This window comes from Streptomyces sp. NRRL F-6676 (assembly GCF_000725625.1).
Classification (GTDB): Bacteria; Actinomycetota; Actinomycetes; order Streptomycetales; family Streptomycetaceae; genus Streptomyces.
Map to the genome: position 1 here is coordinate 1 of NZ_JOHS01000026.1, position 56,995 is coordinate 56,995.

The window sequence follows — 56,995 nt, forward strand, 5'->3', positions numbered from 1 at the left end:
TCGAACACCTCCACCAACGGCACGGGAGCCTTGTGCGTTGCGGCCCTCACCTCGGCCTGACTGACGTCACCCGATCAGTGGTCCCGTTGAAAACGCTCACTGAAACGACCGCACCAGCCGAGCGGACCGAACTTCTTCGTCAACGGTCGCACCAGCGGGAGCCGCGCCGTCTGCCGGTTGGTCAGAATCCGCGGCAGCAACCACGGCGGCCAGGAGGTCACGCACCTCACGAACCGTCGACTCATCAAGGTTGAGGGCACCCAAGAGCCGGTCGAACACATCGAAACTCGGAACCATGCGCCCGGTCTCGACCTTGGACACGGTCGGCTGCCCCACACCAGCACGCTGCGCCAACACCGCACCGGTCAGGCCGGCCTCTGCCCGAAGCACACGAAGACGCCCACCAAGCGCCCGCAATAACTCCCGCCGCTCACTCCGCATGCCCAGGGTTCTACACCACCAGCCAGCCGGACCATGATTCAAACTTTCTCTACTGGTTCAAGGCGGCTCGCTCCGCTCACCGCGCGCGGCCCGGCCCCCGGCCGGGCCTGCGCTCCTGTCTCCGCCCCGCTCCAGCCCGGCCGGCGCCCGTGCCGCGCGCACAGCAATCAGCCGCCTGATGCCAGAGAAGGGGTACGTCGTGGCTGGGGCGGTCGGCTCCGCGGCTTTACGCAGCCACTTTGGCGCGAGCCTCGAAGATCATGGCCCCAACGTCGTGCTTTACCGGGCAGGTCCACAGACTGCCCGACGCGCCGGAAGCTTACGGGGCCATGATCGCTCGCGCCAAAGCAGCTCCAGCCCAAAGCCGCTCCACCGCCCTGAGTAGGTGCGCCTTCCCTTCCGCTCCTCAGAACTGTCGGCACGGACGGACCTTGACCTAAGCTGTACTGCCACTACGCCAGTTGACGGGGCAGGGGGGCCGAGGCCGTGATGCGGATCAGTATGGTTGGCCAGGGCGCTGAAGAAGAGCTGCGCTCACTCCGCGCATGGCTGCTCGAGGATCCAAACGTTCGCCGGCACGCGAAGGTGTCTTGGGAGACGTCGCAACCCCAACCCGGAACAATGGGAGCCGACGCACTTGCCGTGCTTCAATTGGTCACAGATAACTTCTGGCAAATCACTACCTTCTCAGTTACGTACGCTGCCTGGAGGAAAACTCGGGCCCGTGCACCTCGTGTGACAATCGAACACGACGGTAAATCCGTAACGATTGAGGGAAGTGACGCAGAAACACTTGAGCGCATCATCCACTCACTGGGCGAGGAGTAGTCATTCCGTGGCCCTACCTCGCCCTGAAGACTCTCGTGCAGTACTAATTGGCGTGAGCAGCTACACGCAATTGCCGCAACTCGCTGCAGTGCAAAACAACATCGAGACACTGAGGGATATTCTCACCTCTTCCGCTTCATGGAACCTTTCGCCGGAGCACTGCACTGTCGTGCATGACCCTCGCACACCAGAGGAATTGGTGGATCCCATTTTGCATGGGGTCGAGGAAGCATCAGATACTCTTCTGGTTTACTATGCCGGTCATGGGCTAAAGGGGCCGAACAGGGGAGAACTACGCCTTACTCGGTCGACCTCTCGCGCAGGGGCTCCACACACCTCCACCGATTACAACGACATTCGAGAAACATTGTTGGGATCGACAGCAAGCCGTCGCATTGTGATCCTCGACTGCTGCTATGCCGCCAGTGCTCTCGGTACCATGGCGGACCCTGCTAACAGCATCGCCGATGACGCCCTTATCGAGGGAACATATCTCATCGCCGCCGCAGGAGAAACAGAAGCTGCCATGACAGAAGACGGCAGCGGGTTTACGGTATTCACCGGTGAACTAATCCGGCTCCTCAGTGAAGGAATTCCAGATTCTACACACGATCTATTGGATCTGGATACCGTATTCAGCTACTTATACAGCACGCTGCGCGCCAAATCCCGCCCTCTGCCGCATAAGCGAGTGCGTAACTCCCTCGGTAAACTCGCGTTGGCTAGGAACTCATTCAGGCACGCGGGAAAATTGACCATCACGGAGGAAAATCACGTAACATTCCCCGGTATCTCCGGATCTCAAAGTGAAGGCACTCTCCTCCCTGGAGGCGGTCAACGTAGTGAGCACTTAGATCTTTCCGAACCGTCTGGCACACCACTCACTCAGACTGTTGCACAGTTGCAGACTAGTGCAGCACCGCCTCTCGTGGCGTCGGCCGGAATGGCGTCAGCGCCTAGTGAGCCCACAGTCAGCCTGGTCGGAAAATCCGCAGCAACCGATCCAGCGTCTACCCCCCTTGCACCTGCCGGATCCGTCACTTGGCCAACCGCGCGACACCCTCGGTCGACAGTAGAGAAGTCGCCAAATTCTCAGCATTCGAGATACGTTGAAATCTTATGGCAAGGCATTCTGGAAAAAGTAAAGGAGCGGCGCCGCTTCGCCTGGATAATTCTTACCCAAAATGCCAAAATCTCATCCTTTGATGGCGAGACCTTGGAGCTCTCTTTCCCTAACGAGGCAGCTAGGGATTCCTACCGCTCGACCGGCATTGACGAACTCCTCAACCATGTAGTTAACGACGACCTGAAGCTGAAATGGAAGGTTAAAGTATCCGTCGCCCTCGACCCCAAGCTCGGCCAGCAAATTTTGGGGTCGCCTTCTAAGACGAGACGTCCTGGAGAGTGGCCGGCCCTGCCCGTGAACAGTGAGGCTGTGCAGCCCGCAATGGGCCAGGACAAGGAACCTCAACCGGCCCCAATTGCCTGGCCACCCGTACGCAAGCCGCCACCTCCGGAGGACTTTCAACGAATTCAAGAACTCTGGCCCAAGGTGTTGGATGAGATAGGAAAGCGTCGACGTACTTTCTGGTACCTACTGTCTCATGACTGTAGGCCTGTAGGTGCAGTAGGGAAAAAGATCTTGCTCGGCTTCAACAATGAGCAGTCGAGGCTTGCATATCTATCAAGTGGCGCTGACAAGCTACTCGAAGATGTAGCGACGGAAATTCTTCGCTTCGCTTGCAAGATAGAGCCCGTGACGCTTTCTGAGTAGCTTTTCAAGGCGCAAGCAACGTCACATTGGATGGAGCGGGGGCCTTGACACCCTGCCAGCATCAAGGCCCCGTCCGGTCGTCAGCTCAGACAGGAAGCAGCAGACCAGCTACGGACCCTTCTGCGACCGCCGCGGCCACCATTAGGACGACCTCAAGTGACTTTCGCATTCTGCTCATGATGCTCTCCCTTCGAGTAGCGCGGGCAGTTGCGTTAACTGACTTAGTGCTTCCTAGGGCCAGTGCAACGAACCTCAGTGCCAACGCGGCCGAAACGAGTACGAGGAAGGACGCAAGGGGAATCGAACCCCAAACTCCTGCCCCTAGTCTCAACTGACGACACGGCGAGCATACATGGGCCACTTCCCCGCGAGTGCTCAACCTAGCCACACTCCTGCCCTGTCCAAACGGCCGTGCCAGATGCGTGCCAGGTCGTGCGGGGAGACACGGGGAACAGCGGGTACCGGAAGCGGTGGTTAGCCAGGACGCCACGCCGTTCCGCTGCAGGTCAACAAGGCAACCCCTGCCGAGGCACCCGAGCTTCCCAAGCTCATGTCACGGTGCTGTGAGTAGCGGCATCGACAAGAGTAACTACGTCGCTGAGGATACTGGGGTGACCGATGACGAGCTTATCCTGGCGGTCCGTACGCAGGTAGCCGGCAGGGGACTGCCCGGCCCGGCATCTGCTGAGGACGTCACCGCTTTCGAACAGGTCGTGGGGCATCCGATGCCCAAGCTGTTGAAGCGGATCTATCTCGAAGTCGCCAACGGCGGCTTCGGACCGTGGGAAGTCGTGTCCGTGACCGAGACGGACGACTGGTTCAGCGACTGCTCAGACATCACCACGGCCTACCGCGGATTCACCGCCCCCGACGGCATCCTTCCGTCGGGCATCGTCCCGCTGATGGACCGAGGCTGCGCGATGTGGACGCTGATCGACTTCCGGACGGCCGAAGGCCAGATGTGGGACTGGGACCCCAACCTGTGCTGCATCCGGCATGCCCCTGAACCGATCGGACAATCACTCGCGCAGTGGCTCACCAACTGGTTGCGCGGCAAGGCGCACGAGGGCCCCTACCCAGATCGCGTGTCAGTCGCCTTCGACTGCCGCAACTCGTGAGGCCGGAGGCCCCGTCTCAATTTCCGTCTCATTCAGTGGGGTTCACGGCCGTTCAGATGAGACCACAGGCCCGGTGGGGAAAAGAGCTGCGCCGTCCATGAACGCAGGTGAACGCCCCCGTACGAGCGTCACCACCCCACCACCACAGTTGGAAAGCGTGTTGGTGCCTCGCGCCCGCGACATCGGGCCCGTGCCGACTGTCGACAGCTTCCGCCGTCCCTACCATGATTGACGAATGCCTGAGTTCAGTTGGCCGGACAGCTCACAGGTTCCGACTGCGGATGCCCTAGAACGAAACTGGTCAGCAACCGTCTCCGCACTGCCCCTTGGATCTCACGTCAGCGGTCGCGTCATCGGCCGACAGCCGTTTGGCGTCTTCCTCTTGATCGAAGGCGTGCCGAGTGCAGTCGGCCTTGCCGAGATCACCGCCATGCCTCACCACATGGAGCTGCCCGCCATGGGCGCTACTGTCGCTGGTGAGGTGATCTGGCACGCGGATCACAACCGTCAAGTGAAGATTCGCCTCGATGAATTGAACGGGTCTAGCTGAAGCTGATCATCTCCTGGACGCCGCAGCTCTGCACCACTACCGCACCAGATCCAGCGGGGAGCAACGGGGAATCACGGTGAAGACAGTCGAGCTTAGAAGGGGCGCGTACCATACGTTCGACCAGGTCAGCGCCCAAACCGGCCGTGAATGATCGCAGCTTCCCAAGCTGAGAGCGCGAGTTCGATTCTCGTCACCCGCTCTTCTTGAAGCCCCAGGTCAGCGGCCTGGGGCTTGTTTTTTGGGGGAGCCGTTGCCGCGTTTTACGGTTACTCCTGCACCCGAGATTGGGCACGCAAAGGGCACGCGCGCCTTGAGAGGGCGCCTCAATCACGTCATAGCGTGGCGCTGACCTGCACTTTCGCGTAGTTGAGCCGGCGGTGAGCCCTCAGCCCGCTGTTCCCGGGCAAGGGCGACAACCGTCCTGCACATGCTGTGTCGTGGGCGGGGCACAAGCCCCTTGTGGGGGTGGGCACTTGACGGCCGAGGGTCCTGCGTCAGAGCGGGAGGTCGTCGGGGAGTACCCGGAACGCCTTGTGGCGGCCCAGCGGGCGCACCGCCCGGAAGTCTCGTCGGTCCAGGGTGAGGATCGCGTCCGTGTCGTAGTCGGCGGCTAGCGCCACGTTCACCGCGTCGGCGAGGTCGAGGTCCAGTGCGCGGTAACGGACACGGACGGACTGGGCTGTGCCCAGGTGGTCTTCCGTGATCTCCGGCAGGACGACACGCCCGCGGCTCATCCAGCGCCGCAGGTCGTCGACCGCGCTGAGGGCAGCCTCCCTGCCCAGCTCACGCGTCGCCACGTGATCCAGTTCGGCCAGCAGGAGCGGAGACATGACCAGCAGGCCCGCCGCCATGATCGCCTCGTTCGCCGCCGCGCACTCCGGATGAGCCGAGTCCAGGGCTGCCAGAAGGCCGGACGTATCGGCGATGACAATGATCACGCGGTTGATCCGGAACCCGAGCCGCTCTCACGCCGGACGGCATCGGCGACCGTGTCGCGGACCTCCGACTTGGGCAGCGTCCGCCCCGGCCCCTCGAAGGTGCGTGAGAACAGCGGCTCGTCCCAGACCCGGTTCGCCATGGCCGCGAGGTGGATGCCCTGGCGGATGATCTCGGCCTCGCTTGTACCCCGGCGCTTGGCGGCCTCCTTGATGATCGCCAGGTCCTCGGGGTCCGCGTAGACGTTGGTGCGCTTCATTGACATGTACCAAGAGTAGTCCATGTACCGCTTTGATGTATCCGGCACACCTCTCCATGTCGTGTTGCTGAGGACCAGCCGAACTGGCCTCACACGCCCCTTTCGGGTGCCAGACTGTTCCTGGGGAGAGGGGTATGTCATGGGGTTCGGCTTCCGTGTCGGTGTGCCCGGGATGAGTGTGCGGGTGTCCACTCGTGGAGTGCGCACCTCGATCGGGCCACGTGCGGCGAGGCTCAGCGTGGGCAGCGGCGGCGCCAGGATGTCGACCGGACTCGGCCCCTTCTACGCGTCGAGTTCCCTCGGCGGCAATCGACGGGGCACCAGTACGCGGCGTACGACACGATCTCGTACGGTCGCCCCGTCAGCCGCGCAACTGGATCGGGCGCGCCGTCAGGCGGAGCGGGCTCAGCAGGAGGCAGAGCGCGATGCCGCCATCGCTCAGTTGCGGGATCTGAGGCGCCAGATGACCAGCGTTCATCTGGAGTCCTTCCCCGCGGCGCATCCGCCCGTCATCCCGGACGCCCCCCAACTGAGCCTGTCCTGGGCGCTCGCCGAAGCCCGGACGTTCCATCTTCAGGGCGTGGGGCGGCTGGCACTCGCGGAGAGGGCTGCGGCCAGGCAACGGGCGGAACAGGACGCGCCCGCCTACCTGGCCGCCGAGGCAGCGCGACTGCTGGAGATCCGCCATCAGTTGACGAACGAGGCCGAACACTGGTGGCAAGCCCTGCTCGCCAATGACGAGGCCACCGTCTGCGAAGCGGTGAACACCGCCTTCTCGGACAACCCGGCCGCCGGCTGTGCCGTAGGCGTGGACGGCTCGGTGCTGTCCGTCGTTGTGCGGCAACAGGACCTCGACTCCATCCCCGGTCAGACGCCTGGGCTCACGCCCGGCGGACGCCCGACGCTGAAGAACCTCACCAAGCGGGACCGCGTCCTGTGGTGGCTGACGTCCATGGGTTCCAACATCGTCGCCACGCTGAAGGAGGGCTTCGCCACCGCACCCGGCATCACAGCCATCGACCTCGCCGTGCTGACCCGCCTGCCCGACACCCAGCGCCTCGGCTTCGTGGCCTACGGCCGCTGGACGCGCCAGGCGATCGAGTCCATGCCCTGGCGGGAACCTGCGGACGCCCTGCGCTTCCAGGACATCGGGCAGGACGTAGCCTGCTCCGTCACCACCACCGCATCGGGCAATCTGTCCAGCTCGATCAAGCCGCTCGAGACCAGCCGCGTGCCCGGCCTCCAGGACCTGCTCGACCATGCTGAGGACGAACCCGGCGCCGGCGAACCGTCACTCGCCGACCTCGACGTCACCCTCGGCGCGGGCACCCCGCCCGACGACGGGGCCCCACTCACCGATCCCTATCGGATCAAGCCGTTCGTCGAATGGAAGCAACACAGGGCGGCAGGACCGCCTCCTGCCCCCGCCACACCGCCCGTGCTGCCCACCTCGCTCATCCCCGGCCAGACCCTCGTCCTGCCCGAGGACGCCTGGCAGGGGCTGCGCGTCGCCTTCAGCTTCGCCGGCGCGGACGCGGACCTCACCCTCTTCCTGACCGGGGAGGACGGCCGAGTGGCGGCTGACGAGGACTTCGTCTTCTACAACCAGCCCTTCTCTGCTGACGGTGCCGCACGGCTTCTGGGCAAGCAGCAGGAGGGTCGGTACTCCGTCGAACGCGCCACCATTCACCTGGCTGCCCTGCCCGACCGAGTGCGCCGCGTCGCCATCGCCATCAACATGGACGTCGACACGGGCCTGAACTGCGGCGCTCTCACCCACGCCGCCTTGCACATGGACTGCGTGACCGGGGCCGCATGGGCATTCCAGCCCTCCGCAAACCCGGAGATCCGAGCCATGGTCGTCGCCGAGTTGTACCGACACACCCTCGACGGCGTACCCGCATGGAAGCTACGGGCCCTCGGTCAGGGATGGGCGGACGGCCTCGACGGCCTCGCCCGCGCCTACGGAGTCGCCGTCGAGTGACAGCCGGAAGCCGACCCCCTACGCATCCGCAACCACACATGTCCTGGGCACGAGACGCCTGGACGCGGAATCCTCCCAAGTTCCGTCGCCCCGTCCCCAGACCTTGCTCCGAAGCCGTGCCCATAATGTGCCCGCGGGAAGGAAAATCACGGTCACCAGCGGTGTGAACCGACACCTACGATCTCGCCGCGGAAACGGCATCTGCACAGGGCAGAGCCCTATAGCACGAACCCCCAGGTCAGAGACCCGGGGGTTGTTTGTTGTCTAGATCGGTGGGCGGCTCGCAAACCACATCGGCACCATGAAGACCGGGCCCTACTAGGCGGACGCGGGCACGAAGACCGCCTCCGAGGTGGCCGACTGGAAGTTGTCGTCAGCGTCAAAGACAGCCCGGTAGTAGCCGGCACCGCTCTGGTCGAGGTCCGCGGCGAAATCGTTGCCGCTACCGCCCCAGAACGCCTCGACGGTAGTAAGCGTCGACCAGTTCGCCCCGTCGGGCGAGTACTGGACATGGACGTTGATCGAGGCGGGCGTCCACCCGTCGGGGAAGTCGATGAGCCCCTCGGCGTGGACCTGTCCCGTATCGGAGCGGACGGCCGTGAAGGCCGTGAACTTCGACGCCCTGTGCACGTGGACGACGTCGCTCGTACCGGTTCCGGCCTGGAGGAACGGGTCGTCCGAGGTGTCCAGGGCGAGCTGGAAGTAGCCGCCCTGCCAGGGCGTGTAGTCCATCGTGAAGGTGCCGTCGTCAGCGGTGGTGAAGCGGCCCACGAGGTCGGTCTGCGCGTCGTCGGGGCCGAACAGAACGCCTCCGGAGCGCCCGGCCAGCGGCACCCAGCCATCCGCGGTCTTCTGCTCGACCTTGACGCTCAGCGTGACCGGCTGACCGAAGTCGACGTCGGTCGAACTCACCGTGGACGTGAAACGGGTGGGAATCTGGTCGACACCGATCTGAACCGGCTCCGACTCCCCGTACAGCACTGCCGGCGTGCCACCGTCCATGCTGAACACGGCCTGGATGGGCGCGGCGGCGTCCAGCCTCACCGAGGTGGTGAAGTGACCCTGGGCATCGGTGGTCACGGTGGTCTGCGTCGAGTAGTCGACATTGATCTCGACCCGACGTGCCGCGAGAGGCTTCACCTGACGAGTCGGCCACCGCCCGTACAGCGTCCCCTCGACCTGCACGTCACGGTGTTCCCGGTCGATGGCGGTACGGTCGACGGTGAGCGCGCCGAACTGCGCCACGACGTAGTAGGCGAAGTCCCCCGCGGACTGACGCATCACATGGCCGCCGTCGGCGTCCGTCGCCTCCACGTCGATGCGGTACGAGCCGAAGTCCGGAAGCTTCAAAGGCTTCTTGGTACGCCAGGTGCCGTCCTGACGGGTGCCGGAGAAGAGCCGCAAGTCCTTGGTCCCGATCTCGGCGACTTCGGTCTGCGAGGCGTACGAGACAAGGTGTGCCGTGATGCTCGTGATGTCGGCCCCGGACCGGGCGCTGATCTGCAGTATCCCGAGATCGTCCGACACGCTCCCCGCATAGGTCACCTCCGGCTGACCCGCGGCGTGCACGGCTGTCGCACCTCCCATGCCGAGCGCGGCGGCCACGACGGCCACCGTGACCCATCTGCGTATTCTCCACAACAACACTGCGATCCCCACCTCTGACGCGTTCGACGGCGAGGCTCTCTTCGGAACACCCGCCCGACCGTCAGTCTTTATATCCACCGTTCAACACGGACGCACGGTATTTGGAAGCGGGCGCGGGACTTCGGCGTAGCCAAGTGAACCTGAACAGTCAGGACTTGGCGCCTCCCTGTCGTCGGGGCGGGCCGCACGAACGTCCCGAGTCTCAGCCAACGACGGAGAGCCCTGCGCGATGACTCAGCCGGGCGACCCATGTGCCACTGCAACGTCCCATCAACCTCCGCTCTCCCTGCAAGGCAGACCGTGCGCGGTTGCACAGTTAGCAGAGTCGGCCCCGGTGCTGGTCATGGCCATTCAGTCCGCCCAAGCGCCGTCGCTTCCCAAGCTGAGAGCGCGAGTTCGATTCTCGTCACCCGCTCCACAGTTAAGGCCCAGGTCAGAGACCCGGGCCTCTCCGTACCGTGGCGAGGGTGTGTCCGGTGTACCGGAGACCGTAGAAACGGAAGCCCTCCAGCATGCCGACGACATACCGGCGGCGGAGGCCGGCCAGGCCCTCCGGCCGCATCGGGCCGTAGGCCCGGAGAAGCGGGGGACACCTCCCTCACGAGGGCCAGGCATCGGCCACCACGAAGGAGACCACCGTTCCGCCGAACCGGCTGGGCCCGCGGTGCCACGAGTTGGCGATCGAGTCGACCAGCAGCAGCCCGCGCCCGTGGGCGTCGTCGGCATCCGGCTTGCGCAGCCGCACGGCCGCCGGCGCACCGGGGTTGTGTACCTCCACCCGCAGCGAGCCCCCGTCTCGGGAGCCATTCCACCCGCACCTTCCATGTCTCGTCCGCCTGCCCGTACCGGATGGCGTTGGTGACCAACTCCGAGATCAACAGCGCACAGTCGTCGATCGAACAGGCAGGGTTGTACGGGACGATGAACGCCCGGAACCAGCGCCGAGCCCGGGGCACGGACTCAGGGGTCGGGTGCAGGATCATCGCCCCCAGGCGCGGCGAGTACTCGCAGGGGTAGCGGTCGATCATGAAAGTCATCCGCGCTCACTCCTTGCCGCTGCCGTCGCAGTCGAGGCAGCGCCGCTTCGATGTGGCACGGGTGCGGTCATTGGCCGTCGAGAGCGCCAGAGCGGTACGAGAGCCCACGCGCTTCCAGCCGCGTCCTCGACACCCGGACAGCTACTGCCCCCCGTTCGGCCTCCGACTTGCCACGCCGCACCCCCTAGCTGACATGTGGCCTTGGCCACTTAGTGGATGGTGGCATTTGCCACTTGATGAGCGCAAGCAGTTCTGCGGACTACGACACTTTCAGGTCAGCGGGTAGCCCTGCCCGAAGGCCCAACGGTGCGGCGGGTAGGTCGCTTCGGCGAACTCCAGAGGCCGGTCCTGGAGGTCGTAGACGACGTGGTGGACGATCAACACCGCTGCCCCCGGCGTCAGTTGCAAACCATCTGCCTCCTCGTCCGTGGCCTCCCGCGCACACATCCGGTCCTCCGCGTAACTCCCCTGCCGACCAGTCATGTTCTCGACGTACATGAGAGTCCCCTCCTGGATGCGCTCGGCGTCCAGGAGCTTGGGCGCCCGCTGCCCGACATCCGGCGCGAACCACGACGTCGACAGGTTGATCGGGCCACCCTCGTCGTGCGTCACCCGACGCCGGTGAACAGCCCGCCGGTCCTTGACCAGACCCAGCGCCTCAGCCACGTGATCCGGAGCATCCAGCCAGCCGGCCGACGTGATGACCGCGTACTCACCGGCGGTGTAGATCTTCCCGGTCTGCCGCGCCCTGCCGTACAACTCCCGCGCACGCCGGTTGACCTCAAGGCTGCGCACGTACGTGCCGGACCCCTGACGCTTCTCGACCAGACCCTGATGGCTCAGCGCTTCCAGGGACCGGGCAGCCGTGGGCCTGGAGACGGACCAGTCGGCCGCCAACTGCCGCTCGGAGGGCACCTCGTCCCCCGGCCGCAGATCCCCCCGCAGGATCTGATCCCGGATGTAGTGAGCGATCTGAAGGTACTTCGGCTGAGTCTCCTCAATCCGCGGCATGTCCCCTCCTACGTCAACAAGTGGCTATGGCCTCTGGCCACTATAGGGTGAGTGGTCAACACCGGAGCCGTAGGCTGAGCCCTATGACGCGGTTGATCGTCGCAGCGGGAGGCGGAGGCGACGCGGTCGCTGCCGCAATGCTTGACGCCGGCCTGTACGGCGGCCAGGAGCGGGCGGTGATCCTCACGTACGCGTGGGACCGCCTGCTGATCGACCCGGTACCGGGCCCTCGAGGGGCCGCCAACTTCACCGGCCTTCTGCCGATCACCCCTGCCGTACGGGAAGTAACGGCCGAGACCCGCCCCATCGCCCCGACAGGGTCGACGCTCCCCCGACTCGCGGCAGAGCTGCCGAACACCTTCGCCCTGCTCGACCCCCACCAGGGCGCGGAAGGCATCACCCGCCAACTGGAGGAACTGATCAGCCACCTGTCCCCCACGTCCATCGACCTCCTGGACGTAGGCGGCGACATCCTGGCCCGAGGCGACGAACCCACCCTGACAAGCCCCCTGGCCGACGCACTCACCCTCGCAGCGTGCTGCCGGGTCAACGCCCCGGTCCGACTCCTCGTCGCAGGCCCCGGCCTGGACGGTGAACTCCCCCCGGACGACTTCCGCGACCTGCTCGGCACCCTCGCCCACACCTTCACCGCGGCAGACGTAGACCGGCTCAGCACAGTCCTGGACTGGCACCCCTCCGAGGCGACCGGCATGCTCGCCGCCACTGCCCGAGGCGCCCGCGGAATCTGCGAGATCCGAGACGTCGGCCTCCCCGTCCACCTCACCGACGAGAGCCCGACCGTCCACGAAGTCGACCTGGATGACGCCCTCAGCCGCAACCAACTGGCCCACGCCATCATGACGACCGAAACGCTCGACGAAGTCGAGGCACACAGCCGAGAGATCTGCGGCTACTCCGAAATCGACTACGAACGCAACAAGGCCGCATGGCTCAAGCACCAACAGCCGACGGACCTGAACCCGGACACGGTCATGACCCAACTCAAGGCGTTCGAGGCCGACGCCAGGCACCGCGGAATCACCCACACGACGTTCCGCCACCTCACCGAGGCCCTGAACCACAACGGCACCCAGCGCGCCACCCTGCGTGACCTGCTGATCAGCAGCCGACCAGAGCAGCACGAAGCCCCACTGTGGCGCATCACGACCAAGCCTGAGTAACAACCTTCTTCACGGGCTCAAGCCCCGGCTGCGCTCCGCTCCGCCGGGCGCGCTTTCCGGCTCCGCTGGGGCTGCCGCTCCTGCCTTCGGCCCAGGGCGTCCAGGTCGTCCGTACAGTGGCGCGCTCCACCAGGACGCCCTGAACCAGGCCCGCTCCACGGTGTGTGGGTCGACGGCGGACGGGATGGGGCCAGGGAAAGTGGTGGGCTGAGGCGAGAGAAGTAGGTGGCCGCTACTGAACTTGAATGGGTGATGTCGGGTTCGGTTGACGTGCCACCTCCCGCCCGTCCTGATCTTTCAGGGGCGGGTCGGTTGCAGGCGCTCGATGCGGTCGAGGTCGCCGGTGAGCAGGTCGAGGTGACTGATGGTGAAGTCTCCGTTGGGCAGAGTCTGCCCGCGGCCGTAGTGCCGGCCGACGACGGCGGTGGGGAGGAAGGCGCGCAGGCGGTGGCGCATGTCCCCGGGGTACACGACGGGTGCGCCCCAGTCGGAGGGGGCTTGGTCGGTGGAGAACAGGACCCAGTGGTCCACAGGCACGGTGGCGTCGAGGTCCGGCGCCTTTCCGGTGTGGCTGTCCAGGGCCGGCACGGTCAGCCGATCGGGGTCGAGGGGCTGGTACCACAGCAGCAAGGGCTTGGCGCGTTGCGCGTCGGCGTTGTCGAAGCAGCACACGACGATGGTGTGGTCGGGGAAGTGGTCGGCGTAGAAGTGCAGGAGATCCGGGTCGAGATCGGGGCGCCGGTGCGGCGGTACCTGCCACAGCGCGGCGGGGATCGCGGTGGGGTCGTCTGCCAAGAGCACCGTGTATACGTCGTGGTCGAAGACCTGGACGGGCTGCGGTTCCGCGCTCATCCACGCGATGCCGTCGGCTGTGGCGGCGACGTGGTCCACGGCGGCGACCATGCGGTGCAGGATGTCGCCGGCGCGCCCGGCGGAGAGGAAGTGCCGGGGGGTGAGCTGCCTGGTGGGCAGGTGCAGCAGCATGGCGTTCGGGCCGTCCGCCATGTTGACAGCCGTGTTTTGGTAGCCCAGGACATGGACGAGGCCGTGCACGCTGTGGTGCTGGCGCCCGCAGTACACGATCGTGCCAGAGAACGCGGCATCACCTGTCGAGATACACATGGCGGCAAGGTACCGCCCCTGTCCGGCGGACGCCGTGGGGGTCTGGCCTGCTGAGAATCACTATCGCCGATGGACGGCCCCGACATCACCCATTCAAGTTCAGTAGTCTCAGGCTTGCGGGCAACTGGGGGTGGGCGCTGTGCAGCAATGGCCAGAAGGACCGCACGCCGATCCGGAGGCGGCGAGAGACCGCTACAACACGGATATACGGGAATCACGTGCTGCGGTGCGGAATCTGTTTCGTGTGGGTTTGCCGGTTGCTCACTTCGGTTTGGGGACCGTGATCACTGTCAGCGTGTTCGTGGGAGTGATCTGGTCACCCATCACGGGCGCGCTCATCGGAGGAGCCTTTACCGCGCTGTTCGTTGTGGCTCTGTGCGTGGCAGTTCTGGCAGGAAGTCGAGGGCGGGACGCGGTGCGCGCCGCCTACAAGTTCACGTTCGGTTGGGCCGAATGGATCACGCTTTAAGCAACTCCACGGGGCCGGTCAAAAACGCCTCGGGAGCCTGACACCAACACCCGCGCACACCTCCGGTCGATGCCGGACCTCGATGGACGGCCGACGTAGGCCCAAGGGCGATCAGCCACCACCGACGAACGGTCGTGATCAACCGGATAAAGATTGGGCCAGACCGCAAAGCCTGCGTCAGTGATCTGTGCCGCTCCGACATCAAGAGGCCGCACCGGTTCTCACTGACACTCCGGCCTGACTGCAAGTCCATCCACTGTGCCTCGCCTCGCTCTAGAAGCGGCTAGCGGAGGCCAGGGTTCCAAGAAGGGTTTGTGCCGCTCCACTTGCGCGCAGATGTCAGACCACCGCACTGACAGTGCGGGCTGACCAGGCAGAGCATGACTACTGTCGCGAAGTGCGCGAAGGGCTGAACGAGCCAGCTAGGGGTTGCATGTGACGTATCGAAAGGCTCCTTATGGTTGGTGACCACATGTGCAGCTGCGTCGGGTCGACTGCCGCTGTACCGCGACGAAGTCCAGCAACCCAAGCCACCGCCAGCGACCGGCACCGGCCCGCGCGACCGTCTCCGCGGCCTGTATGGCCCACCAGGGGGGCAGGGAAGTCGTAGGAACGATGCGCACGAGTCCCGTCCATCTGCACTGAGTGTCTGGGACAGGGACAGGTGCGTGCGGGAGCCCGGAACTATCCGTAGGGACCGGAGGAGCCACCCTGCCTGGCGGACGCTTCCGCGACCCACGTTCGCCAGACGTGGCGCGTGTTCGGTACCTCGGGGCGATCGAGAAGCCAGAGGACGTAGCCAGCGTGAAGGCGTGCCCATGGGTTGTCCGACGCAGCGGCCGTACCGAGCCTGTGGCGGAGATCGTCACCGTCGACTGCTCTTGCGACGCGCACATACTCGCGGTCCTTGCAGCGGTAGGCCCGCCGGACGACGATCTCGACGAGGTCGATGAGCTTCGCCCTGGTCGGCTGATCATGGTCGGCGACAGCCATGCGGCGGATGAGTGACTGTTTCGTGCCCCACGCCTTTGCATACTCTGTCCACTCGCGGGGGAACCGCGCTTCCCACTCCAGGAAGAGAAGCGCATAGGGCAGACGCGGCCCGTCGGCGCCCTCGCCCACCCACAGCCCTTGAGGCAGGGTACGGCTGCACATGTCCGCGTACACCTCGCGCGCCCGCTTGAAGGCCGGCTCCTGATACTGCTCCTCCGGCCCCAGCGGCCTCGTGAGGAACCACAGCTCGTTCCACCGGTCGAGAGCCGCCCAGGCGTTCCTCCGGGCCCCGTCCAGATGCGCGAGTGCCGCCTCTCGCTCAGTGGGATCGTCGGCTATGAGGCCGAACGCCCAGCCCAATCGTCCGCGCCAGGCGTCGGCCTCGTCGCCACCCGACCCCGCCCCCTCCACCCCGTTCGTCATGCCGGAGATCATCCCTCAGCCGCGACGACGGACGTCATGCATGCCTACAACACACACATCGATGGTGACGAGGCACGGTGGCAGGTGAGGAGCACACCGGCCCAGGTCGAGCGCCCTCGCCTAAGTTGCTTCGGGACGGAAGAGGTCGCCGCATAACGTGCCACTCAAGGCGCCTGCCGTTGGGACGGGTCGGTTACCCCTGTCGCCGTTCAGTGCGGCCGTGGTGAGGGGGAAGGTGTGCCGGTGGTGGGTCTTGGTGCGGGTGGTGCGTTCTGTGGGGTGAGTTCGTCGACCAGGCCGCGGATGCGTTTCTCGATCTCGTCGCGGATCGGGCGTACCGCTTCCACGCCCTGTCCGGCCGGGTCGGGCAGTTGCCAGTCGAGGTAGCGCTTGCCGGGGAAGACGGGGCACGTGTCGCCGCAGCCCATCGTGATGACGACGTCGGACGCCTGGACCGCCTCCACCGTGAGCATCTTGGGCACCTCCGCGGTGAGGTCGATGCCCGCCTCCGTCATGGCTTCGACGACGGCCGGGTTGACGGCGTCGGCGGGGGCGGAGCCCGCGGAGCGTACCTGGACGCGGTCGCCCGCGAGGTGGGTGAGGAAGGCGGCGGCCATCTGTGAGCGTCCGGCGTTGTGGACGCAGACGAAGAGCACCGACGGCGTGGCGGTGTCAGACATGGGCGGGGTCCTCCTGGGGCGCGGGGGCGGCCGCGGTGGTGAAGTAGCGGCGCGCGTACAGGCCGACGTACACCAGGCCGATCAGGGCGGGTACTTCGATGAGGGGGCCGACGACGCCGGCGAGGGCCTGGCCCGAGGCGGCCCCGAAGGTGGCGATGGCGACGGCGATGGCCAGCTCGAAGTTGTTGCCCGCGGCGGTGAAGGCCAGTGTCGTGGTCCGCGGGTGGTCGAGGCCGACCGCGCGGCCCAGTGCCATGGCCCCGGCCCACATGACGGCGAAGTAGACCAGCAGCGGCAGGGCGATGCGGGCGACGTCCAGCGGCCGCGAGGTGATCGCGTCGCCTTGCAGGGCGAAGAGGACGACGATCGTGAACAGCAGCCCGTACAGGGCGAAGGGGCCGACGCGCGGGACGAGTTCGGCTTCGTACCAGGTGCGTCCCCTGGCCTTCTCGCCGATGCGGCGGGTGAGGTAGCCGGCCGCGAGCGGGATGCCGAGGAAGAGGAGCACGCTGCGGGCGATCTGCCACACGGACACGTCCAGGCCGGTCTGCTCCAGGCTGAGCCAACCGGGCAGGACGGAGAGGTAGAACCAGCCCAGCGCCGCGAACGCGATCACCTGGAAGACCGAGTTCAGGGCGACCAGGACGGCCGCGGCCTCCCGGTGGCCGCGGGCGAGGTCGTTCCAGATGATGACCATGGCGATGCAGCGGGCCAGGCCCACGATGATGAGGCCGGTGCGGTAGGCGGGCAGGTCCGGCAGGAACAGCCACGCCAGGGCGAACATGAGCGCCGGGCCGGCCACCCAGTTCAGCAGCAGGGACGGCAGCAGCAGGCGGCGGTCGCGGGTGACGGTGTCGAGGCGGTCGTAACGCACCTTGGCCAGCACCGGGTACATCATCACCAGCAGGCCCAGGGCGATCGGCAGGGACACCCCCGTCACGGTCACCGCGGCCAGCGCGTCACCCAGGCCGGGGACCAGGCGGCCCAGGCCGAGCCCCACGGCCATGGCCGCGAGGATCCAGACCGCCAGGTAGCGGTCGACGAACGACAGGCGTCCGGCCACGTTCCCCTCGGGTGCGGGGGTGCTCACGAGGCGGCTCCGGCCGGTGCGGTGCGCTCGGGCAGCGGCTCACCGGCCGGACGCGTGAGGAGGCCGGCGAGACGGTCGGTCGTCTCCGGGACGAGCCAGTAGTAGACCCAGGTGCCGCGCCGCTCGCAGTCGATCAGGCCCGCCTGCCGCAGCAGCTTCAGGTGGTGGGAGATCGTCGGCTGGGAGAGGTCGAAGGCCGGGGTGAGGTCGCAGACGCAGACCTCGCCGCCCGGGCGGGAGGCGATCAGCGACAGCAGGCGCAGCCGCACCGGGTCGCCCAGCGCCTTGAACACCTTCGCCAGGTCTACGGCCTGGCCCTCGTCCAGGGGAGCGGCCAGCAGCCCGGGGCAGCATGCTCCGGATTCGTCACCCTGGCCGAGCAGCACCAGCTCTTGATTCGACACACTTCTATATTGACACTCTTCGATTCGGCGCGCAATCTTGCATCGACAAACATCAATGCAAGCGGATGGGAGTCCGTCATGTCCCGCGCTCAGCTCGCCCTGCGTGTCAGTGACCTGGAAGCGTCGATCACCTTCTACTCGAAGCTGTTCGGCGCCGAACCGGCCAAGCGGCGCGAGGGCTACGCCAACTTCGCGCTCACGGAGCCTCCGCTCAAACTCGTACTGATCGAGGGGGAGCCCGGTGCGGAGACCCGGCTCGACCACCTCGGTGTCGAGGTCGAGTCCAGCGGTGAGGTCAACGCCGCCGGCGCCCGGCTCAAGGGCGCCGGCCTGGCCACCTTCGAGGAGAACGACACGTCCTGCTGCTACGCCCTCCAGGACAAGGTGTGGGTGCACGGCCCCGGCAAGGAGCCCTGGGAGGTCTACGTCGTGAAGGCCGACGCCGGCACGCTCGGCAAGAGCGCCGGCCCGGACGCCGGCGGCGACGGCTGCCGCACCGGCGAGGCCGGCGAGGGGAGCCCGGCGGCGGCCGGGTGCGCCTGCGGGCAGTGATGCGAACGGCCGGGCGACAGCGCGCGCAGGGCATCCACGACCTGCGTCTGCTCTTCGGCCGGGCGGCGGTCGACGACCGCGCGTACGACCGGGCCTGGCAGGTCCAGGAGACCCTCACCAGGCGAGGGCAGCACCGCAGCGAACGGCCGGCCGTCGTAGAGCCCGCGTTGATCCTGGGCCCTTTTCGTCGTAGAGCCCGCGTCGATCCTGGGCCCTTTTCGCGGCCGCGCGCTTCCCCTTCTCAAGCAGGCTCTTCTGCGGTTCCGCACCATGCCAGACTTCCGGGCGGGGAACGAGCGACCGGCTCATGGGGAGGGCGATCATGTCGACGTCAGCTGCCGGCTTTCTGCTGCCGCTGCTCTTTCTGGTCGGGGCACTCTGGCTCGCGTGCGCCGTGCTCGGCCTGCATGGCCTGCTCCTCGGACGCCTGCCCGGCCGATGGCTACAGCGACGCGTCCGACAGCCGAGGCTCTGGGGAGCGGGTGCTCTCCTCATCGCGTGCGCCGGGTTCCATCATCCGTGGTTGACCGTGGTCGGGATCGGTCTTGTCGCCTTGGGGCACGTGGTGCGGCCAACCGCGTAATCGTCCAGCGGGCGTTCGGCGTTCGCTGTCAGTGCCCGGCTGTACGGTCCGCTCATGGCTGAGAGACCGACGGCGATCTGGCGTGAGGGCATGGTTCAGGAGGCCGGGGAGCTCGCTGCCGGCCTCCTGGATCCTGAGTGTGCCTGTATGGCAGAGCTGTTCCCAGAAGCGTTTCTGACGGAGACGGATGCGGTGCTCGACACCTTCGAAAGTGCGCTGCCCGGGCTGGGCGAGGCCCGCGACGAGAAGGTGTTCGCTGTCGTGGAACGCGTCGTCCTGGCCCTGAACGCGGTGAACGATGCCTGCGAAGAAGCCGCCTTCGCAACCGACGAGCGTGAGGAGCTGCCGCCGCACTACAAGAGCACCGGATCGAGCGAGGAACGGTAGGGACGCGCGGTGAGCTACGACATCTACTTCTTGAACCGACGCGACGGGCAGCCCTGGGATGAGGTCCTGAAGGCGCTGGAGGACGAGGTGGGAGACAGCCGGCCGGTCTCTGCTCACCTACTTGGGGCTTGGGAGCGGATAGTGCCGCAGGCTCAGGCCCTGCTGGGCGAAGTGGAGATCACTGAATACGAGCAGGAATCGCGGGACCTGAGCCACTCGGGCACCGGCATCGACCTGTCCGTCTTCGGTGACGAGGTGAGCATCTCTGTGCCTTACTGGCATACGGGGGACGACGCTGCGGCGGTGTTCGGTCAGGTCTCCGCCCTCGCGGCCATCGTCGAGAAAGAGACCGGACTGACCGCCTACGATCCCCAGACGCGATCCCCGCTGGTGGCAACGGCCTCGGAGGACTCAGCCGGGCTGATGTCGCGAGTCACCGAGGATCTGCGCAGTCGTTACGGCGGTTGAACGCCGGGCACCGGCGGGACCGGCTCTCACCGGCATACCCGTTGCCCTTGCACGGATGACGGAGGGCGCCTCTGGCCAGTGGTGACGCCATCTCAGTGAGGGTCGGGCGCGGCCGGCGTCGGGGCGGTGGGGGTGTCGGGGGGCGGGTTCCCTTCGCTGGGTTCGATGGTGTGCGGGAGGCGGTCCTGGGGTGCTGTGGCGGTCGGTCGGGGTGTTGGGCGTACGGCGAGGAGGACTGTCAGGGCGCCCAGGGTCGCTGCCAGGGAGGAGAGGAGGAAGACGCGGTCCAGGGCGGTGGCGAAGGCCTCGTGCAGGAGGTGTTCGGCTGCGGGGCGGTGGGTGGTGGGCATCGATTCCAGTAGGTGCGGGGTCTGGCCCGCGGCCAGGGCGGAGGCGGTTCGGTCGGGGTCCGGGACGGTGCCCGATGCGCCGAGCACCTCGGCCGCGCGGCTCGTGAAGACCGCGCCCAGGACCGCGATGGCCAGCGTCATGCCCAGCTGGCGGAAGGTGTTGACCGCCCCGCCCGCCATCCCCGCCTGTCGCGGCGGTACGGCGGAGGTGGCCGCCGAGACCAGTACCGGGGTGGCCAGGCCCACGCCGATCCCGGTGACCACGAGGCCCGCCACCAGGGACGCGGCCCCCGCGTCGGCCGTCATCCCGGCGCGCAGCAGCGCCATGCCGGCCGCGATGCACACGAGCCCGAGGCCGATCGGCAGCCGCGGGGCGAACCGCTGGATGTGGCGGCCCGCCCCCGCGGCCACCAGGAACGAGGCGCCGGCCAGCGGGGTCAGGGCCAGGCCCGCCGCGACCGGGCCCAGGCCCAGGACCGACTGCAACCACACCGACACCAGCACCAGGCAGCCGAACGCGCCGCCCTGCAACAGCAGCGCGCCGCTCATCAGGCCCGCGAACGACGGGCGGCACAGCAGCGCCGGGTCCAGCATCGGGGTGCCCCCGCGCCGTGCCGTGCGGTGCTCGATCACGACGAACGCGGCCAGGGCCAGGACGGTACCGGCGAAGGTTCCCAGGATCTCCGGCGAGGTCCAGCCCGCCTCCGGGCCGCGGATCAGTCCGTAGGTGAGTGTGGTGGCGGCGAGCGTGAACGCCGTCGCGCCGGGGAGGTCGATGCGGACGGTGGCGGACGGCGCGTCGAGCGGCGCGTCGAGCGGCGCGTCCGGGCGTACCACCCGCACCGTCATCGCGATGGCCACCGCTGCGATCGGCAGGTTGACCCAGAAGATCGCCTGCCAGCTCAGGTGCTCGGTGAGCAGGCCCCCGAGCAGCGGGCCCGCCGCCGCTGCCGCGCCGTTGGCCGCGCCCCATACGCCGAAGGCCGTGCCCCGGTCCCTGCCCCGGTACGACGAGATCAGCAGGGCGGGAGCCGTGGCGAACATGGCGGCGCCCCCGACGCCCTGCACCACGCGGGCGGCGATCAGTACGCCGGCGTCGGGGGCCAGCCCGCACACCAGGGAGGCCAGGCCGAAGAGGCCCAGGCCACAGACGTAGAACCGCCGGTGCCCGAACCGGTCCGCCAGGGAACCGGCGGCCAGCAGCAGGGCGGCGAGGGCGAGGGCGTAGCCGTCGATCACCCATTGCAGGGAGGTGAAGGAGGCGTCGAGATCGTCGGCCATGCTGGGCAGGGCGACGTTCACGATGGTCACGTCCACCAGCAGAATGAAGGCGCCCAGGCAGACGGCCACCAGGGGCCACCACTTGCGCATGTTCTTTCTCCGTTCTCCGTAACGGGTCCGATCCGGTCCACTCCGATTCGGTCCACTCCGGTCCGGTCCACTCCGGCCCGGTCCACTCCGGTCCACTCCGGCCCGGTCCACTCCGGCCCGGTCCACTCCGGCCCGGTGTCGGTCGTTGTTCGAGGCTGGGGTTCCCACGGGGAAATCAGTGAGCCAGGGGCGGCCTGTTGCGTGGATTCGACATAATCGGCAGCGTGAAGACGTATCTCGACATCCCCGTCGATGCCGATCGCGAGCTCTCGGACGACGAGACCGCGCTCGCGCACGCCCTTCAGATCAACGGGCGGGCCTCGTTCAAGGAGATCGCCGAGGTGCTGGGGGTGTCCGACCAGACCGCCGCGCGGCGGTGGTCGCGGGCCCGGTCCGCCGGGAAGCTGCGGGTGCTGGGGCTGACCGATCCGCTGCGGCTCGGCGACTCCTCCTGGATCGTGCGGATCCGGTGCACGCCCGACGCGTCCGCCTCCATCGGGGAGGCGCTGGCGCGGCGTCCGGACACCACCTGGGTCACGCTCAGCTCCGGCGGCACCGAACTCGTCTGTGTGGTGCGGGCCCGGGGGCCCGGGCTGCGGGAGCCGCTGCTGCTCCAGAAACTGCCGCGCACGCCGCAGGTGATGGACGTCTCGGCCCACTGCCTGCTGCACATCTTCTTCGGCCGGGACCTCAGCTCGATCAACAAGAGCGGGCCGCTGACGCCCGCGCAGGTCGCGGCGCTCGAACCGCCGCCGCTCGGGCCCGAGCCGGCCGCGGACGCGGCCCCCGTGGCACTGGACGACGGCGACCGGCGGCTCCTGGACCTGCTGGCCCGGGACGGCCGGGCGGCGCCCGGGGAACTGGCCGCCGCGACGGGCCTGTCACAGTCGACGGTGCGCCGCCGGATCGCCGAACTCCGGGCCGCCCGCGTCCTCTACTTCGACGTCGACTACCACCCGGACATCCTCCAGCGGAACTTCCGGGCCGTGCTGTGGCTGGAGATCGATCCCGCCCGCCTCGCCGAGGCGGGAAGGGCGCTGGCCGCCCACCCCGAGGTGCCGTTCGCCGCCGCCGTGACCGGCACGACCAACCTCTACGCCAGCGTGTCCGTGCCGGGCGTGCAGCACTTCTACCGCTATCTGACCGGGTCGGTGGCCACCCTGCCCGGACTGCGTCACACGGCCACCGCGCCCGTCCACCGCACCCTGAAGGGCCCGGGACCCTACCTGCCGACGGCGACGGGGTGAACCTCCCGCCCGGGATGTGGTGCGAGGGCACCAGGCGACGGCGGTGGCTGGTCCGGCGGCACCAGGAGCGGTCGGGGTCCGGGGACGATGCCGGGGCCGGGGGCCGGGGGCGAGTGTGGACGGGCGCGGGGGATTCCCGCGCCCGTCCACACTCGCCTCATGGTGTCTGGAGTGATCAGCAGGTGGCGTACTTCCCCAGTGGCCGGACCGGGCGCCGATGAGCAGCGCGTCCGCATCCGAATCCACGTCCGCATCCGAATCCACGTCCACGTCCACGTCCGATTCCGCGGTCCCGTCCGAAGGCGCCGTGCCCCCCGCCCGTATGGGGAAGTTGCCGATCGCCGCGCTCGGTGTGCTGGCGCTCGCCCTGGGGGCCCTTCAGTCGGTACTGGACCCCGCGTTGCCTCTGCTGCAACGGGAGTTGGGGCTCAGTCCGTCCGAAGGGGCCCTGGTCGGCAATGTGTTACTCGTCACCGGCGCGGTCGTCGCGCCGGTCGCGGGCAAGCTCGGCGACCGTTACGGCGGCAAGCGCGTACTGGTCCGGCTGATGGCCGCGGTCTCGGCCGGCGGGCTGCTGGCCTCGCTGGCGCCGAACCTGCCGGTGCTGCTGGTCGGTCAGGTGCTCCAGGGCGTCATGGTGGGAGCACTGCCCCTCTCCTTCATCGTGGCGCGCAAGAACCTCCCGGCGGGACGGTCGCAGGCGGCGATCGGGGTGGTCCTCGCGTTCTTCACGGGCGGCGGCATGGTGGGCACGCTGTTCGCCGGGCCGGTCGCGGAAGGGCTGTCCTGGCACTGGATGTTCGCCCTCCCGACGGTCGTCGTCATCGTGGCGACGCTGGCCGTGATGCGGTTGATGCCGCACGATCCCCCGGTCCGGGCGGAGGGCCGGATCGACTGGCCCGGCGTCCTCCTGCTGAGCGGCGCGCTGCTCACGTTCATGATCGGGCTCGTGCGGGTGACGGGGTCCGGCCTGTCGCCCCTCGCCGTCATCGCCCTCACCATGGCCGTGGCCGGCCTCGTGACCGGGTGGGTCGTCGTCGAACGCCGGACGGCCGCACCGATGGTCGACCTGCGCATGCTGGCGCGGCCCGCGATGTGGCACGCGTGCGTGCTCACCCTCGTCGTCGCCACCGGTTTCGGGATGACCGCGCTGCTGGTTCCGCAGATGTTCGCGATACCGGGCGACGGGTACGGCTTCGGGGCCGACACCACCGACATCGGGCTGCTCCTGCTGCCCGGCGCCGTCGCCGGGTCGCTGGCGGACTCGGTCGGCGGAATCGCCACGCGGCGGTTCGGACCGCGGGTCGTGGTCGTCGTGGGCAGCGTCGTCGCGGCGGCCACACTGTTCGCCCTGGCGTCGCTGCACACCGCCGAGTGGCAGCTCGTCCTCGCGAAGGTGCTGACCGCGTTCGCCGCGGGCGTCGGCACCACGGCGCTGCTCGCCGGCGCCGCCACCGACGTCGAGGCCGGGGACACCGGCATCGCCACCAGCCTGCTCGTGGTGACCCGGGTGATCGGTATGGCCGTGGGCGCGCAGGTCGCCGCCGCGATCCTCGACTCCGGGGCCGATCCGGTGACGGGCATGCCGACCGAGTCGTCCTTCGTCACCGGTTTCACCGTGGCCGGACTCGTCGCCGCCGTGTCGCTGCTCGCCGTCCGGCTCACGAAAAGCCGTACCTCGAAAACCCCTACCTCGAAGACCCGCATCTCGGAAAGCCGCACCTCGAAAGCCCGTACCTCGGAAAGCCGCACCTCGAAAGCCCGTACCTCGGAAAGCCGCACCTCGGAAAGCCGTACCTCGGAAAAGGGAGCCCAGGCATGACCGTCGACACGTCCGTGAAGCGAACCGTTCTGATTTCCGGCGCCAGCATCGCCGGGCCCGCGCTGGCGTACTGGCTGCACCGGTCCGGCCGGTTCGAGGTCACCGTCGTGGAGAAGGCGGACGCGCTGCGCGACGGCGGCTATCCGATCGACATCCGCGGTACGGCGGTCGAGGCCGTACGGCGGATGGGGCTGCTGCCCCGGCTGCGCGAGGCGCACCTCGACGCGCAGCGCCTCACCTTCCTCGACGCCGGCGGCGACGTGCTCGCCTCCGTGAAGGCGAGCGCCGTGGCCGGCGGGGTGGAGGGGCAGGATCTGGAGGTGCGGCGCGGGGATCTGGCCACGCTGCTGTACGCCTCGGTCCGCGACGACGTGGAGTTCCTGTTCGGCGACTCCCTCGACACTCTGGAGGAGTCGGGGCACGGCGTCGACGTCACGTTCCGCGGCGGCTCGCGGCGGACGTTCGACCTGGTCGTGGGCGCCGACGGCATGCACTCGCGCACCCGCGGGGCCGTGTTCGGTCCCGAGGAGCGCTTCCACCGCTACCTCGGCTACTGCTTCGCCCTTTTCACCATGCCGAACGACCTCGGGCTCGACCGCGAGATCATGATGTGGAACACCCCGGGCCGGGCCGCGGCCCTCTACGCCACCGGGGACCACGACGAGGTGCACGCCTTCCTCACCTTCCACCGCCCCGAGCCGCCGTACGACGCCCTGCGGGACCCGGCGGCCCAACGGAGGCTGTTCGCCTCGATGTTCGCGGACGCCGGGTGGGAGGTCCCCGTCATGGTCGACGCGTTGCGGGAGGCGGCGGACCCGTTCTGCGACACGGCCGGGCAGATCCGGCTGCCCCACTGGTCCCGGGGCCGCGTCGCCCTCGTCGGCGACGCGGCGTACGCGCCCTCGTTCCTCACCGGGCAGGGCACCAGCCTCGCCCTGGCCGGCGCGTATCTGCTCGGCCACTCCCTGGTCACGCAGCCGGACCACACCGCCGCCTTCGCCGCCTACGAGCACGGGCTGCGCGAGTTCGTCACGCTGAACCAGGGCCTGGTCGACAACGGGGAGGCCAGGCTCTTCCCGACCACGGCCGAGGCCCTGGAGCGGCGGAACACGATGCTGCGGGGCCTGGTCACCATGCCCGCGGCCCCGGCCCGGCCGGCCCACTCGGCCCTCGTCCTGCCGGAGTTCCCCGCCTGACGTTCCCCGTCCGGCTCAGGAACCGCCGGGGCCGGCCTGGGCCAGCCCCGTCCGGTAGGCGATGACGACGAGCTGGGCCCGGTCGCGGGCCTCCAGCTTGGTCATGGCGCGCTGGACGTGGGCACGGACGGTGAACGGGCTGAGGAACATCTGTTCGGCGATCTCCTGGTTGGACAGGCCGGTCGCCACCAGGGCCACCATCTCGCGCTCACGCGGGGTGAGCACGGCGAGCCGCGCGGAGTCCCGCGGCGCGGCCTCGTCCGGCGTGGCCAGGAAACGGGCGACGAGGGAGCGGGTCGCGGCGGGCGACAGCAGGGTGTCGCCGTCGGCGATCGTCCGCACGGCGTCCGCCAGATCCTCGGCCCCGATGCCCTTGCCGATGAAGCCGCCCGCCCCCGCGCGCAGCGCCTGGGCGACGTACTCGTCGGTCTCGAACGTGGTGAGGATCAGCACGCGGCTGGCGCGCAGTGCCGGGTCGGCGCAGATCTGCGACGTGGCGGTGAGGCCGTCCACCTCGGGCATCCGGATGTCCATGATGACGACGTCCGGGCGCAGTTCACGGGCGAGCCGCACCGCCTCCCGGCCGTCGCCCGCCTCGCCGACCACGGTGATGTCGGCGGCGGTGTCGAGGAGCATGCGGAAGGCCCCGCGCAGCAGGGCCTGGTCGTCGGCGAGCAGTACGCGCACCGGCCCGGAGCGCCCGGCCCCTTCGTCGCCCGTTGCCGTGTCGGTCATCGGTCTCCTTCTGTGGACGTCTCCCTGGGCTGCGGCAGGGGCAGCTCGGCGGTGACCAGGAAGCCTCCTTCGGGGCGTCTGCCCGCGTGGAGGCGGCCCCCGACCGCGGTGGCGCGTTCCCGCATCCCGATCAGACCGTATCCGGGCGGGCGTTCCGGCACGACGGGCAGGCCCGGCGCCCGGTGGGCACCGCGTCCGCCGTCGTCGGCGACGGTGAGGACCAACCGGTCGGGGTGCCAGTCGAGGCCCACCCGGGCGCTCCCTGAGCCGGCGTGCTTGGTCACGTTGGTCAGGGCCTCCTGGACGATGCGGTAGGCGGTGAGGTCCACACCCGGGGGCAGCGGCCTGGCCGTGCCCTCCTCCCACAGCGTCACCTCCAGGCCCGCGCGGCGGAAGTTCTCCAGGAGCATGGGCAGCCGGGACAGCCCGGGCGCCGGCTCGTCGAGCCCGACCGCGTCCGCGGTGCGGTACGCGCCGCCCGCGGCCCGGTCGTCCCCGGTCTGGCGCAACAGGCCGACGGTGGCGCGGAGTTCGTCGAGCGCGTGGCCGGTGGTCTCGACGAGCTCCCGCAGGCTCTTGCGGGTCTGCTCGGGGCGGGTGTCGAGCACGTGGACGGCGACCTGGGCCTGCGCGTTGGCCAGGGTGATCTGATGGGCCACGAGGTCGTGCAGTTCCCGCGCGATGCGCAGCCGTTCCTCGTCCACCCTGCGGCGGGCCTCGCTCTCCCGGGTCTCCTCGGCCCGGCGGGCCCGCTCCTCCACCGCCGCGAGATAGCCCCGCCGGTGGCGCACCGCCTGCCCGAGCAGGCCGGCCACCAGGGGGGAGGCGGCCGCCACGGCCATCCTGCTGGCGTCCGCCCAGGAGAACCCGTCGGACAGAGGGATCGAGGAGACCAGCAGCACCACGGCGGCGAGCGACACCACGGTCACCGCGCGCCGTTCGTCGCGCGCGGTGACCGTGCTCGTGTAGGTGTAAGTGGCGATCAGGGCGGGAGCCATGAGCACGGGGGTCATCAGCAGGGTCAGCGGCTGCGCCAGGGGCGCGACCGCCATGGTGGCGGCCAGGACCGTCAGGGGCCTGCGGCGCCGCAGCGGCAGCGGGGCGCAGGACACCAGGGCGACGGCCCAGGCGTACAGGGGCGGCGGCAGGGAGGCGGTGTCGTCGGTCCGGATGCCCCCGGCCAGCAGGCTGAGCACGAAGGCGGTCGCAATGACCGCCGCCTCCCGCACCCACGCGCCGCGGGAGCGCGGGCCGCCACGCTGACGGCCGGCCCGGCTCCCACCACTCGCGTGTGCCATGCCCCGGTCAGCCCCGGCCGACGGGGAACGGTCCCCGCACCACCGCGTCCGCCTCCGGCGCGGCGGGCGCCGGGCCGTGCCCGCCCAGGGCCTCGCCCTCGATGTCCACGTTCGGCAGCACACGGCCCAGCGTACGGGGCAGCCACCAGGCACGGTGGCCGAGCAGCGCCATGACGGCGGGGACGATCGCCATGCGGACCACGAAGGCGTCGAAGGCGACGGCGGAGGCCAGGCCGACGCCCATCGTCTGGATGGTCGGGGTGCTGATCCCGACGAAGCCGCCGAACACGCTGATCATGATGATCGCCGCCGCGGCCACCACCCGCCCGCTGTGCCGGAACCCGGCGACGATCGCCTCGCCGGGGGCCGCGCCGTGGACGTACGCCTCCCGCATCCGGGAGACGAGGAAGACCTCGTAGTCCATGGCGAGCCCGAAGACGATGCCGATGATGAGGATCGGCATCAGCGACATGACCGGCCCGGTCTGCTCGATGCCGAGCAGATCCGCGGCCCAGCCCCACTGGAAGACGGCGACCAGGACGCCGAAGGCGGCACCCAACGACAGCAGGAAGCCCAGTGCGGCCTTGACCGGGACCAGGATCGAGCGGAAGACGACCAGGAGCAGGAGCACCGCCAGGCCGATGACCACGGTCAGATACGGCAGGAGCGCGTCGGCCATCGCCTCGGAGATGTCGATGTTCAGCGCGGTCTTGCCGGTGACGAAGACGTCGGCGCCGGTCTCGGCCCCGGCGTCGGAGGCCTCGTCCCGCAGGGTGTGCACCAGGTCCTTGGTCTCGGTGCTGTTCGGGGCGGTCTTGGGCACGACGGTGAGCAGGGCCGTGTCCTTGGTCTTGCTCAGCACCGGGTCGCCGACCGAGGCGATGCCGTCGATCTTCTCCACGGTCTTGACGACCCGGTCCGTCGCGGCGTCGGGGTCCTCGGACTTCGAGGTGTCCACGACGATGGTGAGCGGGCCGTTGAAGCCGGGGCCGAAGCCCTCCGAGAGCAGGTCGTAGGCGCGGCGCTGGGTGGTCTCCACGGACTTCGACTCGTCGCCGGGCAGCCCCAGATCAAGGCTCAGCACCGGCGCGGCGACGACGCCCAGGCCGAGGACGGCGGTGATCAGCACGGCCGCCGGGCGGCGCAGTACGAACCGCGCCCAGCGGGTGGCGAGCCCCTGCTTGTCGGTGGCGGCGTGCGGACGCACGGCACCCGGCCGCATCGCCTTGCGCAGCGCGCGGGGCAGGACCCGGCGGCCGAAGAGGCCGAACAGCGCGGGGGTCAGGGTCAGGGCGACGAGCACGGCGAGCGTCACGGCGCCGGCGCCGCCCAGGCCCATCTTGGTGAGCTCGGGGATGCCGACGACCGACAGCCCGGCCAGGGCGATGACGACGGTCGCGCCCGCGAAGACGACGGCGGAGCCGGCCGTGCCGACCGCGCGCCCCGCGGCCTCCTCGGGCGCGTGGCCCCGGGCGCGTTCGTCTCGGAAGCGGGAGGTGATGAAGAGGGCGTAGTCGATGCCGACGGCCAGCCCCAGCATCAGCGCCAGGATGGCGACGGTGGACGACAGGCCCAGCGGCACGGACAACGCGGTGACCAGGCCGAAGGCGATGGCCACGCCCAGCAGGGCGGTCAGCAGCGACAGTCCGGCCGCGACCAGCGAGCCGAGGGCGAGGACCAGCACCACCGCGGCCACCGCCACGCCGACCAGTTCCGTCGTGCCGCCGGGCTCCTCCTCGGAGTCCAGGGCCGAGCCGCCGGTCTCCACGGTCAGCCCCGCCTCCCGGGCGTCGCCGGCCGCGTCCTCGAGGGCCGCCTTCGTCGCGGCGGTCAGATCGACGGCGTCCACGGTGTAGGTGACCGTGGAGTAGGCGATCGTGCCGTCCTCGCTGACGGCGCCGGTGGTGAAGGGGTCGGTGGCCGACGCGATCTGCTTGCCGCCGTCCAGGGAGCCGAGCGCCTCCTCGACGGCCGCCTTGTTCTCCGTGGCGGTGATCCGCTGCCCGTCCGGGGCCCGGAACACCAGGCGGGCCTCGGCGCCCTGGGCGTTGGCGTCCGGGAACCGCTCGTCGAGCAGGTCGAACGCCTGCTGCGACTCCGTGCCGGGCATGGCGAGGTCCTCGTCCTCACCGGCCGGCGCCGTGGCGGCCGCCCCGATGGCCAGCACCAGGGCGGCCAGCCAGAGCACCGCCACGCGCCGCCGGCGCCGGAACGCCCACCGTCCGATCCGATAAAGAAACGTCGCCACCTGTGCTCACTCCAGACACCGTCGGGCAAGGAACGCGCGGGACTCCCGCGCCTCCCCACACTCGCCGCCGGCCCCCCTGCCGGGCATCGTCCGCCGACCCCGACTCCGCCTGGTGCGAGGGGACCAGCCGGCGGCGCGTTCTGGTGCCTGCGCACCACGCCGGGGGCCTCCCGCCTGGCAGAGTGTGGGGCCATCGCTGCGGAAGGGGTCGATCGCCATGACCGTGCTCGCGTGGATCGTCGAGGGCAGCTGGCCCGCCTGCGTGGATGCCGCGCGGCGCCATGCGGACGAGGGCGAGGACGTCGTACTGCTGCATGTCAGCGGGGGTGACGCGCCCGGGGTCGCGCACGGGGCGTTCGCCGGGCTGCTCGGGCGGGGCGGACAGGATCCGGGGGCGCGGGTGGCGGAGCTCGGGGCCGACTCCGCCGGGCGGCTGCTGGACGCCGCCGCCGAGCGGCTCGGGCGGCCGTGCGTACGCCGGGAGCGGCAGGGGCGGGTCGAACGGGAGGTGGTGCACGCCGCCGAGGAGGCCGACCTGCTCGTCGTCGCCCGCGACGGCGACCGCGACCGCCTCGGCCCGCACAGCCTCGGCCCGGCCGCACGCTTCGTCGTGGACCACGCGCCCTGCCCGGTCCTCCTGGTCTGGCCGACCCCGGCACCGGGGCTGGACACGATGCCGCCACCGCCACCGCATCCGCCGCGGCACTGAGTTCCGCGCGGGGGGGGCAGGCGGGGGTTAGCCGCCAGGCGCTGGGCGGCCTGCCCTCCGCGCGGACGACGGGAACCGAGAGACAGGCCCTACTCGTCGCCGGGTGTCGGGGTCGACGAGGCTGTGCCGGTGCCGTCCGTGCCCGGTGGTGGGGTGGTGTCGTCGTCCCCGCCGAACCACGCCATGCCGAGCAGCATCGCGCCCACGAACAGGGCCACGCCCGCGAGCAGCGCCACGATCCGGGTTCGCTGGCCGGCCAGCGCGCCCGCCACGGACGGCTGACGGCCGCGCCGGCCCCGGTGGGCCGAGGAGGCGGGGCCCGCGGTGGCGGTCGGGAGCTTGTACGTCGTCGGCGGCCCCGTCTCGGCGGAGCCGCCCGCGCCGGACGGCGGGCCGGGGTACGCGGGCGCGGCGCCCGGACCGGCGCCGTGCGCCGCCGCGTGCCCTCCGCGCCGGGGTCCGGCCGCGGGCACCGGCGTCCGCGCGCCCGCGCCCCCCGCCTGCTGCTGCGGGAACGCCCCCGGCTCCGGCCGCCCCGACCGTCCGGGCCGCTCCGTCCGTCCGGGCCGCCCGGGGCCCTCGGAGCGTCCCGCCCGCTCGGACCGTCCCGCCGCCCGCCGTCCCGACCCCGACGCGCCCGGGGTCCGCGACGCGCCCGGCGTCCGTGACGCCGCGCTCGGGGTCACCGCCGGGAGTGGTTCCGGGCGGCCCTGCCACGCGCCCCCGCCGAACCACTCCGCGACCTGCCGCGCCGTCGGCCGGTCCTCGGGCCGCTTGGCGAGCAGGCCGAGCAGGTAGTTCTCGAAGGCGGGCGGCAGGTCGACGCCCAGTTCGCGCGGCGGCACGGGCGGCGTGTCGAGGTGGTGGTGCAGCACGGCGACGGGGCTCTCGCCCTTGAACGGCGTGCCGCCGGTGAGGAGTTGGTAGAGCACGCAGCCCAGCGAGTAGACGTCGCTGGCCGGACCGGCGGACTGGCCCAGCGCCCGCTCGGGCGCCAGGTACAGGCTGGTGCCGACGATGTGCCCGGTACGGGTGAGGGCCGCGCCCGGGTCGTCCATGAAGCGGGCGATGCCGAAGTCGGCGATCTTCGTCGTGCCGTCGGCGTCCACGAGCAGATTGCCGGGCTTGATGTCCCGGTGCACGATCCCCTGGTCGTGCGCGACCGCGAGCCCGGCGGCGGTGTGGGCCGCGATGCGCGCGACCCGGTCGGCGGGCAGCGGCCCGTTGTCCTTGAGGATCCGGGCCAGGCTGTCGCCCGCGACCAGCTCCATCACCAGGAAGAGGCCGCCCTCGTACTCCCCGAAGTCCAGGACGCCGACGACGTTCCCGTGGTGCAGCCGGCCGGCGGTCTGGGCCTCCAGCCGGAACCGGGAACTGGCGGTCGGGTCGGCGTCCTGGCCGAGCATGAGCTTGACCGCCACGTCCCTGCCGAGCGTCTCGTCGGACGCCCGCCAGACCTCGCCCATCGCGCCGCGCCCGAGGGCGGTGTGCAACCGGTACCGGCCCGCTATCAGCACCTGTGTTCCAACCTCATCCCGTGAGACGCCGTACCGGCGCACGGATGTCCGCGGGGCCGCGCCGAGGGTCTGGGGGCGCGCCCGCGGACCGACCGTCCGTCGGACGACTCGATCGCCGCCGGCCATGACGCCGCGGGGCCGCGGGACGATGGTGGGGGTGCCGGAGCGGTCCAACCTTACTGGCCCGGGAGCGCTCCTGGATCATGATCCCGACAGGTGCGGACGGGATCACACGGCCTCACTTCCGCGCAGCGCCGCAGACCTTGGCGATCCAGGCGATGAAGTCGCCGGGGTCGGTGTTGGCGCCGTGCCCCTGGTCCCAGTAGTAGCGGTGGTCGACGTCGTCGCCGAGGCCGGCGAGCGCGGCGGCGAGGTTGGCGGAGACCGTCAGCGACGTGTCGGAGTCCTTGGTGCCGAGCCGGATCCACCAGTTCCTGGCCCGCCGCGGGTTGGCCTTCCCCACCAGGAAGTGCATCGGGTTCATCAACCGCAGCTGCTCGGGGATGTCGGCCGCGAGCCGCTTGGCGGTGGTGCCGCTGGTGTCGTGCTTCAGGCTGTACGACGTGAAGTGGCGGGCCTCGGTGGTGCCGGCGCCGAACTCGTTGTTCTCGCCCGCGGAGAGGTCGAAGGCGTCGAAGGCGGGGACCGTCTTCTTCCGGGCGCCCACGTGGGCGAGGAAGCCGGCCCAGGTGAAGGTGGCCCGCTCGCCGTCCCAGGTGAGGAAGGTGCGGGCGGCGAGGTAGTCGGTGCGCGCGGAGCCCGACAGGCTCTTGAGGTAGTCGGTCGCGGAGGGCTGGAGGTACTGCTTCAGCAGGTAGTCGTCGTAGTTGCGGGCGGTGAGCGGGCCGAAGCCGTCCCTGCCGCGCAGCTTGAGGCCCGCCTGGTACTCGGCGAACTGGGACCTGAGCCGCTTGGACACCGTCTGGTCGACCTGCTTGCCGGTGCTCAGCTCGTTGTTGCCCCAGTTCCACTCGTAGGCGCCGTCCGCGTGCTCCAGGTCGGTGATCGGGCACCAGTCGCCGCTGGCGAAGATCGCGTCGGAGGCGTCGGCGGCGCCGAGTTCCTTCAGGTGGGCGTCGTAGAGCGGGCTGTCGCCCGAGGCGCCGAGCAACGCGGAGAGGGCACCCCCGGCGCTCACCCCGGAGGAGACGATGCGCGCGGTGTTGCCGGGGATACGGCCCTCGTTGGCCCGTACGTAGCGGACGGCCGCCTTGAGGTCGACGATGGCGGCGGGGGCGGTGCCGTACCACTCGCCGGCGGAGTTCTTGAGTGTACGGCCGCGGGCGCCGGGCTCGACGACGACGTACCCCGCGACGAGGGCGAGCTTCGGCAGGCTCACCATCTCGCCGCCGTCGACCATGGCGTTGCCGCCGGACTGCACCTCCTTCGTGCCGGTCCCGCTGCCGCTCGACGCGGTGGGGGCGGGGCTGCCGCTCGCGCCCCCGGTGGGCATGCCCGTCATGCCGCCGCCGCCCACGCCGGTCGCGTCCGCCACCGAGGACGGCATGTAGCCGCCGACGGAGTTGGCGAACAGGATCGGTGCGCGGGAGGCGTCGACCTTCTCGCCGTCGATCTTCACGGGGACGCTGACGTTGAGGCTCTGGTACTTCTCGTCGACCGGCTTCGCGACGTAGGTGAGCGCCTTCCAGAAGTGGTACGTCACCTCGTGGTCGGCGCCGTCGGCGTCCGTGAGGGTGGCCGTCAGCTCGGTGTAGGCGTCCGGGTCGAAGACCAGGGAGTCCGGGGTGGAACCGGCGGCGGACGAGGACGCCGCGGTGGTCGACGCCCGGGCGTTCAGGGCGATGCCCCCGACCGCCACGGCGCCGGCCCCCGCTCCGATCCCGAGCACCACCGACCTTCGCTTCACTGCCCTGTGCTTCACGGTGTGATCTCCCTTCGCGGCACGGCGACACCCTGCGGGGTGTTGCACTCGCGAACGTAGGGAGACGTCACCAAAATCGTCAACAATTTGGCCGGGCTTCATGGGGAACCCATAGGCGGAGCGAGCGATCAGGAAGCGACCGGGTGCGCGCCCGTACGCCCGCCCGCCGACGCCATGCCCAGCCAGGTGTGCGGGTTGCCCTCCCAGCACCAGCCGAGCTTCGGGGCCCGCTTGCTGATCCACAGCGCGGGCACGCGGCGGTCGCCGCAGCGGGAGCCGCCGAGCGAGTAGCACCTGTTCTTGGCGAGTGTCCGCGGGAACTGGGTGAGCAGGGCGATCCCCTCCTCGATGGTGAGCGGGGTGCGGCCCCGCCGCGCGATCTCCGCCAGCGCGTCGCGCGGGACGGCGCCGCAGAACTCCTCGCCGCGTTCGACGTCGTGCAGGAGATAGGCCCGGCCGTCCGGGAGTCCGGCCTCCGGGGTGGCGACGAAGCGGTCCAGGGAGCCGGGCTCGAAGAGGCGGTCGACGAAGCCGGGGAGCCTGCCGCCGGACAGGGTGGTGCGTGCCATCAGCTCGTCGACGGGGACGAGTCGCCGGGTGACGACCAGCACGAACGGGACGCGTCCGGCCTCCGGTGCGTACGGCGTACCGGCACCCGCGGCCGCCACGGCGGCGGGGCGCAGCGGGGCGAGCAGCTCGGCGAAACGTTCCGGCGTGTGTCCGGCCGCCGCGGGGTGGCCGAGCGCGGTGAGCCGGGCGAGCTGCCGGTCGAACTCGGCGCCGGGGTCGCGGGGGGCGGGTTCGGGGTGGGTGGCGGGGGTGTCGGCTGTGGTGGAGGCGGTGGGTGTGGTGGAGGTGGCGGGCGTGGTGGGTGTGGTGGAGGTGGCGGGCGTGGTGGGTGTGGTGGAGGTGGCGGGCGTGGCGGGCGTGGCGGCGGCTGTCGTGGGTGTGCTGCGGGCCGTGGTCATACGCGGCTGTCGTCTCCCCTGTCGCTGCTTCTTCTCGCGGTTCCGTGGTTCTCGCGGTTGTCGTTGTTATCGCGGTTGTCGCGGGCTCTCGTGTTTCTCGCGGCGCTCGTGCTTTCTCGCGGCGCTCGCGTCTTGCGTGGCCCTCGTGGTTCCGCTTGGGGTGGGTTCTCGGTGTCATCGTGCGGAGGCCGCCCGGTGTTTCACCCTCCCCGGGGACCAAGTGGGCGTCGTGTGCCCGCCGTTGTGTGCGGCGGAGGCGCGCGGGACCGGGATGCGAGGATGGCCGTGTGAACGATGAGAGCACGCGTACCCCGGTCCTGCGCCCGACCCGGGGCGCGGCGCACTTCGCCGTCGGCGCGCTCGCCGTCGCCGGTGCCGCCTGGACGGCCCGTGCCGTCTGGCAGGTCCGGCTCGGTGCCGCGGGCATGCCGGACTCCGGCCCGCCCGACCAGGGCGGCGGCAGCCACCGCGGGCTGACCTCGCTGGAGGACGGGTACCACCTCGTCAGCGCCGCGTGCGACATGGTCACACTGCTGTGCGCGGTCGCGTTCCTCACCTGGCTGTGGGCGGTGCGGGACAACGCGCGCGCCCTCTCGGGCGAGCCACCGCGGTACTCCTGGGTCTGGGTCTACCTCGGCTGGGTGCTGCCGGTGGCCAACCTGTGGATCCCGCGCGGGATCGTCGCCGACGTCCACCGCCGCAGCGCGCCCGGCGAGCGGCTGCCGCGCGTGGTGAACTGGTGGTGGGGGCTGTGGCTGACCGGCACCCTGACCGGCACCGGCCTGATGTACACCGTCTCGACGGACAAGGTCATCGAGCGCGCCTACGACAACCTCGCCCCGCTGCTCGCCGCCGACGCGGCCGTGGTGGGCGCGGCGGTGGCCGGCATCCTGGTCGTACGAGCCCTCACGGCGGCCCAGCAGCGCCGGATCGACGGCGACGGTGGCGACGGCGGGGCCACCGGGCCGGCCGGAGGCCCCGCCGCCCCGGACGCCGGCCCCCGTGCCGCCACCCCGGCCGGCGAAACGGCCTCCTAGAGCCGGTCGCAACCGGTCGCGGAAGTCCCGCCGGAAACAATCCGGTTGTGCCGCCCGCCGGGGCCGCGATACCCATGCCGGGTGATACGTGGCGCGAAGACGGGCCTGCGAGCCCGGACCGAGGCGGATGTGGCGGTGCTGCACCGGGAGCTGTACGAGGACGTGGTGCACCGCACCCGGGTCGACGACAGGCCGTGGCAGCCGATCGCGGCGGACTCGGGGCACTCCGTGTTCGCCGTGTCCGAGCCGTCCGAGAGCGCGGCGCCGTTCTCGGTGGTGGAGCTCGCCTCGGACGAACTGGCCGGCTCCGCCGCGGTGTGGGGCATCGACACCCACAACCGGTCGGCCCACCTCGGCATGTCCCTGCGCCCCGCCTTCCGCGGCCGGGGGCTCGGCACCGACCTCGTCCGCGCGCTGTGCGAGTACGGCTTCGCGGCGCGCGGGCTGCGACGGCTCCAGGTGGAGACGCTGGCGGGCAACGCCCCGATGATCGGGGCGGCACGCTCCGCCGGGTTCACCGTCGAGGGCACGCTGCGGCGTGCGGCGTGGGTGTACGGGGGCTTCGCCGACGTGGTCGTCCTCGGGCTGCTCGCCGAGGAGTGGGCCGACGCCGACGGCAAGGCGCCCTGAACACACGCCCCAGGCACCCTGAACACACACCCCGGGTGCCCTGAACACAGGCCCCGGGCGCCCCAAACGCACCCGCACTCGCCTTTGCCCTCTCTTTACAACCCGGCGCCGGGGTGCGTCGTCTCTCCGCTCGATTCGTGAAACAGCCCGTCCGGTCTCCCGGACGGGACGACGGAAGAGAGCGATCGATGCGCCGAACTGTTCTGAGTGTCATGGCACTTGCCTGCACCGCCGTACTGGCCGGCACCGTGCAGCCCGCGTTCGCCGACGACAACCCGACCCCGCGACCCAGCAAGGCCGCCACCGTCGCCCCGGCCGAGCGGGGCGGGAAGGACGCCGCCAAGACGGGGCCGACCGACGCCCCGAACGCCCAGGTCGCCGTCAAGCCGCGGGGCGCCGCCGACACCGGGGTGGCCGACGACTCGGCGTCCTCCGGGTCGTCGAACCAGAACGCGCTGGTCGGCGGCGGCGCCGCCGCGCTCCTCGCCGCGGGCGGCGCGACCTTCCTCGTCGTGCGGCGCCGCCGGGCGACCGGGGCATGACCACCGCGCTCTCCCGGCGCGCCTTCGCCACCGCGGCCGCGGCCCTGCTGCTCGCGGGCTGCGGCGGCGGTGGCGAAGGGGTGCGCGGCGAAGGGGCGTCCGGCACGGCCCGGGGGGCGGCGGCGGGCGGCGAGAGCTCCGCCGGCCGCGACGCCGGCTCCCCGAGCCCGACCAACGCCGCGCGCCCGTCGGCGCGTTCGGCCCCCGTACGGCTGCGGATCCCGCGCATCGGCGTCGACACCCCCGTCATCCGGCTGGGCCTCGAGGCGGACGGCACCGTCGAGGTGCCGCCCATCACGGCGCACGACCGGGCGGGCTGGTACGACAAGTCGCCGACCCCGGGGGAGACCGGACCGTCCGTCCTCCTCGGCCACGTCACCGTCGGCCGGTACGGCGACGGCGTCTTCCGCCACCTGTCGGAACTGCGCCGGGGCGACCGGATCACGGCGGGGCTGAGGAACGGCACGACGGCCGCGTTCACGGTGACCCGGGTACGGACCGTCGACAAGGCGAACTTCCCGACGGACGAGGTGTACGGCGACGTCGACCGGCCGGAGCTGCGGCTCATCACGTGCGGCGGTCCGCGCTCCGGCGACGGCTACCGCGACAACGTGCTCGTCTTCGCGGCCCTCGACGGAGGCTGAGCCGAGCCCTCCCGGATGCCGGGCGCCCGGGCAACTCCCGCCGGGCGCCCGGCATCCTCCCCCACGTGCCCCCACGACCCTGGAGAGCGTTGAAACGGTCCCGTGAGAGGGCGGCGTCCGAACTGTTCGCCGCCCTCTACCCGCGCCTGGCCGGCTGGTGCCGCCGTCTCGTCGACGACGACGGGACGGCGCACGAGATCGCCTCCGAGGCGTTCACCCGGCTCTGGGCCCGCTGGACGTCCGTGGACGAGCCGCGCGGCTTCCTCTACGTCACCGCGGCCAACCTCGTCCGCGACCACTGGCGCAAACTGGAACGCGAGCGCCGCGCCGTGCGCCGGGTCACCACGGAGGCCGCGCTGCGCCCGCACGCCGAGCAGGACGACCCGTCGGTGCGGCTGCTCGTGCAGGCGCTGCCGGAACGGCTGCGGGTGCCGATCCTGCTGCACTACTACGCTGACATGCCGATCCGGGAGGTGTCCGCGCTGACCGGGCGCAAGGAAGGAACCGTCAAGGCCGACCTCCACGCGGCCCGCGAACTGCTCCGCGTCCATCTGAGGAGAAGCCTTGACCACACGCTTTGACGACGCCCCCGACGGTCCCGACGGCGTCCACGGGGGCGGCGCGGCGGGCGGCACGGGCGGTTCCGGTGGGCCGGACGACGTGTTCGAGATGAACCGGGCGGGGGCGGGCGCGGACGAGGACCCGCTCGCGGTGATCCTCCGGCCCTTCTCCGACCGGGCCGACCTGCTCGGCCCGCCGCCCGGCCGTTACGAGGCGATCCGCCGCACCGCGGCCCGCCGGCGGCTGCTGCGCGCGGCGATCGGTGCGGCGCTGACCTGCGCGGTCGCCGTCCTCGTCGCCCTGCCGCTGCGACTCGGGGCGGCCGAGGGGCCCGCGTCCCCGACGGTGCCGCTCGCCCCGCCGCCCGCGAGCGGCGGATCCACGGCCACGACCGGACCCCGACCGACCGAGAGGCCGACGACGTCCGGCACCGGCACCCCCGGCGGGCAGAACGCCTCCGCCGCCGATCCGTCGGCGAGCGCTCTCGTGCCGGGGGAGTCGGAGTCGGGGCTCCCGGAGCCGTCGGCGCGGACCGGGACCTCGAAGCGGTCCACGGCGAAGGAACGCTCGGCGGAGGCCGAGCGGTCCAAGGCGCCGGACTCGTCACGGAACCCCTCCGGCGCGCTGCCGAGCATGGCGGCCACGGACCCCGCCACCCGCTGAACCGGGACCGCCCGCACCGGCCGACATGTCACATCACGTCAGATCACGTCAGCCCGATCCAGATCACGTCAGCCCGATCTCCTCGCACTTCGCCGCGTACGCGGGCGTGCAGATGTCCCGCACCGTGTAGACGCCGTCCCGGATCACCGTCTCCGCGATGTTGTCCCTGGTGAGCGCGACCACCGGGACGAGCATCGCCGGGATCCCCTTGCGCGTCGGGCTGTCCACCGAGTCGCGGGTGAGCGCGTCGAACTCGATCGAGCGGCCCTGCACCTTGGTCACCGCCATCTCGGCGGCGCTCTCGGCCTCCCGCCGGAACGGCTTGTAGACGCTCATGTACTGCTCCCCCGAGACGATCCGCCGCACCGCCGCGAGGTCGGCGTCCTGCCCGGTCACCGGGGGTATCCGGCCGGCCCCGGCCTTCTTCAGGGCGTCGATGGCGGCGCCCGCCATGCCGTCGTTGGCGGAGTAGACGGCGTCGATGTCGTCGAGCCCGACCGCCTTGATCGCCTCGCGCATGTTCTCCGCGGCGACTTCGGGCAGCCACTCCCGGGTGTCGTACGACTTGGCGATGACGACGTTGCCCTTGATCTCGTCGAGGACACCCTTCTTGAAGCGGGCGGTGTTCGGGTCGCTGGGCGAGCCGTTGATCATGACGACCTTGCTGGTGGCCGCGTGCTCGCCGAGCGCCTTGAGCAGGGCCTGGCCCTGCACCTGGCCGACGAGTTCGTTGTCGTGCGAGACGTACGCGTCGATCGGGCCCTCGGCGAGCCGGTCATAGGCGATCACCGGGATGTGCGCGTCCTTGGCCTTCTCGACCTGCGCCGCGATCGACCCGGAGTCGACGGCGTCGACGAGGATCACGTCCACCTTGTCGGCGATCAGCCCGGCGAACTGCGCGCTCTGCCGGGACGCGCTGGCCCCGGCGTTCCGGGCCACGACCTTGCCCTTGCCGTGGGTCAGGGCGGCGATCCGCCTGGTGATGAGGGGCTGGTCGAAGTCGTCGAAGCGGGCGGTCTTGTGATCGGGCATCAGCAGACCGACGGTGAGGTCGTCGCCCTTCTTCGGTGCCGCGGCACCGTTGCTGCCTGCCTCGACGACACCACAACCGCCGGCCAGCAGGGCCGAGGCGGTCACGGCGACCGTGCCGACCCAGCGACGAACGGCGGACCCGTGGGGGGTTGGGAACATCAATCGGAGCCTTCCGGGCGGAACAGAGACGGCCCCACTGTGCTGCCCCCGCAACCCCCCATGCGGAAGCTTCCCGGACTCCGTACGGAATCTCCTCATGGGGGATGGGGGATGGGCGCGGGGGATGGGCGCCCCCTTCCGGCGCGGTCCCGCCCGGCGGGGGGGGGGCTTCGGGTTCAGGCCGCCGGCGAGGTCTCGGCGTGCAGGGCCCGCAGCAGCCAGTCGTGGGCGGTGCCGGGGGTGGGGGCCGCGTGGGGGTCCAGGGCGGTGGTCAGGTGCCAGTACTCGTCGAGGCGGGGGTCGGCCGCGAGTCGGGGGGCGAGGTCGCGGCGGAAGGTGGGGGTGTCGCGGGTGCCGTAGGCCTGGGCGTAGGCGGAGACGAAGCCGTCGAGTGCCTCGCCCGGGTGCGGTGCGCGGCCAGCGCGGAGGGGGGCGGCCGCCAAGGCGTACGCCTCGGCCAGACCGGCGTACAGCACGCCCGCCCGCGCGCCCCCGGCCCGCCGGTGCGCGTCCGGCTGGGGCTGCTCGGTGCCCGTGCAGGGGCGGGACGTCAGGGCGTGCAGCCGGGCGAAGGCCAGTACCTGGGCCGGCTCCGGGTCGGCGGGCGGCTGCGGGACCGCGACGTCCAGGAACGCCGTGACCGCGCGGGCCGGCATCCGCGCCGGCAGCCAGCCGCGCCAGAACCGGGCGATCGCGGCCGTACTCGGCGGCGTCGTCACCGCGCCGACCAGGCGCAGCCGTTCGGCGCGCTCCCCCGGCGGGCACTCCCGCACCAGCCGCAGCGCCGCCTCCCGCCAGCGCAGCGCCTCGAGCCGCGAGCCGAGCTCCCGCAGCTGCCCGTCGACGGCGTCCTCCAGGAGCCCCTCCGCCAGCACCTCGTCCTGCGGTACGCCGTCGGACGGGCCGCCCCGCGGCAGGACGCGCCGCACCTCGGGCACCCCGAGGCCGAGCCCGCGCAGCGCGCGGATCAGGGCCAGCCGGCCGAGCGCGGCGGGGCCGTAGCGGCGGTGGCCGCCCGCGCTGCGGGAGGTCTCCGGCAGCAGACCGCGGTCGGAGTAGAAGCGGACCGTCTTGACGGTGACGCCCGCACGCTCCGCGAGTTGGCCGATGCTCCACAGTCCGTCGTCGTACGGCACGGCGGCGGGCCTCCCTCCGACTCCCCCGGCGCCCGCACGCGGGGGCGCCATCCGGGTTGAACCTCCCCCAGGGGGAGTTCCTACCGTACCGGCGGGCGCGGCCGGGCGGACGGTTCCGGCCGTCGCCGACGGCGTACGACGACAGTGTGAGGAGAGGGCCGTGGCCCCCGTATTCGTCCTGGTACCGGGCATGTTCACCGACGCGCACGTATGGGAGGAGACCGCTCGCCGGCTGACCGCGGCGGGCGCCGAGGCACGGGCGGTGACGCTCGCGGGACCCGGGCGGGCGCGGGCCGGTGCCGGCCCGGTGGTGGATCTGGAGGCACACATCAGAGACGTGTGCGCGGCGATCGACGCGGCCGGTGCCCCGGACGGCCGGGAGGTCGTGCTCGTCGGGCACGACTACGGCGTCCACCCGGTGCTGGGCGCCGCCGACCGGCGGGCGGGGCGGGTGGCCCGGATCGTGTTCCTGGACGCGGGGATGCCGCAGGACGGCGTCCCGCCGCTGGCGGCGGTGCCGGACCAGTCCCTGCGGGCCCGGCTGGCCGAACGGGCGGCGGCCGGCGGGGCCGACGGCGAGCTGCCGCCCCCGGCGCGTGAGGAGTGGCCGCGGTGGGGCAGCACGGCGGGCGTGCCGGAGGAGGCCCTGGACCGGCTCACCGCCCGGGCCGCGCCCCAGCCGCTGGGCACGCTGTTCCAGCCGCTGCGGCTGACCGGCGCGGCGGCCGCCGTGCCGACCACGGGCGTGCTGTGCACCGCGAGCGGCGTGGGCATCGCCATGGTCCAGCGGCTGGTGGACCTCGGCGACCCGGCCCTGCGCGCGCTGGCCGCCCCCGGGGTGACGTTCTTCGAACTGCCCACCGGCCACTGGCCGATGCTGTCCTGCCCCGCCGACCTGGCCGACGTCCTGCTGCGGGCCGCCGCGGGCGAGGGACACGGGCTCACCGCGCCGGGCGAGGCGGAAACCCCCGCGCATCTCCATCCGTTCCCCCTCCCGGCACCCGAACTGCCGCGCGAGCGGCGGGAGAACGTGGACCTGTACGTCCCGGAGGCGGCCGCTCCGGACAGCCCCCGCCCCGCGGTGCTGTTCGTGCACGGCGGGCCGGTGCCCGCCGGGGCCGAGCCGGCCCCGCGCGACTGGCCGGTCCTGACGGGCCACGCCCGGTACGCGGCCGGGCAGGGCGTGGTGGGCGCGGTCGTCGCGCACCGGCTGCACGACGTGGCCGACTACGCGCGCGCCGCGGCGGACGTGGCGGCGGCCGTGGACCTGGTCCGCGCGGACCCGCGCGTCGACGCCGGCCGGATCGCGCTGTGGTTCTTCTCCGGCGGCGGCCCCCTCATGGCGGACTGGCTGGCCGAGCCGCCGGCGTGGCTGCGCTGCCTGGGCGCCGCGTACCCGGTGCTCGCCCCGCTGCCCAACTGGGGGATGTCCGCCGAGGGCCGGTTCCATCCGGTGCGGGCGGTCGCGGACGCCGGTCACGCGCTGCCGCCGCTGGTGCTGCTCCGGGTGGGCCGGGAGTCGCCGGAGATCGCGGCGACCGTGGCGAAGTTCCTGCGGACGGCGGCGGAGCGGGAGGCGGACGTGCGGGTGGTGGACGTCCCGCACGGCCACCACGGCGGCGGCCCCGCCGATCCGGCCGACGAGTGGCGGGCGGCGGTGCGGGAGGCGATGCGCGCGGTGGTGGCGCACGTGACGGCCTGACCGGTCACCGTCGAGCGGCTCCGGCCGTCCGTAAGCGGCCCGACCATCCGTGAGCGGCTCCCGGACGCCTGTGAGCGGCTCCGGCGGCCCGTGAGCAGCTTCGGACGCCCGTAAACGGCTCCGGCCGCCCGTGAGCGGCTCCCGGTGCTCTCGCGCTCAGCCGGCGGCCGCCACCAGCGCGTCGAGTTCCGCCTCGAAGAACAGCGCCGGGTCGAACCCCATCCCGGTGAACTGCCCGGCGAGTTCCAGGGAGAGGGCGCCGTGCAGCCGGGTCCAGAAGGACAGCGCGCGGTGCAGCACGCCGGGCGGGGCGGGCCGGTCCCCCGCCCACGCGCGGTACTGCCCGAGGTGCACGGCGAACGGCACCTCGGGGGAGCCGGGGGAGCCGGCCGGGCCGGGGAGGGCGGCCTGGGGCAGCGCCGCGCAGGCGTCGAGCACGAACGTCATGCTCTCCCTGGCGAGGCCGGTGGTGTCGTCCGGCGCGTGATACCCGGGCACGGGGGTGCCGAAGACGAGGAAGTAGCGCTGGGGGTCGGCCAGCGCCCACCCGCGCAGGGCGTGCGCCAGCGCGCGCGCCTCCGCGCCGGACGCGGCGGCTTCGGAAGCCCCGGAGGCCCCGGAGACCGCAGAAGCCTCGGAAACCCCGGAGGCGCCGGAGACCGCAGAAGCCTCGGAGACCCCGGAGGCTTCGGCGGCCTCGGAGGCCGCGCGGAAGGCGTCGACGAGGCTGCGGTAGCCGTCCCTGATCAGCTCGGTGATCAGCTCGTCCCGGCCGGCGTAGTACCGGTAGAGCGCGGGCCCGCTCATGCCCATGCGCTTGGCGATCGCGTTGAGGGAGAGCCCGGAGGCCCCCGCGTCGGCGATCTGCTCCCAGGCGTGCGCCTTGATCTCGGTCCGCACCTGCGTGCGGTAGCGCTCACGCGGCGTCGCCGCGCCCGCGGCACCCTCCGCCCCCGCCGTCTCCTGCCGCATGTCCGCCGCCTCCTTGTGCGCGATCACGCGCGCAATCCCACCACGCTTCACTCTTGTTAGAAGCTATCACGACCGCTATTGACACTCCGCCCGGGCTGGAGTTACAACTTCTAACGAAGCAGAAAGCAAGTAACTCCAGCAATCTCTACTCGCATGGCGGAGGCCCTCATGCATCCCGCGGAAACCGAAGAACTCGTCGAGATCGTCCTGCCGGGCAAGGTCGAGCCGGAGGGGCTGCGGGTCCGGCGCGGGGCGGTGCCCGCCCCCGGCCCCGGCCAGATGGTGATCCGGATGGAGGCGACCGGCGTCTCCTTCGCGGAGCAGCAGATGCGCCGCGGCAAGTACTTCGACCAACCGCCGTTCCCCTTCGTCCCCGGCTACGACCTCGTCGGCACCGTGGCCGCGACCGGCGAGGGCGTCGCCCCGGCGCCGGCCGGCACCCGGGTGGCCGCGATGGTCAAGGTCGGCGGCTGGTCCAGCCATGTCGTCGTGGACGCGGCGGACGTCGTACCGGTGCCCGAGGGCGTCGACGCGGACCGGGCGGAGACCATGGTCGTCAACGGCGTCACCGCCTGGCAGATGCTGCACCGCACGGCCCGCGTCCGCGCCGGGCAGACGGTGCTGGTGCTCGGCGCCAACGGCGGCGTCGGCTCGGTCCTCGTCCAGCTGGCGCGGGCGGCCGGGGCGAAGGTGATCGGCACCGCCTCCGCCCGCCACCACCAGGTGCTGCGCGACCGGGGCGTCACCCCCGTCGACTACCGCACCGAGGACATCGCCGCGCGCGTCCGTGAGCTGGCCCCCGGCGGGGTGGACGCCGTCTTCGACCACGTCGGCGGCCCCGGCATCGTCGACTCCTGGCGCCTGCTCGCCCCCGGCGGCACGCTCGTCGCGTACGGCACCGCCTCCACCCGGGACGACGAGGGCTCCAAGCAGCTGCCCGTCCTCAAGCTGCTCGCCCGGGTCTGGCTGTGGAACGCCCTGCCCAACCGCCGCCGCGCCCACTTCTACAACCTCTGGGCCGGCCACAGGAACCGGGCCCGCTTCCGCGCCCGCCTGCGCACCGACCTCACCGAGGTCTTCGAGGCCCTCCGCCGCGGCGACATCACCGCCCAGGTCGCCGCCCGCTTCCCCCTCACCGAGGCCGCCGAGGCCCTGCGCCTCGCGGAGTCGGGGACGGTGGCGGGAAAGGTGGTACTCCACGCGTGAGCCCGCCCGCGCCGCCCCATCGCCCCCGACTCCCGTACCGGGCGTACCGGGCAAGGGTGTTGCAAGGAGCGTGCAAGGAAAGCGCCGTACCCGCCGGGCATCCCCCCGTCGTCCGCTGTACGCAGTGACGGAGCCACGGGGGTTCGTATGTCCGTAACCACGACGAGAACGGCGTTGATCGAGCAGGGGCACTGGCTGACGGTGCGGGACTGCAAGCGGGTCCTGGTGGTCGCCCACACGGTGACCTTCGCCCAACGGCTGCGCGAGGTCTTCGAGTTGCTGGAGGCCGATCTGCGCGTCCAGCTGATCTTCACGGTGGCGCCGCACGCCTTCGGCAGTGGCACCGCCGAGTTCCTGCACGGCCTGGGCATCTCCACCGTGCCCTGGGAGGAGGCGCTGCGGGCCGAGTTCGACCTCGTGCTCGCGGCGGGCCTGCGCGGAGTGCACGAGTTGCGCGCCCCGGTGGTCCGCATCGCGCACGGCGCCGGGCACATCAAACCGCTCACCGACGTCACCGGCCTGACCCCCGGAGAGCCGAGGGCGCCCGGGATGCTGAGTCCCCGGCATCTGCTGCACGAGGGGCGGCTGGTCCCGGCGGCCCTCGTCTACGCCCACGAGCGGGCCCTGGAGGAGCTGGCCCGGTCCTGCCCCGAGGCCCTTCCGGCGGCCCAGGTCGCGGGTGATCCGTGCGTCGACCGGATCCTGGCCGGCCGGCCCGAACGCGCGGCCTACCGCCGTGCGCTGGGGATCGAGGACGGGCAGCGGCTCGTGGTCGTCACCTCCACCTGGGGGCCGGCCTCGACGTTCGCGCGGCTCGACTCGCTGCTGCCGCAGCTGCTGGGGCGGCTCCCGGGCGACGGCCACCGCGTGGCGCTGCTGGTCCACCCCAACGTGTACGCGGGGCACGGCGTCCGGCAGGTGCGCGGCTGGCTGTCCGGCCGCCGGGACCGGGCGATCGCGGTGCTGCCCCCGGAGGCCGACTGGCAGGCGCCGCTGATCGCGGCCGACTGGATCATCGGCGACCACGGGTCGCTCACCGCGTACGGCACGCTCACGGAGGCGACGCTGCTGCTGACGCCCGGGCCCCGGCGCGAGATGGCGGCCGCCTCCCCGGCGGCCCTGCTGTCCGCGGTGGCCCCGGTCCTCTCGCCGCTGCACCCCCTGGCGGAGCAGCTGCGGTACGCGGCGGAACTGCGCCGGCCGGGGCAGTACGACCACGTGGCCGCCTCGCTGTCCTCGGCGCCGGGGCACTTCCACCGGCGGGTGCGTACGGCCGTCTACCGGCTGCTCGGGCTGGGCGAACCCGCCCACCCGCCGTTCGTCACGCCGCCCCCGCCCCCGCCGCCGCTGACGCGGTGGGAGGTCACCGCCGGTGAGGGGGCGGCCCGGTGAGCGGCCCGGCGGCGGCGGTCGGCGCGTGGGTCACGGTGTGCTCCGCCGGCCCGGCGGAGCAGGGTGCCTGGGTCACGATGCGCCCCGTCGAACCGGCGGAGCACGATGCCCGGGTCACGATGTGCCCCGTCGGCCCGGCAGGGGGCCCGGCCGTCGTCCGGGCCGTCCCGCTGCCGCCGGCCGCGGTGCCGCCGGCCGCGGTGCCGTGCGCGTGCCCGTGGCCGTCCGGCTGCCGGCACGCGCCCGGTCCGTTCCCGTGCGACGTGCATCTGCGGGTGGCGGCGGAGGGCGCGGGGCCTGCCCGGCTCAGGGAGTTCGCCGACGTACTGGTCGGCCGGGTGCCGCTGCCCCCGGGCCCGGCCCGGCTGCGGGCGCTCGCCCTGCTGGCCCGGTATCCCGGGTGCCGGACCGTCGCGGTGCCGGTACGGGCCGCGGCGCCGGTCGTCGGCGTACGGGACCGCACGGGTGAATTGCGGTGGGTGCGGCCGGGCCCGGCCGGGGCCCCGCCCTCCCCGCAGCTGGCCGGTTCCCTCGCCCACGCGTGGCTGACCCGGTGCGGGACGCCCGGCGCCCCGGCCACGGTGGCCGGGCAGGTCTCCGGCGGTCACTCCCGCCGCAGCCGGGCCTCGACGCGGGCCGCGTCCTGCGGGTTCAGCGTGCGGTAGAGGTCCAGGGCGGCCGCGTAGTGCCGTAACGCTTCCTCGTGGTCGCCCCGGGCCTCGGCGGACCGGCCGAGCCACTCCAGGCAGCGGGCCTCCCAGTCCGCGGAGCGGGCGTCCCCCGCGCGGAAGCGCCCGAGCGCCTCGCGCAGCCGCCGGGCGCCGGCCTCGTGGTCGCCCGCGCGGTCCACGACGTGGCCGTGCAGGGCGAGGACGCGCGTCTCCTCGTACGTCTCCCCGAGCGCCCGCAGTTCCGCGCCGGCCCGGTCCAGGTGCGCGGCGGCCGTGGCCAGGTCGCCGGCGGCCAGCGCGGTCTCGCCCAGGCGCCGCCGGGAGAGGGCGGCCCCGCGCCGCGCGCCGGCCGCCTCCCGCAGCCGCAGGGCGTGGGTGAAGTGCTCGCGGGCCTCGTCGAGGCGGTGGGCCAGCAGGGCGAGGTGGCCGAGGCCGTTCACCGCCTGCGCCTGCTGCCGTACGTCGCCGTCGGCCGTGGCGTGTTCCAGCGCCTGCCGGTACCAGTCGGCCGCCTCCGGGTAGCGGCCGGCGTCCCGCAGTCCGATCGCGCCGGAGGTGAGCATGCGGCCCTCCCCCTGCCGCGAGCCGGCGCGGCGGGCCGCTTCGAGGCCGAGGCGGTGCGCCTCGATCCACATGTCGGACGGCCGCAGCCGCAGGAACAGCGGCCAGAGCAGATCGGTCAGGGTCCAGCAGGAGGTGTGCAGTCCGGCGTCGGCCGCGTAGCGCACCGCGCCCATCAGGCCGTGGCGGTGCGTGTCCAGCCAGGCGAGCGCCTCCTCGGGGCCGTCGAGCGGGGCCGGGGACACCGCCGTCGCGGGGAGGTCGTGGCCGGGCAGCCGGTGACTGGGGCTGAGGAGGCGCTCCGCCGACGCCGCCGTGACGAGGCACCAGTCGAGGAAACGGCGCAGTACGTCTTCCCGCGCGCGGGCGTCCTCGTCCTCCTCGCCGAGCCGGCGGGCGTGCGGCCGGACGAGGTCGTGGAAACGGTAGGTGCCCGGTCCCGTCTCCTCCAGGAGGTTCGCCTCCAGGAGGGCGTGGACGGCTGTGTCGGCGGCGTCGGCGGCCGTATCGGCGGCCGTGTCGACGGCACTCCCGGTGCTGAGGCCGGTGCCGGTGCCGGTGCCGGTCCCGGTTCCGGTTCCGGGTGGCCCGTCCCCGTCCTCGCCCCCGTCCTCGTCCCCGTCTCCGTCCCCGTCCTCGGCGAGGGCGGTCAGCAGCGAGAGGTCGTAGCGGTCGGCGGGCAGCAGCCCCATGCGGCGGTACAGGGTCCGGCCCTCGTCCGGCAGTGCCTCGTACGACAGGTCAAGCGCCGTTCGCAGCACGGACTCCCCCTCGACATGCAGCGTCTCGACGTCGCCCCGCGCCCGGGCCAGCGCGCCGGCCAGCGCGGCCACGGAGCGGTGCGGGCGCAGGGCGAGGTGGGCGGAGGCCAGGGCCAGGGCCAGGGGCAGCCGGCCGCACAGCCGGACCACCTCGCGGGCGGCGGCGGGCTCCCGCGCCACGCGTGCCCCGCCGCCGACGGCCAGGAGTGCGACGGCCGCGTCGGCGGGGAGGCCGTCCAGCCGGTGCACGGACGCGCCGTCGACGCGCAGGCCGGTCAGGTTGGACCGGCTGGTCACCACGGTGAGACCGGCCGGGGAGCCGAGCAGGAGGGGGCGCACCTGGGCGGCCGTGAAGGCGCTGTCCAGGAGGACGGCGAGCCGCAGCCGCGAGGTCAGCGACCGCCACAGCGCACCGCGCTGCGCGAACCGGGCAGGCACCGAGGGGGCGCCGAGCGCGACCAGGAAGGCCTCCAGGACGACGGACGGGGAGACGGGACCCTCGCTGGTCCTGCCGCCCAGGTCCGCGTAGAGCTGGCCGTCGGGGAAGTCGTCGGCGTGCGCGTGCAGCCAGTGGGCGGCGAGGGTGGTCTTGCCGACGCCGGCGAGTCCGCTGATCACCAGGAGCTGCGGAGCGTGCGCGGGCCACTGGGCACGCAGGGCGTCCAGCGCCCGGCGGTCGTCCTCCCGCCCGGTGAACCTCGCTGTCACCGGGGGGAGTTGACGAGGGATGGGGAGGCGGGGCGGGGGCGCCGGGGCGGACGTGTGGAAGTGGAGGCCGCCGTGGACGTCGCGGGCCTGCACGGCGGGTCCGTGGAGCACGGAGTCCCCGCCGATGACATTGGCCGTCGGGGCATGGTCGGGGTGAACCGGCGCGGAACCCGGGTGAACCGGCTCGGGACCCGGGCGGACCGGCTCGGGACCGGGGTGAACCGGCGCGGGGCCGGGGTGGTCGTTCAGCCAGGCGGTGAGGGCGTGCCGCGTCGCCGTGTCCCGCGCCGCCACCGCCGCGAGCGCACGGGCCAGCCGGCGCCAGGAATCCGTCCCGTCCGGTCGCGCTCCGCCGGCCCGCGGGGGCCAGAGCCGGGCCACCGACGGCTCCGCGCGGCCCGCCGTGTCCACCACGCGGGCGAGTTCGCGCCACGCCGCGGACTCCGGCCCGGCACCGCACGCGGCCATCGCCGGCAGCAGGGCCTCGGGTCCGCCGGACCCGTCCGGTGCGCCGAAGGAGAAAGCACGCACGTGCGCGGCCCCTTTCCGTCCCCGGGAGTCACCTCCGCCACCGGAAGGCGTTCCCCCTCTTCGGTCAGGATGTGAACGGTTGCGACTATTTACCGGTCAACTTTGAACACACAACGTCCCCTTATGGTCGTCGCTGCCAGGTCTATGCCACGCTCGAATGCTCGGCAATCACATGTCCTACCGGCGGGGAGGACGCTGGTGGAGTTCGAGATCAGGATTTCGGGGGCCGTGGAACTCCGTGCGGCGGGCCGACGCGGCGATCTGCGGTCGACGAAGACGAGGGTCGCGCTCGCCGCCCTCGCCTGGGACGCCGGCCGTACGGTGAGTGTGGACACCCTGATCCACCGCATCTGGGACGACCACCCGCCCGGCAAGGCCAGGGAGGCGCTGCACGCGCACGTCTCCCGCGTCCGCGCCGCCCTGCGGACCCTCGGGGAGGACGCGCCCACGCTCCGCGGCGGCACCAACCTGTACTCCCTGGAGACCGACCCGGACCGGGTCGACCTGCGCCGCTACACCACCGGCGTCGAGCGGGCCCGCGCCCTCCGGGACGGCGGCGACGCCAAGGGCGCCCTGCGCCTGCTGGACCGGGCGGAGGACCACTGGCACGGGGAGCCGCTGGCCGGCATCACCGGCTCCTGGGCCGAGCATCTGCGCACGGCCGCCGGCGAGACCCGGCTGGTGGCCGCGCTGACCAGGGCCGAGATCCTGCTCGACGGCGGGAAGTACACCGACGCCGTACCCGTGCTGCTGCCGCTGGTCGAGGCGCGCCCCGTGGACGAGGCGCTGGCCGAGCGGCTGGCCGTCGCCCTGTACGGCAGCAACCGGACGGCCGAGGCCACCAGGCTGCTCCAACGGGCGCGGCAGCGGGTCGTGAAGGACATCGGACTCGACGCCGGGCGCGGGCTGCACCGGATCCACCAGGGCATCCTGGCCGGAACCCCCGCCGCCGTCCTGTTCCCCCGCGCCGCGCCCGAGGAGAGACCGGCCCCCCGGCCCGCGCGCCGGGTCCCGGACAACCTGCCGCGCGACGTCCCCTGGGCCGGGCGGCGCGAGGAGCTGCGGCGGCTCACCGCCTCGCTCTGCGAGGAGCGGGGCGCCGCGGACGACGTCGTGACCGTCGAGGCGATCCACGGCATGGGCGGCGTCGGCAAGAGCGCCCTGGCCATCCACCTCGCGCACCGGCTGCGGGACCGCTTCCCCGACGGACGCCTCTTCCTCCACCTGGGCGGGGACTCCACCGGCCGGACCCCGCGGACCCCGGTCCGCGCGCTCACCGAACTGCTGCGGCTGCTCGGCACGGCCGCCACACAACTGCCGGGCGACCTCGACGAACTGGTCGCGCTGTGGCGGGCGGCGGCGCGGGACCGCCGCATGCTGGTCGTGCTCGACGACGCCACCTCCTCCGCCCAGGTGCGCCCGCTGCTCCCGGGCGCCTCCCCGACCGCGGTCGTCGTCACCAGCCGACGACGGCTGCCCGGACTGCCCGGGGTGCGGCCCGTCTCGCTCGACGTGCTTCCGCCCGAGGACGCGGCCGCGCTCTTCACCCGGCGGCTGGGCCCGCGGCCCGGCACCGACGCCTCGGACGTCGCCGGGATCGTCCGGCGCTGCGGGCACCTCCCGCTGGCCGTGGAGATCGCCGCGAGCCGGCTGCTGGCACACACCTCCTGGACGACGTCCGACCTCCTGCGCCGGCTGGCCGGTGCCGACGGCCGTCTCGCCCAGCTCCGCGACGCCGAACGGTCCCTGGCGCACGTCTTCGCCGTCTCGTACGACGCGCTCGACGCCGACCAGCGGCTCGTCTTCCGGCGCAGCGGACTGCACCCCGGGGTCGAGTTCTCGCCGCACGCGGTCGCCGCGCTCACCGGGCTCCCCGCGGCGACGGTGGAACGGGTGCTGGAGGAACTCCTCGCGCAGTCCCTCGTGTCCGAGCCGCTTCCGCACCGGTTCACCATGCACGACCTGCTGCGCGACTACGCGCGCACGCTCGTCGCCACCGGCGGGGCGGATTCCGCGGCGGAGGTACGGCGGGCCGAGCGCCGCCTCGTGGATCATTACCTGCACGCGGCGGACCGGGCGGACCGGCTGGCGTATCCGTTCCGTTCCCGCATGGATCCGGTCGGTCTCGGCATGAGTTCGGCCGGTTCCCGAAAGGATTCGGCCGGTCCCCGCATGAACTCGGCCGGTCTCCGCAGGGATTCGGCCGCTTCCCGTAGGGATCCGAACGGTTCCCGCAGGGATTCGAACGGCGGATCCGTTCCTCCTCCCCCGCATCCGGAGCTCACCGACGCGCGCTCGGCGGAACAGTGGCTGATCACCGAGTCGGCCAATCTCCTGGACCTCGCCGCGCGGCTGGCGAGCCAGGGCACCGCGCGCCAACTCGCCCTCGGCGTGCATGTCTTGGCGGGTTTCCTGGACATGGAGGGACATCTCGCCGCGGCCGAGCCGCTGCTGCGCCGTGCCGTCGCCCACTGGCACGCGGCGGGCGACCGGGCGGCCGAGGCGCGCGCCCTGCTCGACCTCTGCGCGGTGTACACCCACGGCTCCCGGTACGAGGAGGCGATCGCGACCGCGGAGACGGCACGTGCGGCCGCACGGTCCGTGGGGGACCGGTTGCTGGAGGCCGAGTGCGTGCACCGGATCGTGATATCCCTGTGGCAGACGGGGCAGTACGCACCGGCCAGATCACTCCAACAGGAGTCTCTGGATTTCCTGTCGCAAACCGGAGACGCATTGCGGATCGCGCGCTGCCGCAATGTGCTCGGCATAGCCCACCTCCATCTCGCGGAACACGACGAAGCACTGGCGTGCTTCACCTCCGCGCTGGCCGAATTCCGGGAAATAGGGGACGAGCGGGGCCGATACAGCGCATTGAACAACATCGCGGAAGCGCACAAGAAGTCGGGGCGCATGGAATCGGCGGAAAGCGCTTATCGAGAAGCGCTGACGGTCGCCGAAGGACTGGGGAATCCGAGGGACCGGGCCACGCTCCGCATCAACCTGGCCTCCGTCCTGGACGCGCTCGGCAGGACCGGCGAAGCGCTCACGCTGTACGGCGGGGCACTGCCGGTGCTGCGTGAGGTCGGGGACCGGCGCACGGAGGGTATCGCGCTCACGCGGATCGGTGCGGCGTACCGTGCGGGCGGTCGCGTCGGGGACGCGATACACCATCTCCACACCGCACTTGGGGTGCTGCGTGACATCCGCGCGGCGGGCGAGGAGGCGGAGGCCCTGTACCAACTGGGCCTCGCCGAGCGCGACGCGGGGCACCCTGCCGAAGCCGCGGCCCACCTGGAGGCCGCCGCGGCGGCGAGCCGGCGCCTGGGCGCGACGGCGGAGGAGGAGCGGGCGGTACGGGTGCGGGGGGAGCTGCGGGGCGAGACCGCCGGCTGAACTGACCCGTAGGTTCAGTTCTCAACCGGTTCTCCGCAGCCGCTGCACACGTCACCCGTATGCTGTATAACTGCGTGCGGCGGAACGCTCTTGATTCTTGCCGCCCCGCACAGGAAGAACGCCGTGAGCAAATTGCTGCAATATCTTGTCGCCTCCCCGATCGCAATGACGTGCATCGCCTATGCGATTAGCACCGCGAGCGGGTCGCCCCACCCGACCATATAAGAAAGAACCCGGTGCCCGGGTTGCCGTCGCAACGTGATGTCGAACCGGGCACCCACCCTCGGACGACGTTCCGTCGGCCGACACGGCGGTTAGGATCCGCCCATGGCCCTGACCCCGCGCGACGTGGAACGGTTCGAGGCGAGTCGGTCCCGGCTGGGGGCGCTCGCCTATCGGTTGCTCGGGTCGGCGAGCGACGCCGAGGACGTCGTACAGGAGACGTTCCTGCGGTGGCAGGCGGCCGACGTCGAACGGATCGACGTGCCCGAGGCGTGGCTGACGAAGGTGCTCACCAACCTCTGCCTCAACCAGCTCACCTCCGCCCGCGCGCGGCGCGAGACGTACGTGGGGCAGTGGCTGCCCGAGCCGTTGCTCGCCGGGGACCCGATGCTCGGGCCCGCCGACACCGCCGAGCAGCGCGAATCGGTGTCGTACGCGGTGCTCGCGCTGCTGGAGCGGCTCGCCCCGAAAGAGCGGGCGGTGTACGTGCTGCGGGAGGCGTTCGGGTACCCGTACCGGGAGATCGCCGGGATCCTCGGCATCACGGAGGCGGCGGGGCAGCAGCTCTTCCACCGGGCCAGGAAGCACGTCGCGGAGGGCAGGGTGCGCGGCGAGGTCGACGCGGCCGCCGCCCGGCGGATCGTCGAGGAGTTCCTCGCGGCCGCCACCAGTGGCCGGACCGAGCCGCTGGTCCGGCTGCTCACGGACGACGCCGTCGCGATCGGCGACGGCGGCGGGAAGGTACCGGCCCGCACCAAGGCGTTCGAGGGCGCGCTCGCGGTGGCGACATTCATGCGGGGGCTGTTCACGCCGGGCAAGGGCAAGCGCGCGCTGGTCGGCGGTTCGCCCGGGATCTGGGCGACCACCGCCAACGGCGGGCCCGCGCTCGTGGCGGTCGTCGACGGCCGGGTCGTCGGGGTGCTGTGCCTGGAGATCACGGCGGACGGCATCGCCGCGTTCCGTTCCCAGGCCAACCCCGACAAGCTCGTCCGCGCGAGCCGGCGGTGGGCGGCCGGCGACCACGGGGAGCCGCTGCTCCACGCGTTCTGAGGCCTGTCCGGCCGCGTTGTGAGGTGCTTCACATCGTGGTCCTGTCAGGAAACGGCGGGCCGTCCGGTTCAAGGGACGACATCACGGCGTCCGGCGAACGTCCGACACGGGACCGCCCGGGCGCCAGGAGCGCGCGAGACAGGAGTACGGACATGCAGCACCGCATCGTCGTCCTCGGAGCCGGTTACTCCGGGGCCATCGCCGCCGGACGCCTCGCCAGGCGGCTGCGCCGCGAGGACGTCGCCCTCACCCTCGTCAACGCCGAACCCGACTTCGTCGAGCGCGTCCGGCTGCACCAGCTCGCGACCGGGCAGGAGCTCAGGCCCCGGCCGTTCGCCGAGATGTTCGCGGGCACGGGCGTCGAGCTGCGGCTCGCGAGGGTGACGGGTGTCGACGTCGAACGCAGGACGGTCACCGTGACGGCCACGGACGGCACGGACGGCACGGAGACCACGGAGACCACGGAAGAACTGGCGTACGACTCCCTCGTCTACGCCCTCGGCAGCGGCTGGACCGACCACGGTGTCCCGGGGGTCGCCGAGCACGCCGACGAACTCGCGAGCCGGGCCGGGGCGCTGCGGCTGCGCGCCCGGCTGGCCGGGCTGACGGCGGGGCAGCCCGTGCTCGTGGTCGGTGGCGGTCTCACCGGGGTCGAGGCCGCGACCGAGATCGCCGAGGCCCGCCCGGACCTCGACGTCGCCCTCGTCGCGCGCGCCGGGCTCGGCGACTGGCTCTCCCCCAAGGGCGCCCGGCACCTGCGGAAGGTCTTCGGCCGGCTCGGCATCACCGTGCACGAGCACACCGACGTCACCGGCGTCGCGGCCGGCCACGTCAGCACCGCCGACGGCACCCGGCTGCCGGCCGCGGTCACCGTGTGGACCACCGGCTTCGCCGTCCACCCGCTCGCGCGGGACACCGGCCTGGAGGTCACCGACGACGGGCAGATCGTGGTCGACGGGACGATGCGCTCCGTCTCCCACCCGGACGTGTACGCCGTCGGGGACGCGGCCATGGCGACGGGCGCCGGCGGCAGCCCGCTGCGCATGTCCTGCGCCTCGGGCGTCCCCATGGCCTGGCAGGCCGCCGACGCGCTCGCCGCCCGGTTGGCCGGGGGGAAACTCCCGCACACGCCGTTGCGCTACTTCAACCAGTGCGTCTCGCTGGGGCGGCGGGAGGGGCTGATCCAGTACGTCACCGCCGACGACCGCGCGGTCAGCGCGGCGCTGACCGGGCGGCTGGCCGCGCTCTACAAGGAGGCCGTGTGCAGGGGCGCGGCCTGGGGCGTCGCCCATCCCACCCTCGCCGTCCCGTCCCGCCGCCGCCCCGTCGCAGGGCGGGGGGCCGCCGCCGCCCGTGACCTGCCGGTCGGGGAACCGGCGTAGGACGGCGGGCGCGGGCGGTACCGGGACCGGGGCCGGGGCCGGTGAGTGACCCGTCCGTCCGCGCTCGGGTGGCGGGGGGTGGGGGGCGCGCCTAGAAACGGTCATGTCGTGCTGTGTGTCCGTGCATCGGAGTAGAAGGCGACCGGCGACCATGACGATGAACCCTCCCCGCGACCTCCGCGACTCCTCCGGCACGGGCCCTTCCGGGCACGAGCCCGTACGCGCACTCGTGCACGCCGCGGTCGCCTCGCGCTCGATGGACGAGGTGCTCGCGCTGATCGCGCTGCTGGAGCGCAGACCCGACGGCGACCGGGCCGCCCGCGAGGTCGTACGCGCCGCCACGGCCGACCGCCCGGTCGAGGACCTGGCCGACCTCATAACCCACCTGACGAACGCGCCCCGCCCGGCCCCCGGCGAGCCCGGAGGTCCTGCGGCGCGGGGCGCCGCCCCGACGGCGGGCGGGTCGCGACCCGTCCGAACGGACACCCCGCCGACCGGCACGACACCCGCTCCGACGACCGGCCGAGGGAGCAGCCCGGCGGCCGGCCCGGGAGGCACCCCGGCAACCGGCCCGGCCGGCGGTCCGGGGAGCGGCCTGCTCAGCGGCCCCACGGACCACCCCACGGACAACACCGCGACCGACCCGACGAACGGGCCGTTGACCAGCCCGACGGCAGCCGGGCCGATAACCCACCCAGCGGCCGGACCCGTGGCCGGGGGTCCGGCGGACGGACCGGTGGGCAGTCCGCTCCCCGGGCCG

48 protein-coding genes and 2 pseudogenes are annotated in these 56,995 nt (G+C 71.8%); 28 read left to right on the forward strand and 22 right to left on the reverse strand.

The genetic code is table 11. The features are described 5' to 3' along the window. Window positions 1-96: 96 nt before the first annotated feature. Window positions 97-441 (reverse strand): helix-turn-helix domain-containing protein, encoded by a 345-nt coding sequence (locus IO29_RS17755; protein ID WP_420705383.1) that lies wholly within the window; start codon window positions 439-441, stop codon window positions 97-99. 501 nt (window positions 442-942) lie between these two features. Between IO29_RS17755 and IO29_RS40370 the strand changes: the two genes are divergently transcribed. From IO29_RS40370 to IO29_RS38990, 4 genes are all read left to right on the forward strand, one after another. Beyond that, window positions 943-1,269 (forward strand): effector-associated constant component EACC1, encoded by a 327-nt coding sequence (locus tag IO29_RS40370; RefSeq protein WP_420705385.1) that lies wholly within the window; start codon window positions 943-945, stop codon window positions 1,267-1,269. 7 nt (window positions 1,270-1,276) lie between these two features. Beyond that, complete coding sequence (locus tag IO29_RS36680) at window positions 1,277-3,043, forward strand: caspase, EACC1-associated type (protein WP_267881990.1); 1,767 nt, start codon at window positions 1,277-1,279, stop codon at window positions 3,041-3,043. A 611-nt stretch (window positions 3,044-3,654) separates the two neighbouring features. Next, the gene (locus tag IO29_RS17760; RefSeq protein ID WP_051707700.1) at window positions 3,655-4,161 is read left to right on the forward strand and encodes an SMI1/KNR4 family protein; all 507 of its coding nucleotides are present in this window, start codon (window positions 3,655-3,657) and stop codon (window positions 4,159-4,161) included. A gap of 235 nt (window positions 4,162-4,396) precedes the next feature. After that, complete coding sequence (locus IO29_RS38990) at window positions 4,397-4,711, forward strand: S1 domain-containing protein (protein ID WP_199806898.1); 315 nt, start codon at window positions 4,397-4,399, stop codon at window positions 4,709-4,711. A 494-nt stretch (window positions 4,712-5,205) separates the two neighbouring features. On the opposite strand, the gene IO29_RS17765 is transcribed toward IO29_RS38990, so the two are convergent. Together IO29_RS17765 and IO29_RS17770 are read right to left on the reverse strand one after the other, a co-directional pair. Further along, the gene (locus tag IO29_RS17765; RefSeq protein WP_030376771.1) at window positions 5,206-5,649 is read right to left on the reverse strand and encodes a PIN domain-containing protein; all 444 of its coding nucleotides are present in this window, start codon (window positions 5,647-5,649) and stop codon (window positions 5,206-5,208) included. Next, window positions 5,646-5,912 carry a ribbon-helix-helix domain-containing protein gene (locus tag IO29_RS17770; protein ID WP_030376772.1) on the reverse strand — a complete coding sequence of 89 codons (267 nt, stop codon included), beginning with the start codon at window positions 5,910-5,912 and terminating at the stop codon, window positions 5,646-5,648. Before IO29_RS17770 ends, IO29_RS17765 begins: the two co-directional genes overlap by 4 nt. 457 nt (window positions 5,913-6,369) lie before the next feature. Here IO29_RS17770 and IO29_RS17775 point away from each other — a divergent pair, with 457 nt between their 5' ends. Continuing rightward, entirely contained in the window at window positions 6,370-7,890 is a 1,521-nt protein-coding gene (locus tag IO29_RS17775; protein ID WP_234307326.1) for a TerD family protein, read from the forward strand. Window positions 7,891-8,208: 318 nt separating this feature from the next. Here the strand turns inward: IO29_RS17775 and IO29_RS17780 are convergent, their stop codons facing one another. The 3 genes and pseudogenes from IO29_RS17780 to IO29_RS17790 form a co-directional block, all read right to left on the reverse strand. After that, window positions 8,209-9,417 carry a hypothetical protein gene (locus tag IO29_RS17780; protein WP_234307327.1) on the reverse strand — a complete coding sequence of 403 codons (1,209 nt, stop codon included), beginning with the start codon at window positions 9,415-9,417 and terminating at the stop codon, window positions 8,209-8,211. Window positions 9,418-10,135: 718 nt separating this feature from the next. Continuing rightward, window positions 10,136-10,574, reverse strand: a pseudogene (locus IO29_RS17785) (ATP-binding protein). Window positions 10,575-10,844: 270 nt separating this feature from the next. After that, the gene (locus tag IO29_RS17790; protein ID WP_030376775.1) at window positions 10,845-11,585 is read right to left on the reverse strand and encodes a GntR family transcriptional regulator; all 741 of its coding nucleotides are present in this window, start codon (window positions 11,583-11,585) and stop codon (window positions 10,845-10,847) included. Window positions 11,586-11,668: 83 nt separating this feature from the next. Here IO29_RS17790 and IO29_RS17795 point away from each other — a divergent pair, with 83 nt between their 5' ends. Beyond that, a complete protein-coding gene (locus tag IO29_RS17795; protein WP_078617993.1) occupies window positions 11,669-12,766 on the forward strand; it encodes a DUF1152 domain-containing protein in 1,098 nt (365 codons plus the stop codon). Window positions 12,767-13,063: 297 nt separating this feature from the next. On the opposite strand, the gene IO29_RS17800 is transcribed toward IO29_RS17795, so the two are convergent. Continuing rightward, entirely contained in the window at window positions 13,064-13,888 is an 825-nt protein-coding gene (locus IO29_RS17800) for a hypothetical protein (RefSeq protein WP_030376777.1), read from the reverse strand. A gap of 139 nt (window positions 13,889-14,027) precedes the next feature. Between IO29_RS17800 and IO29_RS17805 the strand changes: the two genes are divergently transcribed. Further along, window positions 14,028-14,357, forward strand: coding sequence for a hypothetical protein (locus tag IO29_RS17805; RefSeq protein WP_234307328.1), 330 nt, complete (start codon window positions 14,028-14,030; stop codon window positions 14,355-14,357). 684 nt (window positions 14,358-15,041) lie between these two features. Here the strand turns inward: IO29_RS17805 and IO29_RS17810 are convergent. The 4 genes from IO29_RS17810 to IO29_RS17825 form a co-directional block, all read right to left on the reverse strand. Then, window positions 15,042-15,773 carry a hypothetical protein gene (locus IO29_RS17810; RefSeq protein ID WP_030376779.1) on the reverse strand — a complete coding sequence of 244 codons (732 nt, stop codon included), beginning with the start codon at window positions 15,771-15,773 and terminating at the stop codon, window positions 15,042-15,044. A 209-nt stretch (window positions 15,774-15,982) separates the two neighbouring features. Continuing rightward, complete coding sequence (locus IO29_RS17815; protein ID WP_051707702.1) at window positions 15,983-16,453, reverse strand: arsenate reductase ArsC; 471 nt, start codon at window positions 16,451-16,453, stop codon at window positions 15,983-15,985. Then, the gene (gene arsB / locus IO29_RS17820) at window positions 16,446-17,543 is read right to left on the reverse strand and encodes an ACR3 family arsenite efflux transporter (RefSeq protein WP_030376781.1); all 1,098 of its coding nucleotides are present in this window, start codon (window positions 17,541-17,543) and stop codon (window positions 16,446-16,448) included. The genes IO29_RS17815 and arsB overlap by 8 nt, the downstream gene beginning before the upstream one ends. After that, window positions 17,540-17,947 (reverse strand): ArsR/SmtB family transcription factor, encoded by a 408-nt coding sequence (locus tag IO29_RS17825; RefSeq protein WP_030376782.1) that lies wholly within the window; start codon window positions 17,945-17,947, stop codon window positions 17,540-17,542. The genes arsB and IO29_RS17825 overlap by 4 nt, the downstream gene beginning before the upstream one ends. A gap of 78 nt (window positions 17,948-18,025) precedes the next feature. On the opposite strand from IO29_RS17825, the gene IO29_RS17830 reads away from it, so the two are divergent. From IO29_RS17830 to IO29_RS17845, 4 genes and pseudogenes are all read left to right on the forward strand, one after another. Beyond that, on the forward strand, window positions 18,026-18,499 hold the full coding sequence (locus IO29_RS17830; protein WP_030376783.1) for an ArsI/CadI family heavy metal resistance metalloenzyme: 474 nt from the start codon (window positions 18,026-18,028) through the stop codon (window positions 18,497-18,499). A gap of 20 nt (window positions 18,500-18,519) precedes the next feature. Further along, window positions 18,520-18,639: pseudogene (locus IO29_RS39485) on the forward strand (VapC toxin family PIN domain ribonuclease); the annotation flags it as partial. A 497-nt stretch (window positions 18,640-19,136) separates the two neighbouring features. Beyond that, entirely contained in the window at window positions 19,137-19,469 is a 333-nt protein-coding gene (locus tag IO29_RS38995) for a hypothetical protein (protein WP_199806899.1), read from the forward strand. Window positions 19,470-19,478: 9 nt separating this feature from the next. Then, window positions 19,479-19,937 (forward strand): hypothetical protein, encoded by a 459-nt coding sequence (locus IO29_RS17845; RefSeq protein WP_030376786.1) that lies wholly within the window; start codon window positions 19,479-19,481, stop codon window positions 19,935-19,937. Between the two features lie 92 nt (window positions 19,938-20,029). Here the strand turns inward: IO29_RS17845 and IO29_RS17850 are convergent, their stop codons facing one another. Further along, window positions 20,030-21,658, reverse strand: a complete 1,629-nt coding sequence (locus tag IO29_RS17850; protein WP_078617994.1) for an MFS transporter — start codon at window positions 21,656-21,658, stop codon at window positions 20,030-20,032. Between the two features lie 224 nt (window positions 21,659-21,882). Here IO29_RS17850 and IO29_RS17855 point away from each other — a divergent pair, with 224 nt between their 5' ends. The 3 genes from IO29_RS17855 (at window position 21,883) to IO29_RS17865 (ending at window position 25,923) form a co-directional block, all read left to right on the forward strand. Continuing rightward, window positions 21,883-22,905: an Lrp/AsnC family transcriptional regulator gene (locus IO29_RS17855; RefSeq protein ID WP_030376788.1), complete on the forward strand. Its 1,023-nt coding sequence runs from the start codon at window positions 21,883-21,885 to the stop codon at window positions 22,903-22,905. A gap of 322 nt (window positions 22,906-23,227) precedes the next feature. Then, window positions 23,228-24,727: an MFS transporter gene (locus IO29_RS17860; protein ID WP_199806901.1), complete on the forward strand. Its 1,500-nt coding sequence runs from the start codon at window positions 23,228-23,230 to the stop codon at window positions 24,725-24,727. Continuing rightward, window positions 24,724-25,923, forward strand: coding sequence for an FAD-dependent monooxygenase (locus IO29_RS17865; RefSeq protein ID WP_030376790.1), 1,200 nt, complete (start codon window positions 24,724-24,726; stop codon window positions 25,921-25,923). The genes IO29_RS17860 and IO29_RS17865 overlap by 4 nt, the downstream gene beginning before the upstream one ends. Window positions 25,924-25,938: 15 nt before the next feature. On the opposite strand, the gene IO29_RS17870 is transcribed toward IO29_RS17865, so the two are convergent. From IO29_RS17870 to IO29_RS17880, 3 genes are read right to left on the reverse strand one after another with little or no spacing between them, the layout of a single operon-like run. Continuing rightward, the gene (locus IO29_RS17870; RefSeq protein ID WP_051707704.1) at window positions 25,939-26,658 is read right to left on the reverse strand and encodes a response regulator transcription factor; all 720 of its coding nucleotides are present in this window, start codon (window positions 26,656-26,658) and stop codon (window positions 25,939-25,941) included. After that, complete coding sequence (locus IO29_RS17875) at window positions 26,655-27,956, reverse strand: sensor histidine kinase (protein ID WP_078617996.1); 1,302 nt, start codon at window positions 27,954-27,956, stop codon at window positions 26,655-26,657. The genes IO29_RS17870 and IO29_RS17875 overlap by 4 nt, the downstream gene beginning before the upstream one ends. Window positions 27,957-27,963: 7 nt before the next feature. Further along, complete coding sequence (locus tag IO29_RS17880; protein WP_030376793.1) at window positions 27,964-30,204, reverse strand: MMPL family transporter; 2,241 nt, start codon at window positions 30,202-30,204, stop codon at window positions 27,964-27,966. A gap of 217 nt (window positions 30,205-30,421) precedes the next feature. Between IO29_RS17880 and IO29_RS17885 the strand changes: the two genes are divergently transcribed. Next, complete coding sequence (locus IO29_RS17885) at window positions 30,422-30,913, forward strand: universal stress protein (protein ID WP_030376794.1); 492 nt, start codon at window positions 30,422-30,424, stop codon at window positions 30,911-30,913. An 89-nt stretch (window positions 30,914-31,002) separates the two neighbouring features. Here the strand turns inward: IO29_RS17885 and IO29_RS36690 are convergent, their stop codons facing one another. The 3 genes from IO29_RS36690 to IO29_RS39490 form a co-directional block, all read right to left on the reverse strand. Beyond that, entirely contained in the window at window positions 31,003-32,430 is a 1,428-nt protein-coding gene (locus IO29_RS36690; RefSeq protein ID WP_037817524.1) for a serine/threonine-protein kinase, read from the reverse strand. A 238-nt stretch (window positions 32,431-32,668) separates the two neighbouring features. Next, entirely contained in the window at window positions 32,669-34,312 is a 1,644-nt protein-coding gene (locus IO29_RS17895) for a subtype B tannase (protein ID WP_051707706.1), read from the reverse strand. Window positions 34,313-34,440: 128 nt separating this feature from the next. Beyond that, a complete protein-coding gene (locus IO29_RS39490; protein ID WP_234307329.1) occupies window positions 34,441-35,280 on the reverse strand; it encodes a DUF5701 family protein in 840 nt (279 codons plus the stop codon). A gap of 287 nt (window positions 35,281-35,567) precedes the next feature. Between IO29_RS39490 and IO29_RS17905 the strand changes: the two genes are divergently transcribed. From IO29_RS17905 to IO29_RS17930, 6 genes are all read left to right on the forward strand, one after another. Next, window positions 35,568-36,317 (forward strand): DUF4328 domain-containing protein, encoded by a 750-nt coding sequence (locus IO29_RS17905; RefSeq protein ID WP_051707708.1) that lies wholly within the window; start codon window positions 35,568-35,570, stop codon window positions 36,315-36,317. 81 nt (window positions 36,318-36,398) lie between these two features. Then, window positions 36,399-36,947 carry a GNAT family N-acetyltransferase gene (locus IO29_RS17910; protein WP_030376799.1) on the forward strand — a complete coding sequence of 183 codons (549 nt, stop codon included), beginning with the start codon at window positions 36,399-36,401 and terminating at the stop codon, window positions 36,945-36,947. A gap of 188 nt (window positions 36,948-37,135) precedes the next feature. Beyond that, window positions 37,136-37,489: an LPXTG cell wall anchor domain-containing protein gene (locus IO29_RS17915; RefSeq protein ID WP_030376800.1), complete on the forward strand. Its 354-nt coding sequence runs from the start codon at window positions 37,136-37,138 to the stop codon at window positions 37,487-37,489. Then, on the forward strand, window positions 37,486-38,133 hold the full coding sequence (locus IO29_RS17920; protein WP_030376801.1) for a class F sortase: 648 nt from the start codon (window positions 37,486-37,488) through the stop codon (window positions 38,131-38,133). The genes IO29_RS17915 and IO29_RS17920 overlap by 4 nt, the downstream gene beginning before the upstream one ends. Window positions 38,134-38,222: 89 nt before the next feature. Further along, complete coding sequence (locus tag IO29_RS17925) at window positions 38,223-38,714, forward strand: RNA polymerase sigma factor (RefSeq protein WP_030376802.1); 492 nt, start codon at window positions 38,223-38,225, stop codon at window positions 38,712-38,714. Next, a complete protein-coding gene (locus IO29_RS17930; protein WP_420705384.1) occupies window positions 38,698-39,357 on the forward strand; it encodes a hypothetical protein in 660 nt (219 codons plus the stop codon). Before IO29_RS17925 ends, IO29_RS17930 begins: the two co-directional genes overlap by 17 nt. Window positions 39,358-39,420: 63 nt before the next feature. Here IO29_RS17930 and IO29_RS17935 read toward each other — a convergent pair whose 3' ends face one another. Both IO29_RS17935 and IO29_RS17940 read right to left on the reverse strand, forming a co-directional pair. Continuing rightward, window positions 39,421-40,548, reverse strand: coding sequence for a sugar ABC transporter substrate-binding protein (locus IO29_RS17935; RefSeq protein WP_030376804.1), 1,128 nt, complete (start codon window positions 40,546-40,548; stop codon window positions 39,421-39,423). Window positions 40,549-40,724: 176 nt separating this feature from the next. After that, window positions 40,725-41,684 (reverse strand): MerR family transcriptional regulator, encoded by a 960-nt coding sequence (locus IO29_RS17940; RefSeq protein WP_030376805.1) that lies wholly within the window; start codon window positions 41,682-41,684, stop codon window positions 40,725-40,727. Window positions 41,685-41,874: 190 nt separating this feature from the next. On the opposite strand from IO29_RS17940, the gene IO29_RS17945 reads away from it, so the two are divergent. Next, the gene (locus IO29_RS17945) at window positions 41,875-43,386 is read left to right on the forward strand and encodes an alpha/beta fold hydrolase (protein WP_030376806.1); all 1,512 of its coding nucleotides are present in this window, start codon (window positions 41,875-41,877) and stop codon (window positions 43,384-43,386) included. 156 nt (window positions 43,387-43,542) lie between these two features. On the opposite strand, the gene IO29_RS35970 is transcribed toward IO29_RS17945, so the two are convergent. Beyond that, a complete protein-coding gene (locus IO29_RS35970; protein WP_037817538.1) occupies window positions 43,543-44,358 on the reverse strand; it encodes a TetR/AcrR family transcriptional regulator in 816 nt (271 codons plus the stop codon). 168 nt (window positions 44,359-44,526) lie between these two features. Between IO29_RS35970 and IO29_RS17955 the strand changes: the two genes are divergently transcribed. The 3 genes from IO29_RS17955 to IO29_RS35575 all read left to right on the forward strand — a co-directional run bounded on the left by IO29_RS17955 (window position 44,527) and on the right by IO29_RS35575 (window position 47,621). Continuing rightward, window positions 44,527-45,564: a medium chain dehydrogenase/reductase family protein gene (locus IO29_RS17955; RefSeq protein WP_030376807.1), complete on the forward strand. Its 1,038-nt coding sequence runs from the start codon at window positions 44,527-44,529 to the stop codon at window positions 45,562-45,564. Between the two features lie 147 nt (window positions 45,565-45,711). Beyond that, window positions 45,712-46,956 (forward strand): hypothetical protein, encoded by a 1,245-nt coding sequence (locus IO29_RS17960; RefSeq protein ID WP_030376808.1) that lies wholly within the window; start codon window positions 45,712-45,714, stop codon window positions 46,954-46,956. Beyond that, window positions 46,953-47,621, forward strand: coding sequence for a hypothetical protein (locus tag IO29_RS35575; RefSeq protein ID WP_051707713.1), 669 nt, complete (start codon window positions 46,953-46,955; stop codon window positions 47,619-47,621). The genes IO29_RS17960 and IO29_RS35575 overlap by 4 nt, the downstream gene beginning before the upstream one ends. On the opposite strand, the gene IO29_RS17970 is transcribed toward IO29_RS35575, so the two are convergent. Continuing rightward, window positions 47,561-50,188, reverse strand: a complete 2,628-nt coding sequence (locus IO29_RS17970) for a tetratricopeptide repeat protein (RefSeq protein WP_030376810.1) — start codon at window positions 50,186-50,188, stop codon at window positions 47,561-47,563. The genes IO29_RS35575 and IO29_RS17970 overlap by 61 nt on opposite strands. Before the next feature lie 198 nt (window positions 50,189-50,386). Between IO29_RS17970 and IO29_RS17975 the strand changes: the two genes are divergently transcribed. The 3 genes from IO29_RS17975 (at window position 50,387) to IO29_RS17985 (ending at window position 56,235) form a co-directional block, all read left to right on the forward strand. Next, the gene (locus tag IO29_RS17975; RefSeq protein ID WP_037817529.1) at window positions 50,387-53,581 is read left to right on the forward strand and encodes an AfsR/SARP family transcriptional regulator; all 3,195 of its coding nucleotides are present in this window, start codon (window positions 50,387-50,389) and stop codon (window positions 53,579-53,581) included. 327 nt (window positions 53,582-53,908) lie between these two features. Further along, entirely contained in the window at window positions 53,909-54,853 is a 945-nt protein-coding gene (sigJ, locus tag IO29_RS17980; protein ID WP_030376812.1) for an RNA polymerase sigma factor SigJ, read from the forward strand. Window positions 54,854-55,005: 152 nt separating this feature from the next. Continuing rightward, entirely contained in the window at window positions 55,006-56,235 is a 1,230-nt protein-coding gene (locus IO29_RS17985) for an NAD(P)/FAD-dependent oxidoreductase (protein WP_033225867.1), read from the forward strand. Window positions 56,236-56,995 lie beyond the last annotated feature (760 nt).

What these genes read in the sequence shown, in the direction of transcription:
- IO29_RS17755 (WP_420705383.1), bottom strand. Translation starts at nt 441, where the DNA reads ATGCGGAGTGAGCGGCGGGAGTTATTGCGGGCGCTTGGTGGGCGTCTT.
- IO29_RS40370 (WP_420705385.1), top strand. Translation starts at nt 943, where the DNA reads ATGGTTGGCCAGGGCGCTGAAGAAGAGCTGCGCTCACTCCGCGCATGG.
- IO29_RS38990 (WP_199806898.1), top strand. Translation starts at nt 4,397, where the DNA reads ATGCCTGAGTTCAGTTGGCCGGACAGCTCACAGGTTCCGACTGCGGAT.
- IO29_RS17770 (WP_030376772.1), bottom strand. Translation starts at nt 5,912, where the DNA reads ATGTCAATGAAGCGCACCAACGTCTACGCGGACCCCGAGGACCTGGCG.
- IO29_RS17775 (WP_234307326.1), top strand. Translation starts at nt 6,370, where the DNA reads ATGACCAGCGTTCATCTGGAGTCCTTCCCCGCGGCGCATCCGCCCGTC.
- IO29_RS17790 (WP_030376775.1), bottom strand. Translation starts at nt 11,585, where the DNA reads ATGCCGCGGATTGAGGAGACTCAGCCGAAGTACCTTCAGATCGCTCAC.
- IO29_RS17795 (WP_078617993.1), top strand. Translation starts at nt 11,669, where the DNA reads ATGACGCGGTTGATCGTCGCAGCGGGAGGCGGAGGCGACGCGGTCGCT.
- IO29_RS17800 (WP_030376777.1), bottom strand. Translation starts at nt 13,888, where the DNA reads ATGTGTATCTCGACAGGTGATGCCGCGTTCTCTGGCACGATCGTGTAC.
- IO29_RS17810 (WP_030376779.1), bottom strand. Translation starts at nt 15,773, where the DNA reads ATGACGAACGGGGTGGAGGGGGCGGGGTCGGGTGGCGACGAGGCCGAC.
- IO29_RS17815 (WP_051707702.1), bottom strand. Translation starts at nt 16,453, where the DNA reads ATGTCTGACACCGCCACGCCGTCGGTGCTCTTCGTCTGCGTCCACAAC.
- IO29_RS17830 (WP_030376783.1), top strand. Translation starts at nt 18,026, where the DNA reads ATGTCCCGCGCTCAGCTCGCCCTGCGTGTCAGTGACCTGGAAGCGTCG.
- IO29_RS38995 (WP_199806899.1), top strand. Translation starts at nt 19,137, where the DNA reads ATGGCTGAGAGACCGACGGCGATCTGGCGTGAGGGCATGGTTCAGGAG.
- IO29_RS17850 (WP_078617994.1), bottom strand. Translation starts at nt 21,658, where the DNA reads ATGCGCAAGTGGTGGCCCCTGGTGGCCGTCTGCCTGGGCGCCTTCATT.
- IO29_RS17860 (WP_199806901.1), top strand. Translation starts at nt 23,228, where the DNA reads ATGGGGAAGTTGCCGATCGCCGCGCTCGGTGTGCTGGCGCTCGCCCTG.
- IO29_RS17865 (WP_030376790.1), top strand. Translation starts at nt 24,724, where the DNA reads ATGACCGTCGACACGTCCGTGAAGCGAACCGTTCTGATTTCCGGCGCC.
- IO29_RS17870 (WP_051707704.1), bottom strand. Translation starts at nt 26,658, where the DNA reads ATGACCGACACGGCAACGGGCGACGAAGGGGCCGGGCGCTCCGGGCCG.
- IO29_RS17875 (WP_078617996.1), bottom strand. Translation starts at nt 27,956, where the DNA reads ATGGCACACGCGAGTGGTGGGAGCCGGGCCGGCCGTCAGCGTGGCGGC.
- IO29_RS17885 (WP_030376794.1), top strand. Translation starts at nt 30,422, where the DNA reads ATGACCGTGCTCGCGTGGATCGTCGAGGGCAGCTGGCCCGCCTGCGTG.
- IO29_RS39490 (WP_234307329.1), bottom strand. Translation starts at nt 35,280, where the DNA reads ATGACCACGGCCCGCAGCACACCCACGACAGCCGCCGCCACGCCCGCC.
- IO29_RS17915 (WP_030376800.1), top strand. Translation starts at nt 37,136, where the DNA reads ATGCGCCGAACTGTTCTGAGTGTCATGGCACTTGCCTGCACCGCCGTA.
- IO29_RS17920 (WP_030376801.1), top strand. Translation starts at nt 37,486, where the DNA reads ATGACCACCGCGCTCTCCCGGCGCGCCTTCGCCACCGCGGCCGCGGCC.
- IO29_RS17935 (WP_030376804.1), bottom strand. Translation starts at nt 40,548, where the DNA reads ATGTTCCCAACCCCCCACGGGTCCGCCGTTCGTCGCTGGGTCGGCACG.
- IO29_RS17945 (WP_030376806.1), top strand. Translation starts at nt 41,875, where the DNA reads ATGTTCACCGACGCGCACGTATGGGAGGAGACCGCTCGCCGGCTGACC.
- IO29_RS35970 (WP_037817538.1), bottom strand. Translation starts at nt 44,358, where the DNA reads ATGCGGCAGGAGACGGCGGGGGCGGAGGGTGCCGCGGGCGCGGCGACG.
- IO29_RS17955 (WP_030376807.1), top strand. Translation starts at nt 44,527, where the DNA reads ATGCATCCCGCGGAAACCGAAGAACTCGTCGAGATCGTCCTGCCGGGC.
- IO29_RS17960 (WP_030376808.1), top strand. Translation starts at nt 45,712, where the DNA reads ATGTCCGTAACCACGACGAGAACGGCGTTGATCGAGCAGGGGCACTGG.
- sigJ (WP_030376812.1), top strand. Translation starts at nt 53,909, where the DNA reads ATGGCCCTGACCCCGCGCGACGTGGAACGGTTCGAGGCGAGTCGGTCC.
- IO29_RS17985 (WP_033225867.1), top strand. Translation starts at nt 55,006, where the DNA reads ATGCAGCACCGCATCGTCGTCCTCGGAGCCGGTTACTCCGGGGCCATC.